We start from the raw sequence: 57,671 nt of genomic DNA, 5'->3' as shown, positions 1-57,671 counted from the left end.
TCGAGTTTTTCCGACATAACATTAAACGAATGCTGTATTTGCATTAACTCAAAATATGTTTCATAGTTTAACCTTTTATCATATTTCCCACTAGCAATTCCCTCAAATCCAGTTGCTAGTTTATCCAATGGCCTGGTTATTTTCCTAGCAATTTGCCTACTAAATATATATACATTCATAGAGAAAAATACAAAAAATAAACCGATCGTAGAAAGTAATATCTTATAAAAAACATATACGTATTCCTCATTTTTATCAGAAAACGTATATTCATATTTTATTGCTTTTTTAGGAACCTTAACAAGGCAATATAATGTTTCACCTTTTTTCGTTACAAATGTTGCTACAGATGAATAATAAGGAAGCTTGTCATTATCAAAAAATAAAGTAGCAAATTCTTTTTGTGAATATGATAAAAACTTATCCTTCTTTTCCCCTTTGGTATAGATAACTTGTAAATTTTCATTAAGAATTTCTACCCAACCACCAAATGATTCTATTGATTCTGAATTAATGGTTTCAAAGTTTTCACGCACTACTTCACTTGCTTTTAAATTATTTAGCTCTCCTAGTTGCTTTTCTGTTTGGTACATCAAAAATATAAATAAAATTATCACAGTGAAACCTATTGCTAGTGCAAATATAACGTAATTTTTAATTAAGATATATAAAACTTTATTTTTCATAAAGTTCTTCCTTCCTAGCAAATCTATACCCAAGTCCCCGGATCGTTTTTATATAAACTGGATTCTTAGGAGAATCCTCTAATTTCTCTCGTAGTCTACTAATATGAACCATAATTGTATTATCATCTGCACAGTAATAATCAGACCATACATTTTCAAAAATTTGTTTTTTAGTAAATATTCTCCCTGGTTCCTTCATAAAAAGTGTTAAGATTTTATATTCCGTAGCACTGAGAGTAATGGATTCGCTTGATTTATAGAGTGTACAAGAATGATGATCTAATACTAAATCACCCATATGAATTTGATTCTCCGTACCTTCTACAGCCTTATCATTAAACTCATAGGACCTTCTAAGGTGAGCTTGAACTCTAGCTATAATTTCTAAAGCACTAAATGGCTTTGTAATGAAGTCATCTGCTCCAATTCCTAAACCGATAATTTTATCTACTTCTTGAGATTTGGCTGACAAAATAAGTATCGGAAATTGTAATGTCTCACGAATCTTTTTAATTAATTGATAACCATCCATTTTAGGCATCATAATATCAACAATAGCTAAATCAATATGATTTTCTTCTAGACACTTTAAGGCAACTTCGCCATTTGAAGTCTCTACAACAAAAAAATTTTCCATTTCTAAAAAAAGCTTTAAAAGATCAATAATATCTTTGTCATCATCAACAATTAATATATTTTTTTTCATACTCTCCCTCGCATCGGTCAGAATTTTCAAAAAATCCATTTAAGGTTATTGTAAGGTAAATGAAAGTGACATGAAAGACTAACCGTTTAATATACAGATATGAATTAAAGAAGGAGGCATTATCAAATGAAAAAATTTGTTGGAATTGCGTTAGCAGCTACCATAGGAATTGGAGGCTTAGGAACTTTTGCTACTACTAAGACTCACGCTGCAGTAAACAATCAAGAATCAACAAAATCGGTTTATCAAGTATCTGACGTACAAGGTGAATTTATGCACATTAAAGTGGGGAAACCTTGGTCAATGACGCCAAGCGGAAAACAATACAAATATGTCTTATTTAGTGAAAACAAAATTTATGTAAACCCTAAAACTGGTGTAGTAACAGCATATGAAGAAGGAGCAGCTGAAGGCAGAGTACTCGATAAAAATGGAAATGTTGTTGCTATATGGTATATCACGGCTTTTAAATAATGAAGGATTAATTTTACAAGGTCGAAAAGAGCATCTTTAAGTTTATTATGAGAGTATTAAAAGAATTTCAATACTTGTAATTACCCTAAAATAAAAAAGCTTATCTTTTAACACGGAATGATAAGCTTTTTTATTATTCTTTTCATTTTTTGTTTTCGGAAGTATTTCTTTAAGTTGATAGTAATGCGGTGCTATTCCATCACTATCTACAACTATATAGTATCCCAAAACGGAAACAACGGGTTGCATTTATATAATTAGGTTTTGGAGAATTGATAATTTTGTTTAGGGATACTTTACGATTTTAACTTGAATGACATATAGTGTTATTTTTAGCATTCTAAATAATCGGGTTCAATGTATTTTTCTGTTTCAGGAGAGCTTTTAATTTCTATAGGATATTTCTTAAAAGCTACAACAGTAATTCTATCTTCTTGAACTAAACTTCTGGATTCATTTATAGAAGAGAAACCTGTTCGCGTTAAAAAATTGTATAAAGAGGATTTTGTCATCCAAAAACTAGTAACGTTATCTAATGATGCCCATTTTGATTTTAAACGTTCTTCTATTGATGAATTAGCAGAGTGTTCTAGCATTGTGTATCCCTTATATTCATAATTTTTATAAAGTACTGATACATTAGGAGTAGAAGTGATATGAGTATCAATTATTACAAACCTTTTGCATACTTCATACACTTTTTCTAAAAAGGGGAATACATCTGAGCAGTCTAAATGATATAAAATACCAGAGCATAAAACAATATCAAAATGACCATATTTTTCAGCACTTAAATTTCTTACATCATCTTGATAAAAGGTTAAGTTTTCCAACCTTAATAAATCTTTAGCGAATATAGCTTTTTGTATGTTTGATTCTCTTCCTTCTATCCCTACAACAGTTGCTCCTTGCATAGCAAACTCAATAGCGTAATGCCCCTCTAAACAAGCTAAATCTAAGATTCGAAGATTTTTAAAATCACATTGTGTGATATCTTGAATCATTGTCACAATTTTTTTTAATGCAGGATTTGGTTGTCGAATATCTCTTGTATATAGAGTATCCGTTAATTTAATATCATAAGCGGTCCATTCACCATATTTACGAATAATGTTTTCTTTTTCGAGAACAAAATCTTTCATGATACAATTCGCCACCTTTAACATAATATTATGTGTAATATATACCTTAATAAGATCAATATATGTATGTATAACTTGTATTTAGACGAAGGTAAACATTTTAAAGCTTCTCACTTTATCATGTGGTACGTCCACGATTCCTTCTTTTTGGGAGCCACTCGCAAATTTAGAACAATATGCAGCTCAAATAGTCAACTAATTAAACTACCTATTCATCTCATCTATCTAAATTATAGAAAATCTTATTATATTCATTTTTAGCCATAGCCAGTGCAAATGTCATAATGATAAGTGGGACACCACATTGCTATCAAGCTAAGCAAACAAAATACTCCTTAAAATAAAATGAAAAAATACATTATTTTTTCTTATAAAAGAAAAGCAAAGAATAAACTTTAATATGTATTAATCCAAACAAGAGAAGATGATTCATGTGAAACAATTTACTAAATTTCCTCTGACATTTTTAGTTATGTTCCTAGCCAATTTAGCGAACTATTATTTTATCCTATTTATGTAATATTGAACTACCCCCACTTTCACTTCGTTTAGAAGTGAGGGATTCCTAAGTAAAGAGTTCTAACGAACTCTAATTGATTAGGCTAACCCCGCAGTCCTTGCGGTTAGAAGCCTTATCGCTTCATTCTTTAGATTGATACTTGCGTTAATATCCCTATCATGGTGTGTACAACAAGAAGGACAGTCCCATTCACGTAGGTTTAGATTTTTAACGTCTTTATTTTGATATCCACAACAAGAACATAATTGGCTGGAAGCAAATGTTTTCGATACGACAATGACTTGTTTGCCATACCATTTTGCTTTGTATTCTAACATGGATCGAAATTGTGACCAAGATACCTCACTAATTACTTTTGCTAACTTATGATTCTTTAACATATTCGATACTTGCAAATCCTCTATACCGATAACATCGTGGTTTTTGATGATTTCAGTTGAAATTTTGTCCAAGTAATCTTTTCTAGTATTTGATATGTATTCATGAATTCTAGCTACCTTTACTCGTTGTTTATTCCAGCGAGAAGATCCTTTCATTCTTCTAGAAAGCACACGCTGTGCTTTCGCCAACTTATCTTCTAATGATCGGAAAAACTTCGGATTTTCATAGTGGGTTCCATCTGACAAAATAGCGAAATCTTTTAGTCCTACATCTATTCCAATGTAAGAATCTGTTTTCGGAAGTTCTTGTACTTCTGTTTCAACTAATAGTGACACAAAATATCTACCAGAAGGGTTCCGTCTAACTGTAGCATTGACAATACGCCCCTCTACTTTGCGACTTTTGGCAAATCGAACAAGGCCTAGTTTTGGCAACTTTATTTTGTTCCCTACAACGGCAATGTTTTCATTTGTTTGTTTTGTGGTATAAGATTGTACGTTGTTCTTCTTAGATTTAAAGTGCGGTGCGCTGTTTTGTTTTTTGAAAAAGCGTGTATACGCATCCGCAAGGTTGCGAACAGACGACTGAATCGCAATACTATCCACTTCTTTTAGCCAAACAAATTCTTTCTTCATGGCAGGAAGTTTGGCAGAGCATGTACCATATGTTAAACCTTTCCCAGTTTCTTTATATGCGTGATCCCATAGGGATAGGAAATGATTGAATACAAAGCGAGAACAACCTATCGTTTTGTTAATTAGAATTGCTTGTGCTTGATTTGGATAGATACGAAACTTATAGGCCTTATTAATTATCATTTGATTCACCTCCATTTCGGTATATGACTATTATATACCAAACGTACATTCGATAGATAGTGAAGTAACACTTTATGTATGTCGAACAATTAAGATGGCTTCTTGCCATCCCTTGTTCGAAGCCAATTCATCTCCCACCTACTCACTTCGCGTTCCTTGAGGAAGGAGTCTTCTTGGCTAAAATGATAAAAGCCTTCCTAATTATAGGAAGGCAACGTTCTAAAATGAAAACCTATATTTGATTACTAATTAAATTACCTCAAACTGATAATATACACTTTTCCCATTCTCCCTAGTTACTTTAATTTCAGCAAATCCTTTACCAATGACATCCATTCTAACCTTTCCATTGCCCTGTACTGTATATTTGACAACTTTTTCTCCATCTATTGTTGTATGCTTTGCTGCAACTCCTTCCTCAACCCTAGATTGACCAACACGCCAACAGTCACTGCACTTTTTTGTGCTCTTAGATATCATTTCATTTTTTACATGTACGCTGTTAGTAGATGCATCAGCAATACCATTTGTACTCAACAAAATTAAGGAAGTTACTAAACCTATTCCCAGTTTCTTTAACATTATTTCATCCCTCCTGTGTTAAGTTATACTTTTATATTAAACTGAGATTCTTTCAAGTAACTTTCATTTACCTTAAAATAACCTTAAATCCCTTTTTATCTATATAATTATATAGATAAATTTTATGTATTATATGTATTAATTTAATGTATAATAAAGTTAAAATATTGAAATTTCAGGAGGTTTCTTAATGAATATACTTTTGGTCTTATTTTTTATAATTTTATTTATAGTCGCTTTACTCAATTTACTAAAAGAGTTCAAAAAAAAGAAAGCTAATACAGCATTGATTGTATTTGAAATTATAGTTATGATTGGTGCTCTATGGTGGTTAGTTAAAACTTTCAAATAATCAGAAAACAGATGGTAGAGAGTATCCTAAAGATAAAAGCTATATTATTAACAAGATTAAATATTCACTTATACAACATTCCTCCTTTCAAAGGTTGTGAATTGTTTTGTAAGAAACTAGTAATAATTATATTATACTTTTACATTTAATTACATATTTAATTTGGAAAATATGTAAATTTTAGTTTTTTTGGGATTTTTTCTCTTTAGTATATTTAAATTTTAATTACCTAATTTATACGATTTTTAAAGTACGAGATATTTGAATTGAAGAAAAACAAAAAATGCCTCCTGTATTTATACAGGAGGCATTTTTCATTAATTGCTTAAAGCGCTTATCAAAATTCTCTAGTTTACTTCAAATTTATTTTATACTTTCAACTTTTTTAGTAAACATATGACATTTCCTATTGAACTACCCCCACTTTCACTTCGTTTAGAAGTGAGGGATTCCTAAGTAAAGAGTTCTATCGAACTCTAATTGATTAGGCTAACCCCGCAGTCCTTGCGGTTACAAGCCTTATCGCTTCATGCTTTAGATTGATACTTGCGTTAATATCCCTATCATGGTGTGTACAACAAGAAGGACAGTCCCATTCACGTAGGTTTAGATTTTTAACGTCTTTATTTTGATATCCACAACAAGAACATAATTGGCTGGAAGTAAATGTTTTCGATACGACAATGACTTGTTTGCCATACCAGTTTGCTTTGTATTCTAATATTAATCGAAATTGCGACCAAGATACCTCACTAATTGCTTTTGCCAACTTATGATTCTTTAACATATTCGATACTTGCAAATCCTCTATACCGATAACATCGTGGTTTTTGATGATTTCAGTTGAAATTTTGTCCAAGTAATCTTTTCTAGCATTTGATATGTATTCATAAATTCTAGCTACCTTTACTCGTTGTTTATTCCAGCAAGAAGATCCTTTCATTCTTCTAAAAAGAACACGCTGTGCTTTCGCCAACTTATCTTCTAATGATTGAATGCTTATATTCAATCTATATATTTTTAAATTATAAAAATATATAGAAAATTCTCTATTGAAAGATAAAGTAAAAAATGGTATTATTTACATAAAGGCAGGTGAATAGTTCACATGAATAAAATCGATATTGAAAGAATTGATCAAAGATCAGGTATTTGGGATTGGATTTTTGGAGGTACTACTGGAGGAACATAAGATTTAAAAAAGGTGTTTTAGAATTTAATTCTTAAAGCACCTTTTTTAAATCTTATATATTGAGGTGGTTTTTATCATGTTTTATAAAATAAAAGATATACATCCTGTCACTTATATAAGTGATACAGAAATTATTATTGGTAAAGATCGAAATTTTATGAGTGTATTGAAAGATAGCGATGGTTTTCTTAAAGAACTTCTTAATTTATTAGATGGAAATAAGAGCGTGACAGAAATTTTTAAAATATTACACTCTAAATTCCCTTCATTAACCAAACAAGATGTATGGGATACTATCAAAGAATTAAATAATTACGGTCATATAGAACAGTGCTTACCTAATCCTATTATAGATAATAATCGACATTTAACAAATCTTCATTTCTTTTCAAACTTTTCTTCTATGGATAATTCAGCAGGGAACATTTTAAAAGAATTACAAGAATTAAAAATTGGGATTATTGGTCTTGGGGGACTGGGAAGTAATTTATTGTTACAATTGGCAGGATTAGGGGTAAATACTATTTATGTAGTAGATCCTGATAAAATTGAATATAAAAATTTGAATAGGCAATTTTTATATAAATTATCTGATATAGGTGAATATAAAGTGAAATCAGCTATAAATAATATCAAAGATTTCAATGACGAGATTTCTATAAAAGGCTTCACAAAACGCATAAATAGTGTAGAAGATTTATTAGAGATATTCCCTGAGGACATTGATATCTTAGTTTGTGCAGCAGATTCCCCCCCTATATATATTCAATTATGGTCTAATTTATTTTCACAGATAAGGAATATTCCTCTTATAGCAGGTGGATTAGGGTGTGTGACAGGTCAAATTTTAACTAGCATTCCTAATCAGACACCTTGTTTAGAATGTTTTTATCACGATTTATTAGGAAAAAATTCCTTAAAAAAAGAAAAATTATTAGAGTTAGAATCTAAAACAATTACTACTGCCATAGGTCCATACATTAGTTTAATAGCCAATCTTATTTGCACTGAAATTATTAATTATTCTTTAAAACACCCTTTGGCATCTAGTGGAAAAAAATTATCAATTAACTATTTAACATTGGAAATTACCCATGAAAAAGAATGGCTTCCAAATATAAATTGTATTTGTAAAACTAAGAAATTCGACTCTAATAAAATATTACTTGAGCGATTCTAAAAAAGATACTATTAAATATGTTTTTGGGGATTGATACCCTGTTTCTTAACATACAGGGTATCGGTTAAATTGTATTTATTTTGTATCTAAACGTACAATTTTCTTTTTTGATATGGTGACCCCTAGTAGATGCGACATAGCGAAAACTCCTCTTGTGATTTGTCTCGCCAACAATTATGATACGAGAGTTTTTGCTTTCTTTTTATAGTTAAACGCAAAATAATTGAATTTATGGTTTATTACCCACAGGGTATCGTAAGAACTATAAATTAACAATGAGATAAAAATGTAGAATAAAATGTGATATTCAATTTAAAAAAGGAGGATTATATTATATGTTTAAAAAATTTGTGGTAAGTGCATTAACATTAGGTGGATTAGTTATAGGAGGAATCTCATCACATGCTGATGAACATGATCAATACTTCGGAAACTGTAAAAATGTAACGCAGAATGTAGAAACAAATGAATACGTAAAAAACTGTGTTAAAATATTCCCGAACTCCCCCTTCGGTCCAAATGTAATAAAAATACCTAAATCTTTTTCATATGATGATGGCACTTATCAAGGAATACTCTATCTAGTTTCTCAAAATAGTACTCTGTATTCTATCGTTGCTAATTATGAAGGCACTTTAAAAAAATACAAATAAAATATAAAAGATAAATTCTTTTTATATTAATTGAAATGTTATGGCTAAAAATATCAGTCTTAATGTCTCTTCAAACATTCTATTTGGATACTTATCAAAAATCTAAGGAATTATATATAGTTAAATAAAAGTAATGGCTGAGGTTTTTAAGATAGGATTACAAATTGCTTTATTTTCAAAAATTGATGGAAATTAAAAATTTGGGAGTAGATTCTCATAATAGAAGACTATCTCATTTAAGTACTGGAAAATAGAAGTTAAAGTGGAAGAAGGCGTTGTATTATTAAAAGAATTCATTCTGCTAGCTAATAATGAGTTAATTTAGAAAAAATAATATAGCTAAATGAGATGCTGCTAAACAGTGGCGTCTCATTTGTATTTTTATTAAATCAAAAAATAGATGAATAGAAATTAAAATTTTTATAACTTATATATCAAGAAAAGTTATACCCCGAAAACAAGATCATAAAATTTATTCTCTATGTTTTCATAGAACTACTCTTCACTAAAAATTATTATTGTTTTTGAGCATTCACTATTCCTTCTTCTAATCCTTTCTCTAATTCTTTTACTAATTCTTTCTCTAATCCTTTTTCTACTTCTTTCTCCGATTCTTCAATCTTCTTATTGTGCCCCTCTAGAAATCCCACTAATATTTCTGTTATTATCGACATAGGTACACCTTTATCCAATAACATTTTAAGAAATTCAAATATAGAGAGACCTTGTGAGTTAATTGAATTATATTTGTTATTAATATATTGTTCTATATTTTTTTCAGAAAGTTGATTATTCCCAGTCTTATTTTCAGGAATGTATTTTTGATTATTGTTCACCAAATGTGAAGCTGTAGTACTTGGACCTGTTCCCTTTAAAACTCTAGTATTTAAAGGATAAAGCCTGTTATTTATGCTTGAACTGATTTTCATCACTCATTTTCCTCTTTCTTTTTGATAAATTTAATATGAATTTGTCACTAACAGCTATTACAAACGTATACACATTTCATATTCATTCACCCATAGTGTTTCATTTTATATTTATTTATTATGATATTAATTACAATTAAATTAAAGCCAACTGTACCTACATATGCATTATTTCATTTTAGATAGGATTTTATTTTGTTAACTTGATGAGCATGAGAAGTTAACTCTACTACAAGAATTAGACGTTTGATACTGAGTGTAGGAAATTCATTTATAACCTGCTAACATTTTATATTATTATAAATATAATTCATATTAAACCAATGACTAAAACTAGGTTTTATGAGGATGTTTTCATTTTAATCACACTAGGTTTAGACTTCTTGAATTTGAAAGTATAAACTTAAAAAAACGCCCAATTCAAGACGTTTTTTTCCATGTTTATATCAATCTTTTAAACATGGCCATGTTCAGGGAAAGGTTTAAACATATTTTCCATATGGATTGACCCTACATTATTAGCTAATGAAGGTGAAATTTCTTTATAAATTGAAGAAATAAAATTTATTATAGTATTTTAACTTAATATACAAAACAACATTAATACAACTATGACACTCAAAATTGTCACATGTATATTTTCTAAAACTCTTTTTTTATCACCCTGTTTTAACTCCCTCCCCAGCTCCCTACATTGTAATTTTAATAATCTAGTCTCTGCAAATACCTTTTTTTTGCAGAAAAACTATAGTACAATAAATAATCAAACGATCTATTTCCAGATTACCCCTATTTATGCACCTTTCAGTTCATTTTCTGCTATTAGTTCCTGTATTACATACTTCAAATACATAATTACTGGGAGAATTAGATAACTAACAGTTTTACCTTTATCAGTAATAAGATGCCTTTCTTCGACTAGAATGACTTTTATTATTAATAGAGTTCCCCTAGAGCAAATGTAACAATTTATGAGTAGAAGAATATTTCCTGAACTTTAATGTAATGTAAAATTAGTAAAGAACGTATTTCATGAAAAAATGTTAACTAATAAAGAATTAGAAGTGATTATATGAATAAATTATTACTATCGTGTTTATTAGTTACATTCTGTCTAAATACCGCAGGATGTTCTAATGATATGACTATACTAAACAATAATTCTAAACCTTCAACACCTACGAAGGTTAAATGCATTAACAAAGCGTGGTACAAAAAATATATCCCATGTAATAGTTCAGTTTATGATAAAGGTCATAAGGCGAAATTATTATATATTAATCACACTATAAACATGTTGTAATTAATTGTTCTAAATCTACCTAAAAAGACTATCAATAATGGTGGTCTTGTTTATATTGGTAAGATTGTACTATTATGATAAAATAGATTTAACTGTATGACGTAGGGTGGTTGGTTGCTATCCTTTCTCTTTTTTTATGTAGAGGGAAAGGAGGTGACTCCTATGATGGAATATTTACTTTCTTTGCTACAGGATTTGTTGAAAGTATTTTTGACAATTCTTGTTACCGGTTATGGAAACAAACTGGTGAATAATATTAGCAAAAAACGTAAAAGAACCTCCCTACGCCGTCGGAAGCAAAAGGGAAGTTCTAGAAAAAGAAACTAACTTTATTTAGTAACTACCCGCCTTACGGCAACAGTTACCAGAAGAGATGTATCGAGCATCTCTTCTTTTATTATATACCCAAGGTATTACTATAATACTACTGTAGTAATAATTATAACAAATGAACATAAAAAATCAATGAGTAATGGACAAAAGAAAAGACACCCTAAGGTGCCTTCTTCCGACTTGAGCAATCCTATAGTAATGCGATACCGATCAATAAAATAATTTATATAAATAATTAGCTATATCTTTATGTACCTTAGCTGATATAATGCATAAGGAAATTATTGGTTAATTAATAACGCACATATATTAGGGAGGTACATAAGTCATGGAGTTAATAATTTCTTCATTTGTATTAGTAGTAATATTCTTTATTCTTTCGATAGTTTTAAGTGGTAAAGGTCAGCGAATAGCAAAAGAAGTTTTAAAAGAGCTTATTAATGGTCCTGAGGGGAAAATGTTGGTAGGTTTTTTTGGATCTGCAGCAGTTACAGGAGTAATTTTTGTCATTTGGCTTCTATTAAATTAAGCATTCCAGTTACTCAGTCTGATACAAGGTGCAAGAAAATTACTGGATAATTAAAGGTATATATATTAGGAGGTACATAAGCCATGTTAGAGGTAATTACGGCATTTTTCTTACTAATTCTCCATTCCATTGTTTATCTCTTTTCAAGTGGAGAAACTAAGCAAATAGCAAAAAAACATATAAAAGAAATTCTTAATAGTCCGGATGGAGTAATAATATTAATAGTTGCTGCGGCACTTTTAATCGGAGGGATATATTTATTATCATTATGATTTCAAATACCTTAGCTTAAAACGTATAAGGAAATTAAAAGTATACAAATAGTAGGGAGGCATAAATAATGATATTTATAATTGTGCTATTTTTCATATTTATCATATCTATTATTCTTTCATTATTTTCAAAAGGTGAAACTCAACAAGAAGCAAAAGAAGTTGTAAACGACATTGTTAATGGTCCTAATGGGAAGATACTATTAATCGTTGCTGTGGTATTTGTAATTGGAGGGATATTTATTGTTGGTAGTATTGTAAATGATGGCTATAAATCACCTGAAAATCCAAGTATGCGAAACGATCGTACACCTTTAAAGTGTGCTCATTATGGTGGAGAATGGGACACCGGTGGTCTTTTTGGAGAAGCTAAATGTGTTTATAATAAAACTGATGAATCGGATAATAAATAATATATAAAGGCCTTATCTTTTCTATAGGAAGATGAGGATTTTTTATGCATAAAAAAGACACCTAAGGTGCCTTTTTCTAATGTGTTTACATCCTTAATTGATTGTAAATTGATTTGAATACGTGAATTCACCACGATATTTAATTACAGCGACATAATTACCACTTGTATAGCTATCTGTGATAGGTGTTTGCCAAATTTCTGTTCCAGGAATAAATTCTGGTTCTATTGTTTGGAATCGTTCTAGGGTACCATTTGTGTGGATTTTGTAAATTTTCATTTGCGCACCAAAATGTTCCCTACCAAAGTGCTGTGTTAAGTAAAATGTATCACCAGTTATTAAATTCCCAATCTTCCAATCAGGTTGGTATGTACTTTCCTCTGAATTTTGTAAATCCATAATGGTTTTGAATCCCCAATCATCATTAAGTGGATCTGAGTAAGCTGCAGCTGCTTGTGAGGTAGGCTTACTCATTTCTACTGCAGTAAACCCACTAAATGTTAACGCTCCAATTAATGCTAATTTTCCTAATTTCATTGTTATTTCCCCCTGTCAAATTTCAGAATTATTTAAAATCATATACAAACAATAATATAATTCATTGTATTATATTTCAAATATTTTCTAAAAAAATCCAAAATAAAAAGACACCCTAAGGTGCCCTCCTCCGACTTATAAATCAAATCTATATTTTATTCACTTTATTCAGTATGGTGATGATGGCCTTTGTATAGCAATAGAACCAAATCACGCTATAAGCATTAGTGGACATCATAACATTCAAAATCAGTCTTTTATCGTTTTCCGACAGAAGACTCCTTCCTCAAAAATGTGAAGGTGTGAAACACCAATTTTAGGTGGAAGATGAGTGTCGGTTGGCATAAGCCAACATATTTGCTATCATTTACTTGTACAGATTGCTCTTCGAAAACTGAAGATATGAGGTTGGTTGCAGAAAAACGTTGCAACCGTAAACTCTTCAACGTTCTATCGCCCCACGCTTCTCAAAATTGCGAAAACCAAGCTAAAGTAGATAGTGTGGTGAGTCAGCGTACAAGATACTTATGTTCTCACCGTAGGGACTGCGGGTAGAGCCTGCTAAGATAACTGGTGGATACATCGGTGTTCGCAGGAATCTCCCACTTCAAACGTCCGTTAGGACGTTAAGTGGTGAGTAGTTCAAGTCCGCTAATACTTAACGTAAGTTTTGGTTTTGTTATTACACAGACTACTATATCCTCTCTAATGACTGTGGTTGCATTGTCAAATACTAAAAGTATAAAATCTATTTATATCATTTTAATGATTTTATTTCCTCGTATTCCCTCATTTTCTTTTAAAATATCGCTTTCTTCATGTCAGCCTTGTCCATGAACTCAACAGCTTTGATCTTCCCTGCCTTCCATTCCTTGCTTATTATCCTCTTTCATGTACCAAGCATTAGAATTGAAACCTTTGAGATTACTGTTTCCTTAACCGCAAAGAAAACGCTAAACTTCATATATACTTTTGAGGATGTTCTGTAATACTAATCGGTTTTTATGATAATTATTCATAAGTGGATAATTCACTACGGACCTCGTCTATTGTATCCCTAGCACTTCTTAACGATTTTAAACATTTGCCTAATTTCGCTAAATCTGTTTGGCTCGCAGCATCTCCATAATTGTCTATAACAAATTGCAAGTTATCCATCGCCTTTAAAATAGATGAATGTAGACCCTTTAATTCTGTTGGGGGTTCTACATATCGTACACTAGAGATAAGATAAGACATTTTATAGAAAACATCGCCTACATCTGAAACCCATGATTTGTTTATAGTACCCTTAATTTCTGCATCAGCCTCTAACATGCTAAATTGGGTCGCCACATCAGATAGATCCTTTAAATAATCGTCCATTACCCATGCATAATGCTGCTTGTCTAAATGTTTGTAATCACTTGTTTCGGCTATTTGCTTTACTTCTTTTTGATTTCCTATATTTTTTTTATCTGCGGTTAATTCCTCAACTGCTGCTGTAATGGCTTTTATACCTTTTTTGCTACCAACAAGAGCGTCGATAATTAAAATACTACAGAGAAAAATAACAAACATGGCAATCCACTTAGCCCATTTCGGCATAAAAAAACTCCTTACTTAATATATTTCTCCTAAATTATAATACAGGATTAAAGCCCCTATAAAAACTATATCTCTTTACCTAATACCTTACCTTCTGTTTTCTCAAAATTGACATCTTTAAGTAAATCTATATCATATACAAATTCATTTCCAACATTACATCATTAAATTTAAATATAACACTATATTATGTTTCTATCAAGAATATTTTTCCAAATAAATATCATTCATAGCCTCCTCTTTTCACCATTAAACCTAATTTATACATAATAAAAAAAAGAGGATCGCCCCATAGTAGAGCAGATCCTCTCTTTCACTTCACATACACATAGGCTTCGTTTGCTGTTATATAATATGTTTTACCTTTACTATTATGCACTCTATATTGTGGTGAATTATTTACAATTACCTTTGCATCAATAATAAATCCTAAACCCATATTTACAATACCAGCAACATCTTTATCCTGCCAAGATGGAGAATCATAGAAGCGTAAATTATTTACTTTTGAAATAACTTTTTTACCAATTACTGTAGCAGGTTCATTGCCTTGGCAACGAATATATGAGGAATCATAATAAATCCATTGGTTACCACCAAGAAGTAACCAGTTTCCTAATTTACCCCATACTTTATAATCCTCACCTTTTTGTAGCTTACGAATAACACTATTTTCTGTTGATGGTCCAGAGCGGAGATTTACATTGTATCCTTCAATATATGCAATACCATTCGACTCTACTGTACCAGATATTTCATTTATTTTTTGTGGTTTGGTATCCACTGTAATCGTGCTCCCGTTATAAACCTTTAACACGTCTGCTCGAAACTTAGCCTCAGATACGCCATGACTACGAAGATAATCCAGTGGATCTTCATGGTCTGTCCCACCTAATTTATACGTAATATCCCTATGTGTCCATAATCCTTTAGAGGGATGAATATTTCGTTCTCGCAAGATTTCCCCAATTAATTCTATATATTTTTCATATGAACGTTTAAATTTCAATGGATCACTTGTCTCACACAATTCAACATGAACAAATCTAGCATTTGCTGCTGGACCTGCCCCCCATGCCTGATGTTTTGTAGATGCAATTTGAATTTTTCCATCCCAATCCACTGCGTAGTGAACAAACGCTGAACGCCATGTACGAGACTCATATTTTTGAATATTAATTGCTGGCGCCTCTGGGGTAGCTGTAGAATGTGCCACAACACCTTCATAAGCTCCAACACCATAACGGTATGGTTGTTTTGGTAAATCAGGAATAAGTAGCGTTTTATCAGCAAGTGCGTTTGTTCCAATTGATACTACTAAAATCATTGCAACAACTATGGATAAAATATGCTTGTATTTCTTTTTCATTTTCTATCGGCATCCTTTTTTACAATCTTTGTATGGTCAAATAATCCACTAGCTGACAATCCAATAATCATTCCTTGAAATAAATTCACTTTAATATCTTGAGACAAAAATAAAACACCTAGCGTAATGCCAAGTGTTAAATTAAATAACGGAATATATTTTGTTTGCAGTCCCGTTGTTTTTACAATTTGAGAAATTCCTACAACAACTCCAATCATTGCCGTAATTTCAATCATTACATACCTCCTCCTTTCAAAAAGAAGGTAAGAGCAGCTCCAATTAGTCCACCAATAATAAGGCGTAGGATCCAAGTTGTATTAGCACTGATTTTGTCTAATTGCTTATTAATATTAATAATGTCCTTTTCATTACCTGTCGTCCGCATTTCTAAACTTCTAATCTCTAATCGTATATCCTTAATATCTTGCCTTATTTCCTGAATATCACCTTTCACCTCTTGTAAACTATCCATTTTGCCACCTCTTTCCCACTTCTTATTTAATTCAACATAAAAAAGCCTACATTACATACGCTTTGCTTTACATCTCATTATTTTTTTGTTTATCAGCTGTATACATATACTTCAATAAAATTTCCTGCATTCAATAAAATATTTACAAAGTTATTAACTTTCATAAATTATATATCATTACCTGGTGTCATATCTTTATTTGGAGCCGGATTTTGAATGAATTGCATAACTAACTTCTCTAGGGCTGGTATGGTTTAATTTGATTAATAATTTGGTTCTGTAATTGATTGTTTCCTGAATTTGTATTCTGTGTTTGGATTGGAGTTTGATTTGTTATTTTGTTATTTCTCCTTGTAAACAACCGAAAACAAACCAGCCTATGTTTTCTCTTTCTTCTCAGTTGTTATTTTTGTTAATTCTTCAGTTGTTAATTGCACTTTAGAAATCGTCTTTTTATACCTTCTACTCTATAATTTTATTCTTTTTTGTTAATACAATGTCTTTATTAACTTGATCAATCGTTTATTTACTGCTTATACTTCAGGAATAAAAAGCTACTTACATGTACCATTCCATGGCGTTAATAAGACAAGCTCACCATTACTGATTTTTATTTAAATCATATCACCTTTGGCAAACCAATATATAAATTACTAATCTAAAATCTTGAATGATCATTTCTTTGGTGACTCTAATTCTTTAATCTTATCTCACATCAAAATGTTCTTCTTTTACCCATGTATTATTTCCAATATCAATATAACCATTGTGTCGTCCAAAAACTCTATATGGAATAGATCCATCTACAAAACCTGTATAATTCCCGTTAGGACCATCATATGTGTTAATACCACCGCCTGGTGGATATTTTGAATAAGCACTGAACCATTGTACTTCGAAATGTTCCAGAGCAGCCCATGCCTCGTTTCCTAGACAAATCATAGGATTTTCATACCACGCTGCATCTATAATAAGATACGGTGTTTTATCATAAATTACCCTCGTAAAATATCCTCCTTGCGGTTGGCTATATAGATTAATCCCTCCATTATTCGGATATTTATTTACAGCAATCCCCAGACCTACTGGCTGTATTGGTTTATTATTATTGTTGTTAAATGCTTTATTTACCTTCTCAATGAATTGATCCAATCTTCCCTCGTCAAGCATACGGTGTGGACAATGTTTCCCACTCCACGATTTATGTGTACGTACATTACTAATTGGAATGTTGAATTGTTTCATTAACTGAGCTATAACAATTGCTGCATTATCTTCCGCCTTATAATATCTATCCCCACCACTTAAAGAATAGCAAATTTCCACTCCGATGGATTTACGATTACCATTTCCGTTACCATCACCAGCATGCCAAGCATTACGATCAAACGGAATACCTTGTACTGCTTCTTTGTCATCTACTGCAACATGGAACGAAACTGCATTATTATTTCCAATCATATAAGAAATTTCATTTTCAGCTGATGCATCATTGTACGTATTATGTACTGTGATGAATTCTGGCTTCATTGCATTAGGACATTTTATAGCATATTTACTTGAATCCACTAATTTTTTTCTAATCTCCATTACTGAACATCTCCTTTTTATTCTCTCGTTTTTATTACTTAAAATTCTCACTGCATTATTTAGTACATCTAGTAACCTAATCTCCATACGGCCAGCATTTTCTCTAATAAATTCCTTGTCTTCACCTGCTAAAAAAGAAAAAGAGCAACTGTTTATCAGTTGCTCTTCCTTTAATTCCTCTCTACACTCCTACACCATCGTTTTAAACGAATTCATAGAAAAGTATCACACTGCTTCTTCCATTTAATTTGATATTTATAGATTTCAAAATACTATCTCACATTAAAGTGTTCTTCTTTTACCCATGCATTATTTCCAATATCAATATAACCATTTAGTCGTCCAAAAACTCTATATGGAACAGATCCATCTACAAAACCTGTATAATTCCCGTTAGGACCATCATATGTGTTAATACCACCGCCTGGGGGATATTTTGAATAAGCACTAAACCATTGCACATCAAAATGTTCCAGAGCAGCCCATGCCTCGTTTCCTAGACAAATCATAGGATTTTCATACCACGCTGCATCTATAATAAGGTACGGTGTTTTATCATAAATTACCCTCGTAAAATATCCTCCTTGCGGTTGGCTATATAGATTAATCCCTCCATTATTCGGATATTTATTTACAGCAATCCCCAGACCTACTGGTTGAATTGGTTTATCAGTATTGTTACCACCACCATCTTTACCCAAGTGATCTAACGGATTCACAGCATTACTTTTACTCGCATTCCAACGTCCTTTATGCAATTCAAAATGTAAGTGTTGGCCACTAGAATCCCCCGTGTTTCCCATAACTCCAATAGTTTGTCCTTGTGAAACATAATCACCTTCGTTTACTGTTCGAGAACCACTACGCATATGAGCGTATACAGTTTCCCATGTAACTCCATCAATTGTATGCACAATCATAATACATTCACCATAACTAGATGAAAAATAAGAACGACTAACTTGACCGCTAGCCGCTGCATAAATAGGGTGATAACCTGCTTCAGCAAGGTCTATCCCATGGTGATCTGGTCTGCTGCCTCTAAAACCACTTGTTACTCTCGTTGTATCTGTAGGATAAATAAATTTTGTCATATTAGTCTCCCTTTCTATTTTTACACCATTTAAAAAAGGTACTTAAATGAGCACCTTCGTTCACTGTCTATATTTATTATTTTTTGGATATATTTTAGTTGTTCAAATTTTAAGATGAACAGAACGAAAAGCTATCCTTCATTATTTAACATTAAAATGTTCTTCTTTTACCCATGTATTATTTCCAATATCTATATAACCATTTAGTCGTCCAAAAACTCTATATGGAACAGATCCATCTACAAAACCTGTATAATTTCCGTTAGGACCATCATATGTGTTAATACCACCGCCTGGTGGATATTTTGAATAAGCACTAAACCATTGCACATCGAAATGTTCCAGAGCAGCCCATGCCTCGTTTCCTAGACAAATCATAGGATTTTCATACCACGCTGCATCTATAATAAGGTACGGTGTTTTATCATAAATTACCCTCGTAAAATATCCTCCTTGTGGTTGGCTATATAGATTAATCCCACCGTTATTCGGATATTTATTTACAGCAATCCCCAAGCCCACCGGTTGTATTGGTTTATTGTTATTACCAGCTTCATCAAAATCTACATATTGTTTAACAATTTCAGAGTAGAAGAAATTCCCTCCATTTTTATATCGATAGCCACCATTATATGCAACAGCAATAGGCTGACTATACTTGACCATAGCACCAGTTGTATTACCAAGTGATGGCGCAACAACTGTTTTAGAATACAAATCTGCCACCGGTAATGAATGCTGTTTATTATTAGAAGCTAACCAACGAAGGTAAGCTCGTCCAAAATTATATGATTGAACAATGGCACTTAAATCTGTAATACCATTTTTCTTTGCATCATCAAAAGCTCCTTTTAGATGCTTTACTCCATAATAAATTGAATCTTTTGGATTTTTAATTGTATTCATCGCCCAACCTTGTGATTCACTGGACTGCATAATATCAGGTGTTGTTTCAGAGTTTCCTCCACTCTCCACCATAATAATCCCAAGTACATAGGGAACTAATTCAGACACACCTTGTGCTGAACATTCACTTTCTACCATTGATTGCCAACGTAACACTTGTTGTGGCAGATTCTTTGTTTTAACTGAAGCAGCTAATATACTCATTACTAAATCTCTCCTTATTTTCCTATTATTTTTTCTATAAAACTCTTAATCTACTAAGTACCTCTAACACTTAAATGAAAATTATTTTTTAAAATTACTTCATGTTGCTCACCTTCTTTCACAACAAAAAGAGCAACCATAAAAATAGTTGCCCTTTCGTCGAAATCTTATATTACTACTATAAATCACTTTTTCAATACTTTCTGTACACTGCATGTATCCTACAAAAAGGTAACATTAAAACCCATCTACAAACTTGACAATCTTTCTTATTTCAGCATGTTTGCGTCGGATATAGCCTGTACTATAATGCAAGTCAAACGCTATTTGTTCTAAGGTCATTCCATCAATATACTTCATTTTGAGTATTTGATGATCTAATCCTGTAAACTTATTAATTAAAATCTTTAAATCAAATACTTCATTCATCTTATGTCCTAATTCATATTCAATCGCTTCAATCCGATCTTCTACTTTAGCCCCTTCCGATTCAGCAGTTAATCGTATATTTTGCAAGTCCCCACTAGTCCAGCGCTTTAATTCTGCTTTTGATTTGTCTAAGTTATATTCTAAATATGCAATTTCTTCTTCTAGTTTCTGATAATCTTTGAGCCAGTCAAACATATAATAATCCCCCTACTTTTCTTTATTTAAATGCTGCTTTTATTTTTATCACCAAAGATAATCTAACCTTATTATCAATTTAATAAAATTTATAAATATTAATTATGATTTATATTTTTTTAATAAAGTTTTTAATCTCTCACGCTCTTCTTCAATAGTTAACTCATTATTTTTTATAGGCTGCTCTTCTGGAGTATCTTCTTTTTCATGTAACCATTCTGGTACCATTTCATTTCGATTGGTATTCCCTGACCCAAATTGTTTTTTATTCTTACCAAGATCAAACTGTGCATCTAGCATAGCTACATCCTTGAGTGTTTTTACCTTTTTGGCTTCCCAATTTTTAAGAATCCCACGTACATATCTCCACTTTGGTACATTTTCATCAATTGATCTATTTACTGCTTCCCCAATTAGTTCACTACCTAGTGATTCACAAAATGCACCAAGCTCTATAATTGCTATTTCACTTAATGAAATTCTATTCTTCATCAAAAATTGATGACTTATTTTAAAATCTTCATTTGTTAAGTTTTTTGAGAGTAAACTTTGTTTATTATCATGAATATGATTTATATTTTGTATATTAGTATTTAGTTCTTTCGTACTTTGTATATTAGTATTTAGTAGCTTGTGATTATCCACCGGTAGGTTACCAGCAACAGGTTTTCCAGCAGGTGGGTTTTCCACTGGTGGATAATCATCCACTGGGATTTCGTAAATAATTGTCTCCCATCTAACAATTTTGTTTTTTTCATCTCTAACAGGAAATCTTCTAATATATCCGTACTCTTTTAATTCCTGCATTCCAGCTCTTAAGCTATTAATACCGTCTTTTGCATGTTGCGATAATTCTTCTCTATAAAACACCCAATCATCTGGAAGTGTAAGTATGTAAGCTAATATTCCTTTCGCCTTCCAAGAAAGCCTCTTATCCTTTAGACCGGTATTATTAATAACGGAATAATTATTATCTTTTTTTACTCGGAAAATCCCCATATTATCTACCTCTCATATTTTCAAACCTTTTTTACTTACTTATTGCAACTCTTAACTTCTCCATGACAAAATCTACTTTCCACACTTTTTAAACCAAAGTGCGGTTAAAAAGAACTTAAAGTTCGATTTATTACTAAAAAAAATATCATCTACACTCTTATCAAAAAACTGTGCAATCTTCCTAGCTGTCTCCATTGATGGCGTTCTTTCTTTTTGATCAATCATTCGAATATAGCGTTCAGTTACTCCGCAATAGCTAGCAATTTCTTTATATAAGTTTTTTTTCGGATCGTACATTTTATTTCCCATTATCACACCTCCATAAGAACAATTAGTTCTAAATACAGATTAAAGAACTAATTGTTCTTTGTCAATGCATAAAAGAACTTTTTGTGCTAAAATGAATTCAAAGAGAACAATTAGTTCAATTAGAGAGGTGAACGATGTGATAGGACTTAGAATAAAATCCTTACGAAAAAAAGAGAATTTAACTCAAAAACAACTGGCAGAAAAAATCGGCGTATCCCAAAGAATGATAGGTTACTACGAATCAGAAGAGAGGTTCCCTCCACATGATGTTTTAACTAAATTAGCTGATTGCTTTTCAGTTTCAGCTGACTATTTACTTGGTCGATCTGTTACAGGCGAACCAAACGAACAAGTAACGCCAAAAGATGAGAAAGATATAGCAAAAAGAATGGAAGAAATAAAGAAAGATCTACAAGGCGAAGATGGCTTAATGTTCTCTGGTGAACCTATGAGTCAAGAAGCGGTAGAGTCATTATTAGATGCGATGGAGTACATTGTAAAACAAACAAAAGTAATCAATAAAAAATACGTGCCTAAGAAATATCGTAATCCAGACGATAACTGATGCAAGCTTAGGAGGGAAAACATTGAAATTCGTCATTAGAGATCTAGTCCAACAACTTTGCACCCAATACAACACGAAAAACCCCTATGAGCTTGCAGATTACTTAAAAATACATGTACTAACATGGGATTTACATGAAGAAATAAATGGTTTTTATAAATATGAAAAAAGAAATCGTTTCATTGTTATTAATACTAATTTATCTCCATCTATGCAGAGAACTGTTTGTGCCCATGAATTAGGACACGCGGTTCTACATACTCATGCAAATACACCTTTTCTGCGTAAGAATACATTCTTTTCCGTTGATAAATTAGAGATAGAAGCAAATACGTTTGCTGCGCTTTTGTTAATTGACCAAAAGACCATTCAGCGTGGTGATACAAAAGCATGTATAGCATACAAAAATAATATTCCTGTTGAACTTTTGGAATTTTACAAGCCTTGCTAAAGGAATTAAGATGTTTTAATTGTTGGTTCAAACGCTGACGAGAAAAAGAGAGTGCTCCATCTTTAAAGCAAAAGAAATGAAATAGTATCTATTGTTTAAAAAATCTATACAGTTAAAGCAAATAAAAAAATGCACCTCTAATTGTTAATTATGTGTCTAACAATTGGGGTGCACTTCAATAACAGTAGGTCTGTTTCAAAAAATCAATAGGCCCTAATATTGTCTATCCTTCACTGTACGAAAATCAATACACTACTTAAATATTACTTTCCTTGTACAGAAATTCCTAATACATAGTAATCTGGATGTAGAGTAACTACAGACTCCCCAGGTTTTACCCACTGTAGAGGACTTACATTTAATTCTACGCTATGATTATCTTTTTCAAAACGATTGATATAATCCTTATCATTTTTTACAAAACTATCAATTTCTTTTTTTAATTCTGGATTTGGATTTACTAATCTATCAATCTCTTTATCAAGAGTGAAATTCGGATTTATCATATGCATCCAGTTTTTCGCTAACTCAACAGTTGATTTGTCAACGACAAACATGAAATAGAAGTTATCTTCATCCTTCCCAACAAACGAAAATGAACCATGAGAGTCAATCATTCTTGGCAAATTAGGAGTATATAGATCAATTTCTGATGCTACATATCTATATCTGAAATTCGCATTATACTTCTTATTTACTTCAGTAACAAGATTTTGACCTTGTTTAGAAATAGATCGCTCTCTTACAGATGAAATTTCAATTGAATATCTATCAAAGAAAAAATCATCTGTCACTAACGCATTGGGAATACCTATTGGCGTTACCCCTGGTTTTGTCTCTGGTTTTGTCTCTGGCTTTGGCTCTGGTTTTGTTTCTTTTTCAACTGCATTAATAGAGTTATATAAGAACTGACTATACGCTTCACGTGTTACAAACATTTTTGGAGAATACATATTACCTCCAGTACCAATTGTAACCCCATTTTCCTCTAATGCACTAATTGCACCGTAAGACCAAGAATTTTTATCAACATCTGCAAATTTTGTTGTTTTCGTTGCCTTAAATTTAAAAGCATTTGTAAGTGCTTGTGCCATTTGTTCACGAGTTAAAATATCATCTGGACCATACTTTCCATCACCAAATCCATTTACAAATCCTGCTTTAGCAAGTGCTAAGATTTCTTTTTCAAACAAATGTCCTTTAATATCAGTAAACGGATTTTTGAAGCTAGCATCTGCATCTGCTGGTTTTAGGTACATATAAATCATTCGAGCAACTTGCCCACGAGTTACATTGTCACCAAAGCCAAAGATATTATTTCCGTACCCTTGCACTACTTTACGATTTGTTAAATCATAAATTGCTTTTGTAGACCAGTGATTTGCTGGAACATCTTTAAATGTTGTATCTGCCTGTACATTTGATAAAGATGTTAAAGTTGTTGCTGCAAGTACTACACCTGTTAAAATCATTTTTTTCATTTTCATGCTATTTCCCCTTCTTCTCCTAATTATGATTACGAATGAAAATATACTTTATTTTCCAACGTAATCATAATAACACGAATTCATTATATTTATATATATTTATTTATTGTTTTTAATGATAAAAATACTAATTCTCCCCAGAACGCTATAGACTCACAAAAAAACTCTTCTTGCCTATAGAAGAGTTTTTACTACATTTTTACTGTTAAATAGCATTTTCCTTTATTTTAAGTAAATGTCTGCTGTATTCTTTTTAAACTAGCAAGATATTGTTTTAGTATTTCTAGCCCTATTTTCAACTCTTCTAATGAGTTTGTAGAGGATAGAGCAACTCGTAAATACTGATTAGACATGGTTTGTGCGGTAATAAAACGCTCGGAATGAAAAACCCGAATGCCGTGTCTCTCCAAATCTGTTTTTAATTGAAATGCATCATAATGATTTTGAATCGGTAGCCAACGGTAAAAACTAAAAGGATGCCCGACAGGATTGTTGGAAGAAAAATATCCTGAATAAAAGCCTTCCTAATAATTGCATTTCATTGCTAACACACTAGATTTCACAGTGCTTTCCATTTGTTTTGTGACTGATGTTAAATACACTGGTATTTCTCTAAATAATAGTTCTTATCGGTTCATATATTAAATATGATTTTAAGAGTACATTTTTTAATGAATAGTTAGGGAACAAATAACATTTAGGGAACATTTGCTTTGAAGTATACAAACCTTGACATAAAAAGAAAGTAACTGCATCAAGCATTTTAGAACAAAAATTCCGAAATGTTGACAAGACCCTAACGAATAAAGGAGGAATAGAGCATGGCTCGCTCAATTCGTGTTCTCTACCGAGGCGTACAAGGCAGAGTACGGAGAAACTTTAACTGGCCCCCTATTAGACAAAACTCTGCAGTTGTAATCACTGCTGCAGAATGGCGATTCTCCGGAGGGGTTTTTGGTTCTGCTGGTCGCCCCCACTTAGGTGAAGCTAATGTCTTTGTAACAAATATCGGCCCGCATGATCCCGAAGGTGGACCAGGTAGTTCGGGTGGAGTAGAATTCCATCTTCACGTCAATTCAGCATCCCCTTTAGACGTCATTGTCACAATTTCTGTACTGGAGGATATTGAAAACTTTGTAAATGCCTAGCACTGTACAACTCGAGAGCTTCTAGTAAGGTTAAAACAATTAGTCGAATGCCATTACTTACCGATTCCCCTTAGAAACCCCAGAGATAAATGGGGTTTCTTTTAGTTAAATAACTATTTGGTGTAATTTTCAAAATAAAATCGCTTGTCCATTTCACTTTGCTCTATCATTGTATTTTCTATTAATAATAAGAACTTTTAGAGGTGAATTATATTGGACAAGTTTTTATCTTTTGCAGTACTTAATCCCGATTCGATTGGACCCACGCTTCCACCTATGCAACCTTTTCAATTCCCTTCTGGTCACACAGGTTCAACGGGTACTATTGGTGCTACCGGACTGACCGGAAGTACTATTACAATTATTCACGTAATAAAAGCACTCCATAAGGAATGCCTTTTATTATGCCGAAGAAGAAAATTTATCAGCTGCAGAACGAAAAAATCCGAATAATCGGACACTTCCTTTAGTTAAACGAGTGATTGGAGGGTTCCCAGAAGAATGGGGAACTTATACAGATAAAAAAGCATGTCATGGAAATATGACATCTACTGATACACTTGGTATTGCACCAAACGCAAAACTTTTCGATATTCGTATCTTCGAAAAAGAAAGAATAGAAGAATCTTTTCTAGATGTAGTAATTGAAGCTTATGATTGGGCAATTCAACAGCTTCGTCGCAATGGGACTCCTCAAATACTTTCCAACTCATGGGGGGGATAGGCGCAGTTCCAGAGGTCACTGATAACTCAAACAGGCATATTAGTATTATTTTCAGCCGGTAACTGTGGAGATCCTTGTGGAAGTAGAAATCCTAATTATTGTAGAACGAATGGCCCCGGAAAGAGTATAAATGGAATTAATGGACATCCATTAGTAATGACAGTAAGTGCTGCTAATATTAATGATGTTCGCGCAGGATATAGCGCTTAGGGTCCAGCTAATTTTGATGAACATTAACCTGATTTCTGTGCACCTACTCACTTTACTGGTTATCATCACAACGATACTGGTACTTCCGCTGCTTGTCCGGTTGCTGCTGGAGTTGTTGCGCTTCTTAAACAAGCTAATCCTGATTTAACACAGAATAAAGCTAAAAAATTGCTAATGGATACAGCAAAAAAACTTAGAGGAACCTGGTTGGGACTCAGATACCGGTGCTGGTATGATTCAAGCAAATGCAGCATTTAATCGTCTTATGGAGCATAATTAGTCTATAAATAATCTTATAATATGAACTACTCCTTTTTTCATTTCTTGTAATCGTTCCACATAAGATCAAAAGTTGGTTTTTAGAAACTCTCCAGCCATCTATAACTGTACTTCGTTTAATTATTATAAAATTAATACAACTCAATATCTTTATCAAATTAGTTTTTAAAATTCTCGTTCTTTACATTACAAAAATCTAATATTCTTTTTTTATTCTAATACATTTTTAAAATAAGATATTTATATTTCTCTAACCCTGAAAATTTTGAGGATTATCTAAGATTTAAACAACACTTCCAAATGTTATTTATATCCAAAAATTTCATGTAATTTCATATATATATCAAAAAATAATTAACCATGTTAGATGCAAATTTTCCAGTTAATACTTGTATAAACAAATGAGTGCGTTCACAAGTTATATTTGAAATACTGCTTTCTAAGCAAAAATATAATTAAGGTGGTGAAACTATAAGAATGAAAACACCTATTTTCCCTGATAGTACTAATGATCCTGAAAACGAATTACTTGTTTCCGGCAGTTTTCGTAATCATTCTACAACTGTAAATTCTATACAATCACTAGTCAATCAAGTAAGCGAAAATCAGTTCCAATCATATTTAACCCATTTAGTTTCATATCCAACAAGGTTTTCTACTAGCTCTTTTTATGAAGAAGCCGCAACATGGACTCGTGAGATATTAAATGAAATGGGATATACAACTAGTAGCGAAACAATACGCGTAAACAATGAAAATAGCCAAAATGTTATCGCAAATAAAATGGGCACAAATCCTGATGAAGAGAAACACTTAATTATTATTACTGCACATCTTGATTCTGTTAACCATAGTGGAGGGCCTTCATCTAATGCTCCTGGGGCCGATGATAATGGCAGTGGTAGTGCAGGAGTTTTGGAAATTGCTCGTGTATTCAAAGATATTCCCGTACAACATGATCTGCGCTTTATCCTTTTTGGAGGAGAAGAACAAGGATTATTAGGTAGTAAACAATATGTTGAGAACCTAACTACTCCAGATAAAAATCGCATTCGAGCAGTTATTAATATGGATATGATAGGAAAATTAAACACTTCCACACCAGCAGTATTAATTGAAGGTTCACCCTTATCTGAAGAGCTCATTAATGGATTGAAAAATGTAGCATCTTTATATACAAATCTCGATGTTAAGGTATCTCTAAATCCATTTGATAGCGACCATGTATCTTTTCTTAATAAGGGGATCCCTGCTGTTTTAACAATAGAGGGCGAAGACTCTTTGAATCCTAATGACCATACCGCAAACGATACTCTTGAGCATATCCATTATCCGCTTGCTCTCGATATTTTACGAATGAATTTAGCTTTTATTGCTTCCCAAGTTACAAATTTAGAATGAAAGAGAGAATTCTCATGAACAACTTTACCCATCAAGAAAGTTTCAATAACTCAACAAACGATTCTAAACAAACTCCCCCTACCAGACGTAATTGTGGAACTATGAGTATGCATGAAAAATTATTGAAGGAATCTGAAGAATATCGAAAAGAACGAGAAAAAATTGAGAAAATGACTGAAGAATTTATTAAAAATAAAAAACAATAAACGCTTACACAATAATTTTCGAATCAAACATTACCTGAAACAATGACTGAAACTTACACAATATCAACTAAAAAGGAGAAATTAAAATGCAAAATCAAACTAACTCATCAGAAAGAACAAATACACCTACTGTGCGTAGATGCGCAACTATTGAGCTTCATCATAAATTACTAAATGAATCTGAAGAATATAAAAATGCACGTGTTAAAATTGAAAGTATAACGAATGAATTTCTAAATAATGCACGCTTAGCATCATCAGAAAGACCAGTTGTCAAAATTCCTGTAGTAGTTCATGTTGTATGGAATACTGAGGAACAAAACATCTCTGAGAAACAAGTTAATAGTCAAATTGATGTTTTAAATCGTGATTTTCGAGCAACGAACTCTGATGTAGCAAATGTACCTTCTGCATTTAAAGATTCTGTAAGTGATGCTAGAGTTGAATTCTTTCTTGCTACAAAAGACCCTGACGGAAATCAAACAAATGGTATTACTCGTACCCATACAACTAAACAAGCTTTTTCAGCAGATGATAATTCTGTCAAATCACAAAGTACAGATGGAGCAGATGCATGGCCAACTGACAAATATTTAAATTTATGGGTATGTCAATTAGAGGACGGCCTTTTAGGATACGCGCAATTCCCTGGTGGGCCACCTAAAACAGATGGTGTTGTTATCACATACACTGCATTTGGTACTACAGGTACTGCTGCAAAACCTTTCCATTTAGGACGTACAGCTACTCATGAAATTGGCCATTGGTTCAATTTATTCCATATTTGGGGTGATGATGCAAATGCATGCAATGGCACTGATCGAGTTGATGATACGCCTAATCAAGGAGGAGATAATGTTGGTAGTTCACAAGGTGCACCTGGTCGTCCTGTAATAACATTTCCACATACTTCTTGTGACAATGGACCTGATGGCGATATGTTTATGAACTATATGGATTACGTTGATGATGATACTATGGTTATGTTTACAAAAGGTCAAGTAGATCGTATAGATGCATGTCTTGCTGGACCACGTTCATCCTTTCTTACAAATTAATACGATAGCCTAATTTTAAAACGATGTAGGTTAGGATTAAGTAATAAGTATATACATGCAATAAGTACCCTACAAATCATAATAAATTAAATCTCGTTAAAACAAAAAGAGATGTCCTAGTACTATATATCTAGGGCATCCCTTTATTTTTACTCAGCTTAAAACATAACTCGTCTAAATTTCTAGATTTTATACATCTCTAACATGGATTGTGGAACAACTTTTTTTCCCACTACTTTAAATTCAATTTCCCCTTTTTCTCCATATATTAGTTCTATAATTGGAATAGTTACCATTAATTTCCCCTTCTTTTTTCTTTCTGTCTCTAAATCAATTATTTTCATGTCACAATCCCCTTTATTTATTATAAACAAGGAGAAAGCACTCATTTGAGTGCTTTCTCCTTGTTTATAAGTGGACCTTGTAGGACTCGAACCTACGACCGAACGGTTATGAGCCGTTTGCTCTAACCAGCTGAGCTAAAGGTCCAAAGCATAAAATTTACTTCATAAGGCGTATTCACATATATCATTTTACCATATAATGTATCAATTCTCTTTACTTTTTATTTAATATGCACATTTACATCGTGTTAAAAGTGTTTATATTCTGCACTCCTAATATTCTGTAATTAGTACTATCTTTTAATACCTTTACAGAGGTCTGATTAACAGTAAATAAAATGTATATATCAATCATATTAAAAATGATATAGTTACAACATTGAATTGTTTATATTTTCAAATGCTTTTATGCCATATTTCTTTATATCAGAAATTGTAACTAAATTATATGCCTGTTTCATTGTATTAAAGCAATTATCTATCTCTTCTTTTTCCATAATAGGTTTACCGGGATCATTATCTTCTAATTCTAGATGCGCAACTTCCCGTGGTAAGTCAAATAGAATCATTTTTTCTAAACTCTTCCCACTATAACAACCTAAAGTATTGATTACACAGTCTAATATTTCCTTTTCTATTTGAGTTAATTGATTTGTACTATCATAATTAACTTCAAGATTGTCGTACTGATATACTTTATATTTATTAAAAATAACTCGATATACCGGGCCATGACTTCCTACTTCACAATCATCTTCAAATAAATATGTCCCAGTAAACACCTTACAAAATCCTTGCGCATAGTATAACAGCTTTTGAAGAGCTAAAGGAGTAATATCATCATTTTTATATAGCAAATAGTTAGCAACTTCCTCAATTTTCGTAGTCTGCGTAGAAGGAATATCATCATTTTCCTGTAGCTTTGCGATTGCTTCTTTAGAGACTCTATATGCTTTTTGAGTAATTAAATCTTTATTTCTTTCCAAAATATCTAGCATAAAACATTGATCTCTACCTAATCTTTTCAATATATCCGAGTACTGCTTTGTCGGAATATCTCCATTTACATACCTTGTTAGGGTAACTTCTCCCCAACCTAAAAGTAAAGACAATGGACGTTTTCCAATCTTATATTTTTCTAAAACCTCTCTTATTTCAGAAATAGTAACTAACTGTTCCTGTTGTCTATAGGCATGATCTAATTGTTCTAAATTATAATCATGAATGTTATGAACAAATATTTCAGATTTACACTCCTCGCAATTTGCTTCTTTACCTACGTAATGATATTGCTTCCCTCTAATGACTGTCACTTTTTGAACATCTTTAGTAGAATACTTTACCATATCTCGACAAAACTCACATAAAACCAACATAAAAATCCTCCCTCATTTTAAAACCATTAGTCACTTATCTTTACCTAAAAAGATAAGTGACTGGTTTATTCCTTTTATGGAAAGAAACAACTATCATGTATTTGTTCCTGTCCTTATTTTCAATTAGATTCATCTTAATATATATATCTACCGACTTCTTTTGTCCCCAATTATCTAACTCATATTGTGGACAAAAGATATACAATTTTTCATGAGCAAAATTTGGATTTTTATTATCAACTGCATAACAAAAATCACGTACTCCTATATTAAGAAGAATCTCTTTCACTTTACTAGCGTTAATATTATTAGCCTCTAAAAATTCACTATTCTCTTTCCTTTTTTCATTTCGAGAAACCGTAAATCGATTATTTTTAATTAATTTTTTAAACTCTAATATGTACTGCTCAATCTCCCCGATTGTAAAATTAGTGTGCTTTTTTGTCTCCCTATTTTGAAAGCTAATATGCATTAAAATTCTTTCCCCTTTCAAATCGTACCTCATATTTACTAGAATTACAATAAAAAACGTATCAATTGATACGTTTTTTAAAAAATTCACAGTAAAATTCTATTCATCCTTCTTATAATGAGTACATTTATGTCGTCTACAAAACTTCTATATAATTATTTTTGCTGCGATTCGTAAATCTATTATGTATCTATTTTACAATCACAGTTCCATGTATCCGTGTATACATTTAACGTAAAAAAACTACATATCCCTCCAATTTCCCTGATAAACAAATCAATTACTCATATGTATTCTTCTCCCCCTATATAAACTTCCTATCTTAATCTGTTGTTTTATACAGAAATATATATTTATACCTGTTTAAACCTAAACAAAAAAGGCCTCCTCAAGTCGATTAATTGTGCATAGCAAAATAAGCTAATTACACTAATCGGCTCAAAGAAGCCCTTTCAAAATTAAAGTAAGAAAAAAACTTACTTCTACAACTCAACCACAACACATAAGGTGTGGGAATGAACGGAATCAAATAAACTAACAATATACCTATATATTACAAAATACATAGGTTTATATCAAGATATTTTAAAATATTTCCAAATGCTGATTTTCATTCTTTATTTTCTTCCAAATAAAAAAGCATATAAATACTTTATTCTTTCCAAAACTGTTCCAATAGAATGACAATCACGGTACCCACGAGCAATCCATTCCTTAAAACATATTGTAAGGAAGAAGGAATGCCACTAAATGCGCTTTCTGGAAGAAACATTATTCCTAAACTGATTAATAATGTAATTCCTAATATAGTTAATCGGCGTTGATTTAATTCTTCGCTTAAAATCGATTGAAATGAAATGCCTATTACTTGGACAAATGTTGCTAAAAGTGCAGCATTGGCAATAGGGCCTGGAAGCAAGGATATAAAGCTTACGATTGAGGGAACAAAAGAAATTCCTGCTAATATAAGACTTGCTATAAGAAATGACTTCACTTTTCTTTGTCCTGTTAATTGAATAAATCCTGCTGATGCAGGTAATGGTACAATACCAATTGTAGAAAACAACGACGAGATAATATGTGATATACCTCCGACCCATACACCACGGTTCAATGTTTGCTTTTCATTTTCTTTAGATAAGGGAGCTACTTGTTTTACAGCTGAAATAGCAGCAATTTTATTTGCAACTAAAAGAAATGTAAATAAAGTTGCAGTTAGGGTCATTCCAATATCCAATCTAGGTGTGCCCCAAGCAAATATCTCTGGTAACTTAACTAGCGTTGTATGTGTAGGCATATAAGATGATTCTCCTAAAAGAGTATACAAAAGCCAACCACATGAAATTCCAAGTAACACAGCGTACCTTTTCATCCATCCTGTCCCTTTAATTGATAAGAAAGTAATAAGGGCAAAAACAAAGAGCGCAATAATAGCTGTTGGATAATCAGGATGAGTTGCAGATCCTTGTAATCCCATCATTCCTTTTAGTAACACACCACTAAGTTGAAGTGCTAAAATTAAAAGAAATGTCCCTGTAACTAAAGGAGTAAATAAACGTAAGATTCGATGAACAAGCCCTGTTATACCAAGAACGAAGAGTAATATACCTGCAATAATTAACCCACCTTCTAAAAGTTGCAACACGTCTTTTGCACTTTGTCCCTGATGCATAGCAACTTGTCCCAGTATGACAAATATACTTACCCATGAACCGGCTGGACCATCCGCTATGGGATAGCGATGCCCAAACCATGCTTGTATAAATGAACTTATTCCCACGACTAAAAAAGTTCGCTGCATTAATGTTGAAATATCTTCTACTGATAAATGGAATATGCCACCAATAATGATAGGCAATGCAATTGCATTTGCTAATAGAAACACAAACCACTGTAGAATACTAAAGCTTGTATTAAAGTATTTTTTATTCATATTATTCTCCTTTACTGAAAAAGAATCTCGTAGTAAAAATCCATCCTTTCTATACAGTTAGATTAAAAAGGATGGATTTTGTAAATCTATAAAATTACTTTAATTATATAGATGAATTTTCGATTGATTACCATGTACGAAATGGTAAGAATTTCCCATTAAGTGTAATAACGATACGAGGATCGCCACCTTTTGGATCTTCTTGTGTATCCACACCTAAATTGAAGTTAATTGCACTCATTACACCTTCACCAGCTTTTTCTAAGATTAATTCTCTAAGAGTTGGTGCGTATTGTAACATCATTTCATATAATCGATATAAGATTGGGTCAGTAGGAGGCATTTGCATTACTTGACCTCTAAGTGGAACTACTGTTAATGCCTGAACTACTTCTTCATCTAATTCTAATAGTTTACCGATTTTTTCTGCCTCCGGACGTGTCATTGTAGCCTGCCCTAATAATGCTGTTACAACCCAAGTCTCAGAGTTTTCACTTACTTTTGAAATTTCTTCCCATGTTAAACCTTTTGCGATTTTTGCTTCCATAATTTTTTGCGTAGCTTCTTGTCTATTCATATTTAATAACTTCCCTTCATTTAAGTAATGATTAATGTTTCATACCATTTAATGTTTTATATCCATCAACTACTACATCTAATTTACCTGTGTGAGGATCAATAACTAAACCATGTACAGGAACATCTTTTGGAATAAGTGGATGATTTCTTACTAAATCAACATTAGCTTGAGTCGAATCACAGATATCATCGAATCCAAATAGCCATTTTTCAAGGTCAACACCAGCATATTCAATTGCTGCTAAAATTTCTGGTGAAGCTACTCCACGATCTAATATTTTTTGAAGTGTTCCTTTGGGATTAGTTTGGCTTGCACCACATCTATGGTGTCCGATAAGAAAGATTTCATCTGCATTTAGATCATATACTGATGCTACAACACTTTGCATAACACTATCGAAAGGAGAAGCAATCTTACCACCTGCATTTCTGATAACTTTTGCATCTCCATCGTGTATATCTAAAGCTTTTGGAAGTAGCTCAATTAAACGAGCATCCATGCAAGAAACAACAACCATACGTTTCTTAGGCATTTTTGTTGCTTCACGGGGGGCGTATTTCTTATTTTCTACAAATTTTTCATTGAATGATAAAATATCTTGTAATAACATATTTGTAACCTCCTTTAAATCTAGATGTATTTTTTTGTTGCGTCCTCTGTGTTATAAGTAAATATAACTAATAAACAATGCGATGTAAGAGGATAAACTTAGTATAGTGAATTGTATCGATAAGCTGAATAAGTTGGCGAAACACTTTCTGCTTTTCTACTTTCACGATGAAAGGATTGGTTTATATTATTGATCAAACAGATTTTGAGATACTGAAATTATTAGGAGAAAACTCAAGAATACAATGGAAAGAACTAGGTCAAAAAATACATATGACTGGGCAGGCTGTAGGAAATCGAATTAGGAGATTAGAGGATTTAGGGATTATTGAACAATATACAATCGCTATAAACCGAATCAAACTAGGACAAACCGTGACTGCATTTGTTACTTTGTTTGTCACATCAGCTAATCATCAAGAATTTATGGATTTCTTTCAAAAAGAAGAAGAAATATCTGAAGTACATCGTGTAAGTGGTGAAGGATGTTATTTATTAAAAACACATTTCTCTTCTAATGAAGAATTGGATAACTTTCTAGGTCGACTATTAAAATATGGGAATTATCGTGTTAACCTATCAATAGGGAAGTTAAAATAAAGTCTTTTTTCTTCCGAGGGGATAAGTTATTTTCTAATCCTTATTTCTATAGAGATAATAAGAGCCTTACTACAATTTATGTGTAGTAAGGCTCTTTAAATACTTATTAAATGCTATCTAATTGGCAGGGACTACCACATTAAAGGTAACCCCTTTTCATAATTATTGACTTACTTTTGCTATCTCCTTTAAATATCTTTGCATATTTTGATTTACTGCATAGACATAACATCCATTTATACCGCGAGATAATAGTACGTAATAAATACGTTTAATATAGGATGTTAACTCCTCATTATTTATATCTGTTCCCTTAATTGGAAGACCGTTTCGATCTTTATATTCTTTTGGATTCACTACAATCTTAGCCTTATTTAAATCATAGTCTCCATTTTCTTCACCTGCGTAATCACAATCAATTTCAGCTCCTAAAATCACACCAACATAATTTAAATCCGCACCTTGTGTAGTATGTATACATCCTATTTCCTCTATACTATTCTCAAAGTTAATCCAACCTTTTACCTTTGAGTTCCATTTGAATGTCTCACCTGTAACAGGATCTTTTATATCATAATGATTTTTGTCCTTCTGTGTAATCCATTTCCAAGAATAACCCGCGACTACACGACATAATTCATGTTTTTCATTTAATATTTTCATAGATTCATTCAATTCTGTAATAGAGTCCATTACCTTAAAATCATAGCCCCGCAATAACCCTTCTTCATACACTCCAACATTATTTGCTATTTGTAAATATTTACGAAGCCATGCTAAATATTGATCTCCAGATTTTAAACGGAATTGTTTATGTAAGGGATGCCTCTTATAATTCGCTGTCAACTGCTGGAATACATCTGTATTTATATCTGCTGGTCGAATTGTTTGGTATGGATCATAAACCACAGTTAAGTGATACGCAAATGTTTCTATTAATTCCAACTCAGTTGTATAACCATTATCGGTGACTAAATGTTTTAAATCACGTGCTTGTTTACCAAAATATTGTTTTAGACGATGTGCTTCGTCCACAAAAACATATTTATATTTTGTGTCCCTACTTTTTGCCTGCTTAATAAATTGTGAAGGTGACAGTACTGTAATACTTTGTAGACCTAGTTTGTTCATCAAGCTCTTATATAAATTTAATGAGTGATTTTGTGGAACAACAAGTGCTATATCCTTATAATTCAATCCCTCTCTCGCTTTACCAGTTTCACTGTCATAAGCAAGCGCATATAAGATGTTTGTTAATACAATTGTTTTACCAGTACCCGGGTCCCCTGTAATCAAATGTCGACTATTTGATGTAGTAAGCATTGTATTAAAAATGTTTTTACAAACCTCAATTTGATTAGCCGATAACTCTTTAAACGGTGAATATTTATAAATAAATTTATTATGTATCTCACCTAAATTCTCACTTGCTACCCCTTCTTTAATTAACTCATTCCAAATTTCTTTAAACATACTTTGAACATCTTCAATGCCGTTATAAGAATGAATCTTTTGGCCCCTTATTTTATTCAGTAAGTTAAATTTATCATCTGCAGATAAATATTCAATTAACAATGTTTCAATATGCTTAATTGAACTTTCATTAAATAATTCACTTTTTATTACAATAACTTCATTGAATGTTTTAGCTTCATCACTTATATGTGCAACAAAACGCTCATATATATCTGTAGACTTACCTACATATAAATTCTTCTTATCCCGCTGAATATAGACTACTGGTAGTCCATCTATTTTAGGATCTCTGATACAACCTTGCTCAAACTCTTTTCGCTTCTTTTTAATTATGTAAAATGAAGATAATTTTGCTGCAAATGATAGCATTTGAATAACTCCCTACTTTTTAATTTTAAGAATACTTAAGGATGTGTGTATTTCATACTTTTGAAATACAATCCGTACATCCAAATCATGATCTCAACCATCTGCTTTCTCATAACCATTTTAAAAAACTGTAAAACGATTATCGCTTTACAGTTCGTTATATTTTTTATTACTTCCAAATGCTTTTTCTACAGGATATTTCTCTGCATTCTTTTCCAACTTAGCATGTACTACTTCTTCTAGATCGATATCTAATTTATCACTTAGCATAAGTAAATAAATCATTACATCGGCCATTTCTTCTTTTATTTCCTGCATTTTCGTCTCTGTTGCTTCTTCACTAGACTTCCATTGGAAAGTCTCAAGTAACTCTGATGCTTCTAAATTTAAGGAAATTGCTAGATCCTTCGCATTATGAAATTGCCCCCAATTTCTCTCATCTCGAAATTTTATTACTGCCTTTTGCAAATCTTCCATCACTATTAATCTCCTCTCAATTACTTATTATCTCTTTAAAACAAAATTCATTACATCTGGAATTCCATCTAATTAACCTTAATTCAAATATAATTATCTTCATATTTAACATTTAATTTTGATCGAATTCCCTTCATATAGTCCTCTAATTGTCTTTTGACACTCCCACGGCTAAAGCCGCAAGTCCTATACCTTACGGTGTAACGGATGGGATTCTTGAATGACTAAGCATTCACAGGTAATTGCATAATCATTTCTGTTCCACATTGATTACAGTTATACATGTACCATTCCCCTTTACTGGATAACACAATTCGTCTCTCTTATGTTCTTCCTGTCCTTGAAGTTAAAAATTATACTATTTTCCTTTAAAAATATTCCTCTTATGCCACTTAAAGTATAATTTATTCTCCGGTTGAATTCCTATCTTAGCTTTTGGTATTAATCCAAATTTCAAATAATCTGTTTCCACTATTAATGAGGAAATATGCAGTCGTCCCTGGCCATCAAATGTGATAAAACCTTTATCATAAAGAGCATCATGATTACAGCACAGTAGTACACCGTTATACGGATCTAAGCGTTCCATACTTGTACTATCTTTCCATGGCTTAGAATGACTTGCTCTTAACAATTCTGGTAAATTTATTCCGCATAATGCACATTTTCCGTTCCAAATCTCCATTAATTCCTCTCTAAATTTTTGCTGTCCAATTCGGATTTTCGCTTTTACTTCGGATTCCGTCTCAGCTATAACCGGAATTAATGTATTGTTTTCTGTCCTTCTTACCGGATCAACTGCCAACTCTAATTGCTCATCATTGATTTTATAAATGTTTGAATCACCAATTAGTTCCATTAATTTAAGGGCTAATTCTTCATTACATGGATATAAATAACCTTGGTTTCCATTTGCATCTGATTGAAAAGGTGAATATTTAATTGGCAACAGGTGCGATATCTCTTCAAATTTCTCACGTATATTAATTGGTTTTTCTAACTCATGATATTTTAAAGATACCAAATAGCCTTCATCATTCCATTGATCATGGCTTTTCATAATCGATGGTTTATTCGATTCCTTACAATCTTCTTCAGCTATACTAACTGCTACAATATTCCCTTTTACATAATGAAAGATTCGATCCCCCTCTTTTACATCCATCATTCTTTTCCATGAATGTGGTACATTACCGCCTCTATCCTTTTTAGGTGACCAAATAATTTCTAATCCTTTTTCCTCTTGATATGTATGCCCCTGCATAACAATAAAATGATTCATATACTCTCTCCTAAAGCGTTAACTCATTACGCTATTTTCTATTTAATATAATACTAAAAAACTCTCCTATGATTAGCAAATTGTCTGTTTCATTTTCAATACCAAACAACCTTCTCTACAGAAAAATTCTGCAATTCCTTTTACTCAACAATTGAGAAATCCAACTTTATATCCATTTATAAAAACAAAAGAGTTGACCCAAAAGGCCAACTCTTCTATTTTAAATTTTTTATTTCTCTTCTTCTTCTTTTTTTACAATTTCCCGTTCATTTTTAGCGATTAAATCATGAAAATGTTCTTCTTTGTTTTCTTCAATATAATTCATAAGGTCTTTAAGTTCCATTTATATCGCCTCCTGTATTTATTATATCAATAATATAATAAAATGTCAGGATAATATCTATTAATTATTTTATAAAACTTAAACGATATATATTCACTTGAAAACAAGAGCTGATTTCTCGATAAATTGATTATTTCTACATTCATCAACAATAATTTCTTTTACTCGTTTTGATTCTTTAAAAGCAAAAACTTCTGGTTCCTTCCCTGTATTATCATATAAAGTATAGCAATCTATTAAATCTTTAATTTTAGAAAAAGTAGTCGCTACTTTCATATGGCTTTCTTCAATTATACTTTGGGGTACCAATCTTCCTGTTACTTTAAAACGCAAATTGGATCGCTCTAAGGCAACCTTGATTGGAACATCTACAATAATTGCTTTAATACTAAAACCTGCTAGTCTTAATTGTTGAATTAACTTTTTGTATTTTACTTCGTTTTTCATTGTACCATCATACATAAAATTTATTTTTCTTTTCATGCAGATTTTTAAAAGTTTCATGGTAATATCACTACTTTCATCATGAACTAAAAATGCTGCTTGTTTCATTAACTCAATATTCCCAGATTCTATTAACTCTTGATATTCTGGTATTTGTTCTTTGATCTTATCAGGATCTATCCAAACCATGTTTTGTTTCTGATATTTATATCCCTTACTTACTAACTCTCCAATTGAGCTTTTTCCAGCAGCAGAACCACCACCAAGTAATATAGCCTCAGGTTCTTGCTCTTGCTGCGGCTGATCATTTAGAAATAATTTAATGATTTCATTATGTAAAAGCTTACGTTCTATTGTATACTCCCCATTAATTACGTACTTTTCTCTAGTTGGTTTCAATTTTAATTCTCCTCTTCTATAGATGCATTATTGAGTCCCTTTAAAAATTTGAGACCTTCCCCTTTAACTGCAATTATTACTTCGGTATTTTTAAATCTCTATATGAGATTTAACTTACTATAATTTCATATAACTCTTTTTGTTAGATGCTATAGGTTTCAATTCATCACTATATATCCCTTCTAAACAATCATATTTCTCTTTAACTTAAAAACTAACTACTTTATACATCCACTTAAACAAACAAAAAAGGGCTCCTTTAAGTCGATTAATCGTGCATAGCAAATAGGCTATATACACTAATCGGCTCAAAGAAGCCCTTTCAAAATTGAAACAAGAAAAAACTTGCTTCTACAACTCAACCACATCACATAAGATGTGGGAATAAACGGAATCAAATAAACTAACAATATAATTATATATTACATAATACAAGTATAATTCTCAAGGATATTTCATTAAAATATTCCTACAGTGCTTCTACGGTAGGAATATCAGCAGGTGCCCACTTTAAATGCTTTAAATCTTTAATACTCATCCATTTTAGCTCTGCATGCTCGAGAGCTTTAGGCTTACCTGCCAAAATTCTAGCTTTATATGTAGTAAGATGAACAACAATAGTTTCATACTCGTACTCGACTTCCTCTACCTTCTCATCTACAACAATTGTACATCCAAGCTCTTCTTTAATTTCACGAATTAATGCAGCTGGTGGCTCTTCTCCCTTGTTTATCTTACCACCTGGAAATTCCCAATAATTTGGTAACGTCATTGTAGGAGAACGTAATGCACATAAGACTTCATTATTTTCATTAACAATTACCGCACCAACCACTGATATTTTTCTCTTCATACTTACTCACTTCCTTATACAGTTTAATTAATACTTACTATCTTATATTAATTCATATTTTAACACCAAGTTTTCCTTTTAGATGATGATTAAACTTTCATTTGCTAACGAATGAGTCAAAATAAAGCATCTAAAATCTCTAATATACTAAAATTTTTCAAGTAAGCAAGAAAAAATGAAAATAAAAAATGGAAAATTTGTTAACGACAATGATATGCTTACATATGTATATTTGTTACATAAATACATTAATTTTATTAAATGAGAGGTGATGAATTACATCTCGATATTAAATCATTACATTATTATAATTTATAAGCAAAATCTAGTATCTTAGATAAGGAGGTTCTTAAATGAACTGGAGAAAAATTTTTGGTTATCGCTCTAAAACCGCATGGAAAATGTTTATTGCTTCCATTGTTTATATCTTTATTTTATTTTTAATACTTCAAGCAATTATTCCAAATTCTATTCGCCCTGCCCTTGTTAATATTGGTTTTTTGGGATTTTCATTAAGCTTACTTGCTTTAATTATTGGATTAATCAAACCACAATTTGTGTTACCCAAAATACAAATTAAAACCAGAAAGAAAGTAGTATATTCATATTTATATCTAGCACTAGCTTTATTTTTAATGGGTATTGTATTTATTGATGGAAAATCAACTTCCAATCAAACTGTACAAAAGGCAGACACCAAAGTTGCCACTTCACAAGATACTAAAAAAGATACAGCAGACACAAAGAGTAAGGAAGAAGCTGACCGTAAAGCTCAAGAAGAGACTCAGCGTAAAGCTCAGGAAGAAGCTAACCGTAAAGCTCAAGAAGAAGCTGACCATAAAGCTCAGGAAGAAGCTAACCGTAAAGCTCAGGAAGAAGCTAACCGTAAAGCTCAAGAAGAAGCTAACCGTAAAACTCAAGAAGAGACTCAACGTAAAGCTCAGGAAGAAGCTAACCGTAAAGCTCAAGAAGAAGCTAATCGTAAGGCCCAGGAAGAAGCTTCACAAAAGAGTAATGCTGTCGTTTCCTCATCTAGTGGTAATCATAACGGTTCTAATCGGAAACCTTTCCAAAATGATCCTAGTGATGACAAAGAATCCAATACCACTTGTAAAGGACAAATTAAAGGAAATGCCAATTCGAAAAAATACCATGTTCCTGGTGGACAATATTATGATTCTACAAAAGACAATATTGTTTGGTTCTGTTCAGAAACTGATGCTCAAGCAGCTGGTTATGTGAGATCTAAAAAATAAAATCAATTACATTAGAAAGGGAAACACTCTAAAAGCGTTTCCTTTTCTAATGTCAAAATATCATTATATTATTATGTTATTATTCATTTAGTAATAGCAAATAATAATCTACACCCTATTAAGAGATTAAATATAAGCTGCTTTATAAGCTTGTTGGACAGCTTGTACTTCAGATGAATTTTTACCATATAAGTTTGTTGCTACACGAATACAACCCTCCTTTAATTCTTTAAAGTCAGAAATCATATTTAACTCATCTATATTTATATAATACGATATATCAAACATCTTATCCTCTTCCAAGATTTCTTTTCTTTTAACTCTAACATTTCAAATTCCCCTTTATTATTTATTTCTTTTTTCCTATTATTGCTATACATAATTACTTAGGTATGGTTCCCTTTTCGCCTGTTAAAAAAATATATTTTGATCAAATCTTCAAATCAAAAAAGATTATTTTTACAGAAATTACAATAATACATACTACTTGAATCTCAATAAATATAAATTAATAGAATATTCCGTCTTATATTGATAAATGCTATTAAATAGATTTTGATAGAGGAAATTTCTGATATGATACTAATTGCTGAATAATATCTTTGGAGAGGATGAAATTGAACAATGAATGTTCATATACAGGGGAACGAGCAAATAACTCATTTATTAAATGAATGGTATCAAGAAATTAGGGCTAGGCATGTAGACGCCGCTCAATTACTTAAACAAGAAATTGAAAACAGAATTCATAATATAGAAGAAAATCAAACGATATTATTATACTACTCACTACTAGATTTTAGACATCAATATTTAATTGATAGCTTAAGTATTTCTAAAGATAGCTTTAAACAAAGTGATGCTTACAAAACTCCTACAGACGATTTCCTTTCATACTATTATCACTTCTTTAAAGCCATTCATTCCAATGTTACCGGCAATCATAGTCTTGCAAAAATACATTACGATAAAGCAGAATACCTGTTAGAAACAATACCTGATGAGATTGAACATGCTGAATTCCATTATGAGTTAGCCATTTTCTATTGTCATACACATAGATCAATTTTATGTATTAATCATGTAATGAAGGCTAAAGATATATTTTCAAAGCATCCTGGATATGAATTAAAAGTTGCCTTCTGTAATAACTTATATGGATTAGCATGCACTCATTTAAAAGAATGGGAATTAGCTGAGGAACACTTTATCTCTGCTATGGATACATTCCAAAAAGAAAATTTAGAATACAATATTTTAATTGTCCGTCACAATCTAGGGTTTATGTACGCTACTCAGAATCTATCTGAAGTAGCATTACGATATTTATCCGAAGTTAATCAGAAACTACCCAGCGATTATAAAGCTGTATTCATTGAAGCTAGAGAGCATTATAAATTAGGAGAACATGAAATTGCTCAAGAATTAATAAAAAAGGGCCTTCAACTCTCTACTCAATTGGGAATTGAAGGTTATATTCATCACTTTAATATTTTAGAAAAAATAAATCTACATAGCTGTGCTAATGATTTAGAAAAAGCTGTTTTAGAAGGAATTTCTTATTTTGAACGAGAAGAACTATATGAGTATATAAATGAATATACTGAAAAGTTAGCAACCCAATTTTACAAAGAAAATAATCATAAAAAAGCCAGCTATTATTTTTATGAAGCTAGTAAAGCCAGTGAAAAAAACTTTAAAAAAGGAGCATTAAAATGAAAAAATTAGCGGTTAGCTTACTAGGTATTTTAATTGTTGTAACAGTAACTTTTGGATCAAATTCTTCAACAGGCTCTCAAAGTACCATAAATGTTATTAAATATTCACATGGGCATACTGGATGATGAAAGGAAGGATTATCCCTTCCTTTTTCTTATATTTTAGAATTCAATACGTATCCCCTCCTATATTTATTTATAAAAATTTAAGAAATAAATAATTCAAAAGATAAAATAAAAATACTATAATTAAAAACTTCCATTTGTTTCTTTTCGTTGGTTTTCCAGCATGTTGTATATAAAAAAATAAGGCAATGCCTGCCATGGTAATTAAAAAAAATTGATAATAATCCATCATCTATAATAACCCCTCCATACAAAAAATAAGAAGTCTCTTTTTAAGGAGACTTCTTATTTCTAATACAAACGACATACATAGGCTAAACATACACAATAAAGTCAGGATGATGTACTTTATTGCCTTTTCATCATAACATATAATTTATCATTTTTGTTTAATAATTCCATTAAATGAAACTTTATCAACCTTAAAATGTTTTATAATAAAAAACAAATAAAAATAAAATTAATAATATATTCACTTGATGCAGACGGAATATGCTCAAAAGATATATAGTTCGGTTACAATATCATTCATGATTTTTTAATTTTTTCCTTCCCTTCTGTTAAGAATACTTCAAAACTTGACTGATTACCTTATGTTAATACTTTATATATGCAAAATTACATACTAACCCTTATTGAAAATAATTCTCATTGTAACTATAATGGTTTCAGGGGTTGAAATTTTCACTTTCGTTTCAAATCTCACAATATATTAAAGGAGGAAATACTATTATGAAAAAATTGATTTTAGCAGGGGCACTAGGAATTGCAGTATTATCAGGTATGAACTTACCAGGGGCTGAGGCATCAAAAGCGAGTGCAGCTACTACGAATTTAGAAATTCAAGAAGTCACAAAATACTACTCTATGAGTTCCTATGAAGTGTCTCAAAAAGAATCATTTAATCTTAAAAAAGGGGACGAACTTACAGTCTTTGTACAAAATTCAGGGTTCCCAATTTCTTATACGGTCTTTGATGCGGATAATCAAGTAATTGGCACATTCAATGCTAATTCCCCATATGGTCGCGTATTTAAAGCGCAAAAAGACGGTAATATTTCTGTACAATTTCAAGCAGGTGTAAATTCTACGTACATGAAGAAGATGAATTTTACAGCTAAATTTGCTGTTTCTAAACTTAACCAATAATAAAAAATGTAACGATCGTCTTTACAAACAAATTAAAAAGGTATATCCCTTCAATGGGATATACCTTTAGTTTTAGTGAATTTTATATTGACCAGATAGCTGCTCTTGCGCCATACGAACTAAACGTTTTGTAATTTCTCCACCTACTGAACCATTTGCTCGTGCAGTTGAATCCGGTCCAAGTGTAACACCAAACTCCTGAGCAATTTCATATTTCATTTGTTCAATTGCACTTGCTGCAGCTGCTATTAAGATTTCGTTTGAATTATTATTTTCGCGAATTTGCATTTTTTAAACACCTCCGTTGAATTTGGTAATATCATGCTCTATTTCCAACAAAATATGCAAAAAAATTATTCGTTTAGCTATTTTACATATATACCTAAGCTTTCATCCCTTATGTGGGAATAAATAAAGGTATAGGTCATACCCTATACCTTTACCTTCTTCTATCCTACTTACTTTTAAATTCCCCTATTAACCCCTGTAACTCTTGCGAGAGCCAATTTAAAGAATTTGCTAACTCTGCAATATCTTGTACATATAGTTCTTGCTCTTTCATACTTGTCCCCACATTACTACTGCTATTCACATATGTATTTGCAATGTGTGATAATTCATTTATAAACTGAACAATAGTTTGATTATTTTTTAGAATGTCACTTGAATGATTCGAAGTCGCTTTAATTTGATTTGTAACAGATTGTGCAGATTCTGAAATCTTTTCAAAGAATGCACCACTACTTTGAACAAGTGTTATTCCTAATTCTACTTCCTTTGAACTCTTCTGTATGGATCTTACAGCTCTCTCTGCTTCAGCCTGGGTTTCACCAATTAATTTAGCTATATCCCTTGCAGATGCCTCGGTTCTTTCCGCTAATATACGTACCTCGTCCGCAACACCTGAAAATTCTTCCCCCATCTCTCCAGCACATGAGGATTCAGTAGAAGCATTTAAAGCTAATGAATTTGTTTGATTAGAAATGGTTGTAATTACAGTAAGAATTTCATGAATTTCCTTAGATCGTGCTTCGAATGCATAAATACTAGAAGGTACATCCTGAACTGTATCTTGGATTCTTTTCATTTGATTCACGATTTGCTTAATCAAATCTTTTCCCTCTACAGAATGCTGTTCCATGTCTTCCAAAGCATTGCCAACTTGTTTTGCAGCTCCTTTAATTTCTTTCATCTTACTTTCCATTTCTTGAATAATCTCTAAACATTTTTGCACTACATATTCATGAGAATGTGCTCCTAAATTTAATCCTGTAATAGCACTTGCAATTTCTTTAAAGGCTATGCTATTCTCTTTTGTACTTACCGACAATTCCTGTGAAGATGTCGAAACCTGTTCAGCAGTCTGCCTTACTTTATCTATAATCCTATTAAACTTTTGAATAGTGTTATTAAAATATATATTAGTTATCCCTATATCATCAGATCTTTCATTCAATTTAATACTTAAATCCCCTTCACCAACTTTACGTAACCCTTCTTGTAAATCCTTTAAAGGCAATAGAGAGTTTCGTGAGATAAATATTTGAATTGTAATTGCGATAGTTAATGAAATTATAATAAATAGTAAACCTTGTATCATAAAGTTTTTCTTTGTAAGAGGAATAATAGAAGCTTCCAAATCCGCTGCAACAATTGCAATTATATTTTTATTTTCATCTATAACTGGCTCTAAAATTGTTACCCAGAACCCTAATTCATCTTCATACACTTCTGTCATTTGTGCCTGTTTTGTTTGTATTACTTTATCATATGTTTTCATCCAATAAGTAGGCTGCTCATAGTATTCACCTGGTTTTACAGAAACAGTATTTGCTAATTCTGTATCCAGAGCTACTATTTGTAATTCAGCTTTTTCACTTAGCTTGGCTCCTGTAACATATGTTTGTCCAACACTTTTCATATCTTTTATAGATTTATCTAATTGCTCCGTCAATTTTTCTTTCTTCACTCTTTGAGCTGTGGGGTCTTTTGCTACATCTCTTACTATTTCTAGATCTAATTGATTTATTATTGTCTCTCCTGTTTCAAAAGACTGCCTTTCAAATATAGACATCATACTATTTTGAAACATGTTAAAACTTAACAACCCCATACTTCCTACAAGCGTTAGAATTACTAATACCGTTAGTAATACATTTTTTTGAAGCAACGATAGCTTATGCCAATATTTTTTCATTGATTTCTCCTTTCTTATTTTCAACAATACAAAAACAAAGTAGTAACATATTAAAAGGTTCTCTTTCTGTTATTAATTTAAACTTTAAAATAGCATACTAATCGTTCAACCAAACGTTCCAATTTTTTTCATTTACAATTGCATTTTTTATATGTCCAGCTGCTCCTGGAAATCTATTAAAAGGAAGACGTAATACTTCTACCACTTCACCTTTTCTATTTGTACTGATTTCTTCTAAATCGATGATATTAAAGGATTTGTCTATAATAATTGCTATAATGTTTAATAGACGACTAAGAATATTTAAAATTCCATATTTATCTCCTAAAGATTTTCAAATTAGATTTGTTGCAGTACCTTCAGCGAGGATTTTTTATAATATTGTTAGTTTTAACTAAAGATAAGAATTTTTAAGAGCCTCATCTTTAGTTATTTTTATCTTGCAGAACAATAAAATCTGAAAGTTTAATTCAATCTCCTATTTTATAACTTTTTTCCTTATTTTTCTATAACATTATAATATTTACCTGTACAATCTAAACTTGGACTCTTTTGGCCTTTACCCTTCAATTGTCTTAAATTCATATGAGTTAGCGCAGTAAGTAAATTTTTAATAAAAAACTTTTGTATTAAAAAATGCAAAAATACATACTCCTCCAAAACTATATGCACTTAAATATTCATATAGTAAAATAATTAGTACAAGCGTGCCCTATACAGCATATTTCCTTAACGGGCTTGATATTGTATTCATCATAAAATTGGTATGACCTTAATATCTCACTTAGCTCTTTAATATTTTGATGTTAACAATATAGTGTTAAAACATCCCTACTTTATCGCTATACCTACATATAAGCCAAGAATCCAATTAAAGAACGATTTTCATCAACAGTAGACGAAAGCATATCAAACAAAAAGAGACTCAATTATTTATTACTTTTTGTATAGATGTAATAAAAGATTATAGGAGAAATATATATGCTAAAAAAAATGAATAGATTTATGTTTGCTTTGCCTACCATTTCTTTTGTTTTTCTTATTTTATTAGGATCATTTTTATTCGTAATACCATTAGATCTATTCTTACCTGAAATACAAAAAAACCCAATAACAGAAGCACCCCTTATTCTTCAAGTTTTATTAGGGGTATTAGCGGCACCTATATATGAAACAGTAATTTTTCAAGTATTTTTATTTTGGCTATTAAGTTGGATTCCTTACATTAAAAATCGCGATTACCTTATCATTTTAATAGCTTCAATTATATTTGGATTAAATCATCCATATGGAATCACTTATATAGTTGGTACAACGATAATTGGACTTTTATATAACTATGCTTATTGGGTATATACAAAAAAGAATGAAAAATATCAGGTTACCATGTCTGCTTTTTGGGTTGTTTTTTTGATTCACTTATTACATAATTCTATTGCTTTTATAGCATCAAATTTATAAATATTTTAAAGATGCTATAGATTAATGAGTTATGTTTGTACTTGTTAAAGGTAAGAGACACGAAATAAGAATTAAAGAGAGGTTAATTCACTAATACTTCTAAATAATCTTTTTTCAGTTTGTTTATTTGAAGAATAAAAAGAGAAGGCCCTTTCAGGTAGACAGGATTTTCAAAGCGCAGCTAAGCCACCTGAGTCTATATTTGTATGGACTCAGGTTATTTAATTTCTCTTGAAATCTTTGATGATTATAACATTGTATATATTTGCGGACTTAAGATAGCTGAAGAAGTCTTTTTTATGTACATTATCCTAAAAGTTTTACTTTCGCAACATACTTTCCTTCATTTTTCTAACATCCCATCCTCTTCTTCCAATCGTTTAGTCTTAGTACCCGAACCTTTAGGTTTCATTCTACCTAAACATAACCCTTTTGCTTTCCCACGTTCTTCTTCTAGTTCTTTAGTACCTAAAGTTTCGAATCATTTCATTTAACGTCTTACAATTGGATAATAAATGTCTATTTCTTTCTTAACAGTTTTATATCTTCTTTTAAGTATAAACCCACTCCCTTTTCCTTTCATTTTGTATAGCAAGTAATTCTAATTTACCCCATAGAAAAATCCCCTCCATAATAAATAGGTTAATGTGTTTTCTTTTTCCTATTTACTATGAGGGGAGAATAGCATACTAAAGATAGCTTCTTTTTTGTAAAAGAACTAAGATTCTAGTGTCGTAATTAATTGCTGACGTTCTTTATCTCTAAAAATTTTAATTTCATGTTTAAATTCATAATTTCCTTCTTCAAATCTAACCCATTCCTTACTTGTCCAATATACAACATCTACATTTGCATCTAAAATTTCAGAACATATGTCTACTAATTCTTCTTCGTAAAATGGTGCTTCTTTTGCTAGTTCAAAAGCTAGTACTTTTGGATCCTTACTTTTAATTTGAAGTTCCCTTGAAGTTTGCCCTAAATACTGCCATGGAGAATATAGGGATTGCACATGAACATTTCGAGTTTCTTTAAACTGTGATGGAGAATGTATTGTAGCAGCAAATGTAGGTTTGCTCACTCCTATTATTGCACCTAAAGCAATAGAACTAATAATAAGTTTTTTAATCATTTTTTCAGCCCCTTTAATTATTTTGGATATGCTTCATTTTTATACTACGTTCATGTTTGTGTAAATGAAGATGATTTGACATGATTCATCATTTTTTTCAAAAACTGAATATTAATTAATTATTATAAATTTACCCAAAACAAAAAAGTTTCCTTATGGAAACTTTTTTGTTTTGGGTATACATTAAATGTATAAAAATTAGTTTTGAAAATATTTACTTATTTGTTGATAAAATTGTATATGGATATTTTCCCTACTATTTATCTACACATCTCATGCAAAGCCTCACTACAACATAAACAAATTCATCTTATGAACGCGTTTCTTCTTATGAAATTAAGTGATTGTTTCAATAGCTGGTTTGGGAATCATAGATTTACTTTCTTTCTCAGCCCTATTATTCTGTTCTTTTACCTAAAATTCCAATATCCCCATTACTTCTTTTGTAAATAGTTTAAAATCAGTTAAATGTTTTTCAATAATTTGACGAACAATATCTAAATTCACACTTTGATAATCATGAACAGCAATATTACGAAATCCAACCATCGCCTTTAACTTATTTGCTAGATCAGCGCTAAGTAATCCTGCTGTAACCAATAAATCAAAGGCCTCTCGACTAGATTGGGGTAGTCCTAATTTTTTCCCAGCAACAATATGCATTGCTAAATCAATACTCGCTTCACAAGCTCTTTGTATATTCAATATTATTGAATCTTGTTTTGTAAAGTCCTCTAAATTTTCAGGATCATTTCCATACACATCTTGGATTCTTTTTATACAACGCTCTATTGTAGAAATTTTATTTAAAATAACCTCATTCTTCATATATAGAACCTCTTTTCTTTATATCATCAAATACTACCTGTCGTTCTTCATTCAATTTTGAATACATTTTTAAGGTTTTCATTTCAAAAATAACCTTACGTTTTTCATCCGAACAAAATATTGTCTTTCCTGTATGTATAATCTGAGCTTGAAAAACTGTAGAAGCTTCGGATAAATCAACTAAATCAACATCTCTCTGAACAATGTTAGCTAACTCCTGTGCTAATAAAAAACGTTCATAGTTCCCTAATGTTGTGTCACTTACATAAGCTATATCAATATCACTATCTTCTCGTTCTCTGTTCTCAGCCGTTGATCCAAACACAATTATCCAATAGGGATTCACCGTCTCTTGTAATTTTTCTATAATAGCTGTTATCATGCTTTGAAAAATCATTTAATTAATCCCCCTTATTGTACTTGAATTTTATTATATCATAACCAATCATAAATCCTTTAAACGACTATAAATACGTAAACAAAATTAAGCTTTTTTAGTACTTAACTCCTCACAAAATCAGAAGCTTATTTCTGACCTAAAATTATTATAGTTCAGGGGTAGATATATTGTGGCTTTGGATCATAAATAATTGTTAATAATCCAACGCTTGTCTGTTAAATGCCTTTTATATTTTCTTCGTGCAAAAGTAAAAGACTGACAATAACTGTCAGCCTCTTACTTTAACAACTCTAAAGAACTTTAGCCTATTTCACAATATACATTCTAATAGTTTGAGGATATATTGCTCTAACAAAGATATTAATCCACCTTTAATTTTTCTTTTACCTTTGTAGGGAGTTCGTCTTTTTTAACTTCTTCCCAAGATTTCACACCTTTTTTCTCAGAGTAATATATACGTAAAAACGCTTCTTTACGAAGGTTTTTTAACGCTGTAAACTCCATTTCTTTCTCTTTACCATCCTTATCAAATCCAAGTAATTTATATTCGTAAGTCGTATCTCCATTTACATTTTTCTCTTTTAATTTTTCACCATCCTTGGTAATTTGCACATAATATGTATCTGTACCAAGACGATTTAAATTACACCCGGATAACAACACAGTAAACATCACAAAAACGCTACACATAAACACTATTCGTTTCATATTATTCACCTCATATCTTTTCTCACAAAAATTATATCCTAATCTATTGGCTGCCAAAATTCATTTCCATTACGCTAACATTACGTTTTTGTAAGGTATTAAAAACAGCTTAAAGTAAAAAGGATATAAATTCATATTTCTATTGAATTCATATCCTTTGTTCTTATTGAGTAAACTATTTTGCCCCATGCTTAATAGGAGGTATTTCTATTATTCTGGGAAAATAAAGCTAGAGTCCTCTTCACTATTAGCGGTATCTTCTTTCGGGAATGTAATAGTAGATCCTTCATTTCCCTTATTTCCTTTATTTATTTCTTGTTCCTCAGGAAATACAATGGAAGAATCATTACCTAAGTTTGGTGAAAAACCAAGTTTAGATAAAATAGCTTTTAAGTCAGGTAAAACACCAATTTTATCAGAAGTTGGATCATTGGATTTCGTTCCGGTGCTAGAATCACTTAAAATAGCCCTAAGCTGTCTTGGTGTATATACTCTCCCCTGATTATTTTTTGCAATTCCTTGAATTGATGCTGCAGCACCAGCAATAATAGGTGATGCGCTAGAGGTTCCAGCAAAACTAGATGTATATAGATTTGTTATAAATTCACTTGGTTTAGCATCTGTAGTATCTACTGCATTCCCCCATCCATACACATCCACTCTACTACCATAATTAGAGAAATATGAACGCTTATGAGGAACCCTTGCAGAAGCTGCCCCAACCATAATTGCCCCTGAATCTTTAAAATCAGGACTATTACGATTTAAAACTTGTTTACCATTACGGTCTCTAAATTGATCCAAGTCATTTCCGCCGTTTGCACCTGCTTCAATAATAATAATTCCCTTATTTGTTCCCATACGAATTGCATCAAATATGTCTGGTTTTACTTCCACAGGAAAATAGTTCTTATCTCCATATCCATCGTAAGTTGCTTGTGCCTCTAGTAAAAGAATATCTCCAGCTTGCATATTGTTAACCGCACTTAAAATAGCATCAGCTGTATTATAATTTCCGTTATCCCTAATCTGGGATACAACCTTTACCTTAGCTTTCGGTGCGATTCCAATTCCACCTATGTTATTATCCTCTGCCGAAACAATTCCTAAGACTGAGGTACCATGATCATGGTGCTCGCTTTTATTCTGTCCAGATATTAATTCAATCTTTTGATTCACTAAATCCTCATGATTAAATAACCACCCATACTCCATATCTACGAAAGTAGTTCCTTTTCCATCTCCACCTTTTATGCTCCAGGCATAAGGTGCATTAATCCCTAATGGTGCTGGTTCAAGGTAACCTTGTCTTGTAAGTCTAGGCTCATCATATGGATTAACAGATAAATTTGGCAAACGCTCTGCTGGTGGCGCCTCTTCTTCCTGTAAATACGCCGTTTCAACAAGAGATGATTTTTCAATTTTTGTAAGTAATGCTTGTACATCAATATCATCTTGAGTTTCTACAATATAATAGTTTAACAAATTAGAAGAAATTTGATCGGAATCTTTTATTTCTTTACCAAGATTTTTAATTTCTTTAGGATTTAAAGAATTAAAAAGTCGATTTATAGTTACATTTGGATATTCAGCTAAAATTCCAATTAATTCAGGATCTTGTTTTTCTTCTTTAATGAATTTTTCTATTCCATCCTGATATGGTAAATTCGCTTCATTTTTAAATTTCAAAATTAATTGTTTAGTAACTTGCTTATGTACAGTAGAATTCAATTGCTTATTTGAATAATTGTAAGTAGCTGCATAAGCAACTTCTGATTTTTCATTTGGGAGTAGTCCGCCCACCCCATTAAATGCTGTTAATGCAATTGAAGAAACTAGAATTCCCTTAAAAATTTTCAAAACGCACACCTCTTTTTTATTTATATATACTTATAAAAAAATGTATATTACCTAATTTCTTTTTATACAAACGTTTTATATGTAGGACTATATTTTCAACTCCATTCATTCTTTAATATTTGTTTATACATCATTAATACAACCAATTCATACCAATAACTTTATTAATTCAGTTGCATTAATGTAACCAGTATAGTTACACCTTATGGAATAGTCAACCTTAAATGCAATTTTGCATGTAAAATCATACATACTTCTACCAACTGACTCCCAATTATTTCAAGAGAAATTGAACTTCTATCATTTTGAGTAATTGCATATATATAATATAAAACATATAAGGGGGGTTAAAACGTGGTAATCTCAAGACAAGATTCCTGGACTGATGATAACGATTTACTTCTCGCATCAACAGTACTTCAGAATATTCGTAACGGTGGAACACAGTTAGCTGCATTCAAAGAAGTAGCAAAACTACTAGCTAGAACACCTGCAGCTTGTGGATTTCGTTGGAATTCATATGTGAGAAAACAATACCAAGAAGAAATACAACAAGCAAAACAAGACCGAAAAATGGGAAACAACATTCCCTTCTCCCCATCACAAATAGAAAAAAACTCTTTGTCTATTACATTAGATGATATTATTCTCTTTCTACAAACTTATAAAGATGTGAATGAATTGACAAAGTTACAAAATCAAATTGAAGATTTAGAAACAGAGAATCAATCTCTTCTACAACGTATAACTATGTATGAAGAAGAGTATCGTATGTTACTGAACCATATCGATAAGACAAGAAATTTAATTGCAGTGGATTAAACAGCATAACTATAATGACTTTTCGGTAGGATCTTCACCTGCCAAAACCGCCATAAATAAAGAAAATTCAGACTCTTATTAGTAATAATAAGTAAAATACACATACATAATGTATGTGTATTTTTAATTTGAATATTATTAAAAGAAATATTTAGTCTATGTTACATCTTTTCTAATATTTCTTGTCTTTCACACCATTTCGTTAACTTTTCTAACGCCTTTTTAGATAAACGTTTTGTTTTATAATTACAAAATCTAGATAATGTCGATGGAGAAATACTCATTTCATCTGCTATTTCACGAATGCTTACCTTTTTTTCATTGTGTACTTTCAGTATTTGGTCACGGATCTTTTTCTCTATGTGTTCGACTGATTCTACAGTCTTCTTTATTTCTTTAACAACTGTTACTTCGGGTAACTGCTCTTGTGGTTCCTCTATACTCTTCTTTCCTATTACCCTATCCATTGACTGTAGCATTTCTTCAGGTGGTAAAATCGTTATTCCTAAGTTAGTGTAATAATTTTTAAACCAATTACGTTTCCCAATTTGTTGTTCATCCAGTGGATCACTATACTCCCAATGAGAGATTACTTTTTCATTTTCTAAATCCATTAGAACATTTTCTAACTGTTCTCTAATACGATTCGGCTTCCAATCTTTTGGGATATCCATTACTGCTAGTAGTCCTTTGTCTCCACCTATAGAATATGGCTTTTTCAATGATGAATACATTTGTCTAATTCTCCATTGCCATGTTAAGTATCGAATTAATCTTTTATGATATTTGTGTCTATAACTATTGTATTCAAGTGCTTTTTTAGACAATAGGGCTGTTGTATTATTTGATCCATACAAATAATTAGTTAAAAAGCTACCCGGCTTAATACGACAAGATTCAATGCCCATGTATTCATTAGTAACACTATGTCTCCATAAAACAACTGAATCTAATACAAATAATCTTTTGATAACTTCACGCTTTAATTCTAAACGTTCTCCATCATCATCACGGTCATTTAATACAACGACTTCATTATCATCATTTAAATAGATAAAAATACTTGCTAAAGCTGCAATTCTCTTTGCTATCTTAATTTTATCTTCCGCTCTATAGTATTCTTTATTTTTAACAACTGTTTTTGGAATGTTACACATTTCTAAAACTTGTTCATAAGAAAAGTCGATAAAATCATCTGGAGATTTTGCTTCATTGATCCACTGTATTGTGATTGCATCTAAGCAATCTGCCGTTAAATCATCCATATTACTCATTACGTCATCTACAAGGGTATTCCATCGAGCTGCTTCTTCTATATTGGTAAGTCTTAAGTCTTCATCTTTATGTGAAGACAGTTGAGCTACACCATTAGAAGACCTCGTTTCAATGGGATATTGTAGAACCTTACTTATTTCATCTTCTTCAAATTGATTCTTTGCAATCCCATCTCTTAATTTATAATAAACAGCAGAGTTATTTACCTCGTAATAATCCTCATGATTCACTATATTTGGCTTATCTATATTTTGATCATTTTCCAATATCAAGGAATTAGAATGTACTACATCTTGAAATTCTTTTTCTATAAATAATTCAATTTCTTTATATATTTCTTCTTTATAAGAATCAATTTTCGCATATATTTGTACTAATGTAATTCCGGACTCTTGCTTTTTCTCTAACCAAGATACTAATGCAGTAAATGATGGAGAAGCATGGGGTGATGTGAGTACTTTATTATTATTGTTTTCAACATCTTTAAAGTATGCATTCCACTTATTCCATACTTGCTCGTTAGTTTTATAAATTGGCTCAGAGATTAACAACGCATCTCGAAACATTTGTAATAGGTTATCCACTTTCTTTTCCTCCCTAAACCATGGATCACAATAAAATAATTCTCAGTATAAAAATCTTAACCACTATTATATTTAATTTATTGTAACAGATATTTACAAATTTTTGTTTCTTTCTTTCCCTATTTCTACTTACTGCATTTCTTTTGCGCCTTTCTTTCCTTAACTCCTCAACTTGCAACAGTTGCTCTTTCTCTTACCTATTTCTACTTACATTCCCTTTGCACTTTGTTTGCCTTATATTTCTCAACTTGCAACAGGTTGTTCTTCCTCTTACCTATTTCCCCTTACTTACATTCCTTTTGCGCTTTGTTTGCCTTAACTCTTTAACTTGCAACACGGTTGCTCTTTCTTTTCCCTATTTCTACTTCCTACATTTCTTTTGCACCTTGCTTTCCTTAATTCTTCAACTTGCAACATGGTTGCTCTTTCTTTTCCCTATTTCTACTTCCTACACTTCTTTTGCGCTTTGTTTGCCTTATATTTCTCAACTTGCAACATGCTGCTCTTTCTTTTCCCTATTTCTACTTCCTACACTTCTTTTGCGCTTTGTTTGCCTTATATTTCTCAACTTGCAACACGGTTGCTCTTTCTTTTCCCTATTTCTACTTCCTACACTTCTTTTGCGCTTTGTTTGCCTTATATTTCTCAACTTGCAACAGTTTGCTCTTTCTCTTACCTATTTCTACTTCCTACACTTCTTTTGCGCCTTGTTTTCCTTAATTCTTCAACTTGCAACACGGTTGCTCTTTCTTTTCCCTATTTCTACTTCCTACACTTCTTTTGCGCTTTGTTTGCCTTATATTTCTCAACTTGCAACACGGTTGCTCTTTCTTTTCCCTATTTCTACTTCCTACACTTCTTTTGCGCTTTGTTTGCCTTATATTTCTCAACTTGCAACAGTTTGCTCTTTCTCTTA

60 protein-coding genes, 1 tRNA gene and 5 pseudogenes (1 of these 66 running past the window's edge) are annotated in these 57,671 nt (G+C 31.6%); 24 read left to right on the top strand and 42 right to left on the bottom strand.

Going from position 1 to position 57,671, the window contains the following annotated elements:
* Together ACUN13_RS27450 and ACUN13_RS27445 are read right to left on the bottom strand one after the other, a co-directional pair.
* Positions 1–686, bottom strand: the 5' end (the start) of a protein-coding gene (locus ACUN13_RS27450; RefSeq protein WP_445424056.1) for a sensor histidine kinase. The gene continues 712 nt to the left of window position 1, outside the view; only the first 686 of its 1,398 coding nucleotides appear in the window; its start codon is at positions 684–686; its stop codon lies beyond the left edge, outside the window.
* Entirely contained in the window at positions 676–1,392 is a 717-nt protein-coding gene (locus ACUN13_RS27445) for a response regulator transcription factor (RefSeq protein ID WP_445424055.1), read from the bottom strand. Before ACUN13_RS27445 ends, ACUN13_RS27450 begins: the two co-directional genes overlap by 11 nt.
* 126 nt (positions 1,393–1,518) lie before the next feature.
* Here ACUN13_RS27445 and ACUN13_RS27440 point away from each other — a divergent pair, with 126 nt between their 5' ends.
* Positions 1,519–1,866 carry a hypothetical protein gene (locus tag ACUN13_RS27440; RefSeq protein WP_047387924.1) on the top strand — a complete coding sequence of 116 codons (348 nt, stop codon included), beginning with the start codon at positions 1,519–1,521 and terminating at the stop codon, positions 1,864–1,866.
* Positions 1,867–2,198: 332 nt separating this feature from the next.
* On the opposite strand, the gene ACUN13_RS27435 is transcribed toward ACUN13_RS27440, so the two are convergent.
* From ACUN13_RS27435 to ACUN13_RS27425, 3 genes are all read right to left on the bottom strand, one after another.
* Positions 2,199–3,008, bottom strand: coding sequence for a class I SAM-dependent methyltransferase (locus ACUN13_RS27435; RefSeq protein ID WP_445424054.1), 810 nt, complete (start codon positions 3,006–3,008; stop codon positions 2,199–2,201).
* 597 nt (positions 3,009–3,605) lie between these two features.
* A complete protein-coding gene (gene tnpB, locus ACUN13_RS27430; RefSeq protein WP_409532575.1) occupies positions 3,606–4,727 on the bottom strand; it encodes an IS200/IS605 family element RNA-guided endonuclease TnpB in 1,122 nt (373 codons plus the stop codon).
* Positions 4,728–4,976: 249 nt separating this feature from the next.
* Positions 4,977–5,309, bottom strand: a complete 333-nt coding sequence (locus tag ACUN13_RS27425) for a hypothetical protein (RefSeq protein ID WP_025690260.1) — start codon at positions 5,307–5,309, stop codon at positions 4,977–4,979.
* Positions 5,310–5,499: 190 nt separating this feature from the next.
* On the opposite strand from ACUN13_RS27425, the gene ACUN13_RS27420 reads away from it, so the two are divergent.
* Positions 5,500–5,661: a hypothetical protein gene (locus ACUN13_RS27420; RefSeq protein ID WP_179206965.1), complete on the top strand. Its 162-nt coding sequence runs from the start codon at positions 5,500–5,502 to the stop codon at positions 5,659–5,661.
* A gap of 484 nt (positions 5,662–6,145) precedes the next feature.
* Here the strand turns inward: ACUN13_RS27420 and ACUN13_RS27415 are convergent.
* Positions 6,146–6,652 (bottom strand): annotated as a pseudogene (locus ACUN13_RS27415) (RNA-guided endonuclease TnpB family protein); the annotation flags it as partial.
* A gap of 277 nt (positions 6,653–6,929) precedes the next feature.
* Here ACUN13_RS27415 and ACUN13_RS27410 point away from each other — a divergent pair.
* Positions 6,930–8,033: a ThiF family adenylyltransferase gene (locus tag ACUN13_RS27410; RefSeq protein ID WP_088346506.1), complete on the top strand. Its 1,104-nt coding sequence runs from the start codon at positions 6,930–6,932 to the stop codon at positions 8,031–8,033.
* A 335-nt stretch (positions 8,034–8,368) separates the two neighbouring features.
* Positions 8,369–8,686 (top strand): hypothetical protein, encoded by a 318-nt coding sequence (locus tag ACUN13_RS27405; RefSeq protein WP_025690336.1) that lies wholly within the window; start codon positions 8,369–8,371, stop codon positions 8,684–8,686.
* A 515-nt stretch (positions 8,687–9,201) separates the two neighbouring features.
* On the opposite strand, the gene ACUN13_RS27400 is transcribed toward ACUN13_RS27405, so the two are convergent.
* A complete protein-coding gene (locus tag ACUN13_RS27400) occupies positions 9,202–9,615 on the bottom strand; it encodes a hypothetical protein (protein ID WP_089607956.1) in 414 nt (137 codons plus the stop codon).
* Positions 9,616–11,080: 1,465 nt separating this feature from the next.
* Between ACUN13_RS27400 and ACUN13_RS27395 the strand changes: the two genes are divergently transcribed.
* From ACUN13_RS27395 to ACUN13_RS27380, 4 genes are all read left to right on the top strand, one after another.
* A complete protein-coding gene (locus ACUN13_RS27395) occupies positions 11,081–11,245 on the top strand; it encodes a hypothetical protein (protein WP_164876757.1) in 165 nt (54 codons plus the stop codon).
* Positions 11,246–11,579: 334 nt separating this feature from the next.
* Positions 11,580–11,780: a hypothetical protein gene (locus ACUN13_RS27390; RefSeq protein WP_000420168.1), complete on the top strand. Its 201-nt coding sequence runs from the start codon at positions 11,580–11,582 to the stop codon at positions 11,778–11,780.
* Positions 11,781–11,863: 83 nt separating this feature from the next.
* Entirely contained in the window at positions 11,864–12,052 is a 189-nt protein-coding gene (locus ACUN13_RS27385; protein WP_000895161.1) for a hypothetical protein, read from the top strand.
* A 68-nt stretch (positions 12,053–12,120) separates the two neighbouring features.
* Positions 12,121–12,465 carry a hypothetical protein gene (locus ACUN13_RS27380; protein WP_242278734.1) on the top strand — a complete coding sequence of 115 codons (345 nt, stop codon included), beginning with the start codon at positions 12,121–12,123 and terminating at the stop codon, positions 12,463–12,465.
* 93 nt (positions 12,466–12,558) lie between these two features.
* On the opposite strand, the gene ACUN13_RS27375 is transcribed toward ACUN13_RS27380, so the two are convergent.
* From ACUN13_RS27375 to ACUN13_RS27325, 11 genes are all read right to left on the bottom strand, one after another.
* Positions 12,559–13,002: a DUF5065 family protein gene (locus ACUN13_RS27375; protein WP_025686989.1), complete on the bottom strand. Its 444-nt coding sequence runs from the start codon at positions 13,000–13,002 to the stop codon at positions 12,559–12,561.
* 1,011 nt (positions 13,003–14,013) lie between these two features.
* The gene (locus ACUN13_RS27370; protein WP_445424053.1) at positions 14,014–14,589 is read right to left on the bottom strand and encodes a hypothetical protein; all 576 of its coding nucleotides are present in this window, start codon (positions 14,587–14,589) and stop codon (positions 14,014–14,016) included.
* Between the two features lie 313 nt (positions 14,590–14,902).
* Positions 14,903–15,958 (bottom strand): N-acetylmuramoyl-L-alanine amidase, encoded by a 1,056-nt coding sequence (locus tag ACUN13_RS27365; protein WP_025686991.1) that lies wholly within the window; start codon positions 15,956–15,958, stop codon positions 14,903–14,905.
* Positions 15,955–16,194, bottom strand: a complete 240-nt coding sequence (locus tag ACUN13_RS27360) for a hypothetical protein (protein WP_025686992.1) — start codon at positions 16,192–16,194, stop codon at positions 15,955–15,957. The genes ACUN13_RS27365 and ACUN13_RS27360 overlap by 4 nt, the downstream gene beginning before the upstream one ends.
* The gene (locus ACUN13_RS27355; protein WP_000377824.1) at positions 16,194–16,430 is read right to left on the bottom strand and encodes a hemolysin XhlA family protein; all 237 of its coding nucleotides are present in this window, start codon (positions 16,428–16,430) and stop codon (positions 16,194–16,196) included. Before ACUN13_RS27355 ends, ACUN13_RS27360 begins: the two co-directional genes overlap by 1 nt.
* A 705-nt stretch (positions 16,431–17,135) precedes the next feature.
* On the bottom strand, positions 17,136–18,020 hold the full coding sequence (locus ACUN13_RS27350; RefSeq protein WP_025686993.1) for a peptidoglycan recognition protein family protein: 885 nt from the start codon (positions 18,018–18,020) through the stop codon (positions 17,136–17,138).
* Positions 18,021–18,292: 272 nt separating this feature from the next.
* Positions 18,293–19,114, bottom strand: a complete 822-nt coding sequence (locus ACUN13_RS27345) for a M23 family metallopeptidase (RefSeq protein ID WP_000159988.1) — start codon at positions 19,112–19,114, stop codon at positions 18,293–18,295.
* Positions 19,115–19,255: 141 nt separating this feature from the next.
* Positions 19,256–20,224 carry a lysozyme family protein gene (locus ACUN13_RS27340; protein WP_242278736.1) on the bottom strand — a complete coding sequence of 323 codons (969 nt, stop codon included), beginning with the start codon at positions 20,222–20,224 and terminating at the stop codon, positions 19,256–19,258.
* Between the two features lie 237 nt (positions 20,225–20,461).
* Positions 20,462–20,848 (bottom strand): hypothetical protein, encoded by a 387-nt coding sequence (locus tag ACUN13_RS27335; RefSeq protein ID WP_000460733.1) that lies wholly within the window; start codon positions 20,846–20,848, stop codon positions 20,462–20,464.
* 102 nt (positions 20,849–20,950) lie between these two features.
* Positions 20,951–21,847, bottom strand: a complete 897-nt coding sequence (locus ACUN13_RS27330) for a DnaD domain protein (RefSeq protein WP_445424052.1) — start codon at positions 21,845–21,847, stop codon at positions 20,951–20,953.
* A gap of 72 nt (positions 21,848–21,919) precedes the next feature.
* On the bottom strand, positions 21,920–22,156 hold the full coding sequence (locus ACUN13_RS27325; protein ID WP_000527101.1) for a helix-turn-helix transcriptional regulator: 237 nt from the start codon (positions 22,154–22,156) through the stop codon (positions 21,920–21,922).
* Positions 22,157–22,292: 136 nt separating this feature from the next.
* Here ACUN13_RS27325 and ACUN13_RS27320 point away from each other — a divergent pair, with 136 nt between their 5' ends.
* Both ACUN13_RS27320 and ACUN13_RS27315 read left to right on the top strand, forming a co-directional pair.
* On the top strand, positions 22,293–22,721 hold the full coding sequence (locus tag ACUN13_RS27320; protein ID WP_000579788.1) for a helix-turn-helix domain-containing protein: 429 nt from the start codon (positions 22,293–22,295) through the stop codon (positions 22,719–22,721).
* A gap of 22 nt (positions 22,722–22,743) precedes the next feature.
* A complete protein-coding gene (locus ACUN13_RS27315) occupies positions 22,744–23,172 on the top strand; it encodes an ImmA/IrrE family metallo-endopeptidase (protein ID WP_025689473.1) in 429 nt (142 codons plus the stop codon).
* A gap of 263 nt (positions 23,173–23,435) precedes the next feature.
* On the opposite strand, the gene ACUN13_RS27310 is transcribed toward ACUN13_RS27315, so the two are convergent.
* Positions 23,436–24,659 carry an S-layer homology domain-containing protein gene (locus ACUN13_RS27310; protein ID WP_025689474.1) on the bottom strand — a complete coding sequence of 408 codons (1,224 nt, stop codon included), beginning with the start codon at positions 24,657–24,659 and terminating at the stop codon, positions 23,436–23,438.
* Positions 24,660–24,886: 227 nt separating this feature from the next.
* A pseudogene (locus ACUN13_RS27305) lies at positions 24,887–25,174 on the bottom strand (hypothetical protein); the annotation flags it as partial.
* Positions 25,175–25,480: 306 nt separating this feature from the next.
* On the opposite strand from ACUN13_RS27305, the gene ACUN13_RS27300 reads away from it, so the two are divergent.
* From ACUN13_RS27300 to ACUN13_RS27270, 7 genes and pseudogenes are all read left to right on the top strand, one after another.
* Positions 25,481–25,807: a hypothetical protein gene (locus ACUN13_RS27300; protein WP_016078275.1), complete on the top strand. Its 327-nt coding sequence runs from the start codon at positions 25,481–25,483 to the stop codon at positions 25,805–25,807.
* 213 nt (positions 25,808–26,020) lie between these two features.
* Positions 26,021–26,161 (top strand): annotated as a pseudogene (locus ACUN13_RS27295) (exosporium leader peptide-containing protein); the annotation flags it as partial.
* Between the two features lie 124 nt (positions 26,162–26,285).
* Positions 26,286–26,531: a hypothetical protein gene (locus tag ACUN13_RS27290; protein WP_025687820.1), complete on the top strand. Its 246-nt coding sequence runs from the start codon at positions 26,286–26,288 to the stop codon at positions 26,529–26,531.
* Between the two features lie 267 nt (positions 26,532–26,798).
* Positions 26,799–26,999 (top strand): annotated as a pseudogene (locus tag ACUN13_RS27285) (S8 family serine peptidase); the annotation flags it as partial.
* Positions 27,000–27,497: 498 nt separating this feature from the next.
* Complete coding sequence (locus ACUN13_RS27280; RefSeq protein ID WP_025687277.1) at positions 27,498–28,421, top strand: M28 family metallopeptidase; 924 nt, start codon at positions 27,498–27,500, stop codon at positions 28,419–28,421.
* Positions 28,422–28,435: 14 nt separating this feature from the next.
* Complete coding sequence (locus ACUN13_RS27275; protein WP_025687278.1) at positions 28,436–28,627, top strand: hypothetical protein; 192 nt, start codon at positions 28,436–28,438, stop codon at positions 28,625–28,627.
* Positions 28,628–28,713: 86 nt separating this feature from the next.
* Complete coding sequence (locus tag ACUN13_RS27270) at positions 28,714–29,685, top strand: M43 family zinc metalloprotease (protein WP_025687279.1); 972 nt, start codon at positions 28,714–28,716, stop codon at positions 29,683–29,685.
* Between the two features lie 182 nt (positions 29,686–29,867).
* On the opposite strand, the gene ACUN13_RS27265 is transcribed toward ACUN13_RS27270, so the two are convergent.
* From ACUN13_RS27265 to ACUN13_RS27235, 7 genes are all read right to left on the bottom strand, one after another.
* Entirely contained in the window at positions 29,868–30,029 is a 162-nt protein-coding gene (locus ACUN13_RS27265; RefSeq protein WP_161508230.1) for a hypothetical protein, read from the bottom strand.
* Positions 30,030–30,100: 71 nt separating this feature from the next.
* A tRNA-Ile gene (locus tag ACUN13_RS27260) sits at positions 30,101–30,174 on the bottom strand.
* 226 nt (positions 30,175–30,400) lie between these two features.
* The gene (locus ACUN13_RS27255) at positions 30,401–31,405 is read right to left on the bottom strand and encodes a type II toxin-antitoxin system antitoxin SocA domain-containing protein (protein WP_025687280.1); all 1,005 of its coding nucleotides are present in this window, start codon (positions 31,403–31,405) and stop codon (positions 30,401–30,403) included.
* 40 nt (positions 31,406–31,445) lie between these two features.
* Positions 31,446–31,877, bottom strand: a complete 432-nt coding sequence (locus ACUN13_RS27250; protein ID WP_000548171.1) for a hypothetical protein — start codon at positions 31,875–31,877, stop codon at positions 31,446–31,448.
* A 652-nt stretch (positions 31,878–32,529) separates the two neighbouring features.
* Positions 32,530–33,810, bottom strand: coding sequence for a purine/pyrimidine permease (locus ACUN13_RS27245; RefSeq protein WP_089607961.1), 1,281 nt, complete (start codon positions 33,808–33,810; stop codon positions 32,530–32,532).
* 127 nt (positions 33,811–33,937) lie between these two features.
* Positions 33,938–34,387, bottom strand: coding sequence for a cyanase (cynS, locus tag ACUN13_RS27240; RefSeq protein ID WP_001081567.1), 450 nt, complete (start codon positions 34,385–34,387; stop codon positions 33,938–33,940).
* A 31-nt stretch (positions 34,388–34,418) separates the two neighbouring features.
* Positions 34,419–35,000 carry a beta-class carbonic anhydrase gene (locus ACUN13_RS27235; protein ID WP_000926479.1) on the bottom strand — a complete coding sequence of 194 codons (582 nt, stop codon included), beginning with the start codon at positions 34,998–35,000 and terminating at the stop codon, positions 34,419–34,421.
* 167 nt (positions 35,001–35,167) lie between these two features.
* On the opposite strand from ACUN13_RS27235, the gene ACUN13_RS27230 reads away from it, so the two are divergent.
* Positions 35,168–35,599 (top strand): Lrp/AsnC family transcriptional regulator, encoded by a 432-nt coding sequence (locus ACUN13_RS27230; RefSeq protein ID WP_000677474.1) that lies wholly within the window; start codon positions 35,168–35,170, stop codon positions 35,597–35,599.
* A gap of 162 nt (positions 35,600–35,761) precedes the next feature.
* On the opposite strand, the gene ACUN13_RS27225 is transcribed toward ACUN13_RS27230, so the two are convergent.
* The 5 genes from ACUN13_RS27225 to ACUN13_RS27205 form a co-directional block, all read right to left on the bottom strand.
* Positions 35,762–37,444: a DNA/RNA helicase domain-containing protein gene (locus tag ACUN13_RS27225; RefSeq protein WP_445424051.1), complete on the bottom strand. Its 1,683-nt coding sequence runs from the start codon at positions 37,442–37,444 to the stop codon at positions 35,762–35,764.
* A gap of 147 nt (positions 37,445–37,591) precedes the next feature.
* Entirely contained in the window at positions 37,592–37,921 is a 330-nt protein-coding gene (locus ACUN13_RS27220) for a nucleotide pyrophosphohydrolase (RefSeq protein ID WP_000389841.1), read from the bottom strand.
* Positions 37,922–38,279: 358 nt separating this feature from the next.
* On the bottom strand, positions 38,280–39,203 hold the full coding sequence (locus ACUN13_RS27215; RefSeq protein WP_016090265.1) for an HNH endonuclease: 924 nt from the start codon (positions 39,201–39,203) through the stop codon (positions 38,280–38,282).
* 436 nt (positions 39,204–39,639) lie between these two features.
* On the bottom strand, positions 39,640–40,389 hold the full coding sequence (locus ACUN13_RS27210) for a zeta toxin family protein (RefSeq protein WP_000805386.1): 750 nt from the start codon (positions 40,387–40,389) through the stop codon (positions 39,640–39,642).
* A gap of 469 nt (positions 40,390–40,858) precedes the next feature.
* Positions 40,859–41,242 (bottom strand): (deoxy)nucleoside triphosphate pyrophosphohydrolase, encoded by a 384-nt coding sequence (locus ACUN13_RS27205; protein WP_000823376.1) that lies wholly within the window; start codon positions 41,240–41,242, stop codon positions 40,859–40,861.
* Positions 41,243–41,595: 353 nt separating this feature from the next.
* Here ACUN13_RS27205 and ACUN13_RS27200 point away from each other — a divergent pair, with 353 nt between their 5' ends.
* Complete coding sequence (locus tag ACUN13_RS27200; RefSeq protein WP_445424050.1) at positions 41,596–42,498, top strand: sunset domain-containing protein; 903 nt, start codon at positions 41,596–41,598, stop codon at positions 42,496–42,498.
* Between the two features lie 126 nt (positions 42,499–42,624).
* Here the strand turns inward: ACUN13_RS27200 and ACUN13_RS27195 are convergent.
* Positions 42,625–42,795: pseudogene (locus tag ACUN13_RS27195) on the bottom strand (M4 family metallopeptidase); the annotation flags it as partial.
* A gap of 327 nt (positions 42,796–43,122) precedes the next feature.
* Between ACUN13_RS27195 and ACUN13_RS27190 the strand changes: the two are divergent.
* The 3 genes from ACUN13_RS27190 to ACUN13_RS27180 all read left to right on the top strand — a co-directional run bounded on the left by ACUN13_RS27190 (position 43,123) and on the right by ACUN13_RS27180 (position 45,491).
* Positions 43,123–44,217: a Rap family tetratricopeptide repeat protein gene (locus ACUN13_RS27190; RefSeq protein WP_088346534.1), complete on the top strand. Its 1,095-nt coding sequence runs from the start codon at positions 43,123–43,125 to the stop codon at positions 44,215–44,217.
* Positions 44,214–44,342: a hypothetical protein gene (locus ACUN13_RS27185; protein ID WP_000732002.1), complete on the top strand. Its 129-nt coding sequence runs from the start codon at positions 44,214–44,216 to the stop codon at positions 44,340–44,342. Before ACUN13_RS27190 ends, ACUN13_RS27185 begins: the two co-directional genes overlap by 4 nt.
* A 732-nt stretch (positions 44,343–45,074) precedes the next feature.
* Positions 45,075–45,491 carry a hypothetical protein gene (locus ACUN13_RS27180; RefSeq protein WP_089607965.1) on the top strand — a complete coding sequence of 139 codons (417 nt, stop codon included), beginning with the start codon at positions 45,075–45,077 and terminating at the stop codon, positions 45,489–45,491.
* 72 nt (positions 45,492–45,563) lie between these two features.
* On the opposite strand, the gene ACUN13_RS27175 is transcribed toward ACUN13_RS27180, so the two are convergent.
* Together ACUN13_RS27175 and ACUN13_RS27170 are read right to left on the bottom strand one after the other, a co-directional pair.
* Positions 45,564–45,779, bottom strand: a complete 216-nt coding sequence (locus ACUN13_RS27175; RefSeq protein WP_001167047.1) for an alpha/beta-type small acid-soluble spore protein — start codon at positions 45,777–45,779, stop codon at positions 45,564–45,566.
* Between the two features lie 166 nt (positions 45,780–45,945).
* Positions 45,946–47,688, bottom strand: a complete 1,743-nt coding sequence (locus ACUN13_RS27170; protein ID WP_445424049.1) for a methyl-accepting chemotaxis protein — start codon at positions 47,686–47,688, stop codon at positions 45,946–45,948.
* A 981-nt stretch (positions 47,689–48,669) separates the two neighbouring features.
* Here ACUN13_RS27170 and ACUN13_RS27165 point away from each other — a divergent pair.
* Complete coding sequence (locus ACUN13_RS27165; protein WP_088346538.1) at positions 48,670–49,149, top strand: CPBP family intramembrane glutamic endopeptidase; 480 nt, start codon at positions 48,670–48,672, stop codon at positions 49,147–49,149.
* Between the two features lie 153 nt (positions 49,150–49,302).
* Here the strand turns inward: ACUN13_RS27165 and ACUN13_RS27160 are convergent, their stop codons facing one another.
* From ACUN13_RS27160 to ACUN13_RS27135, 6 genes are all read right to left on the bottom strand, one after another.
* On the bottom strand, positions 49,303–49,410 hold the full coding sequence (locus tag ACUN13_RS27160; RefSeq protein WP_130068854.1) for an IS3 family transposase: 108 nt from the start codon (positions 49,408–49,410) through the stop codon (positions 49,303–49,305).
* Between the two features lie 457 nt (positions 49,411–49,867).
* A complete protein-coding gene (locus ACUN13_RS27155; protein ID WP_438906338.1) occupies positions 49,868–50,278 on the bottom strand; it encodes a hypothetical protein in 411 nt (136 codons plus the stop codon).
* A 414-nt stretch (positions 50,279–50,692) separates the two neighbouring features.
* Positions 50,693–51,106: a type VII toxin-antitoxin system HepT family RNase toxin gene (hepT, locus tag ACUN13_RS27150; protein ID WP_000787540.1), complete on the bottom strand. Its 414-nt coding sequence runs from the start codon at positions 51,104–51,106 to the stop codon at positions 50,693–50,695.
* Entirely contained in the window at positions 51,096–51,503 is a 408-nt protein-coding gene (mntA, locus tag ACUN13_RS27145; RefSeq protein ID WP_000577229.1) for a type VII toxin-antitoxin system MntA family adenylyltransferase antitoxin, read from the bottom strand. The genes hepT and mntA overlap by 11 nt, the downstream gene beginning before the upstream one ends.
* A gap of 363 nt (positions 51,504–51,866) precedes the next feature.
* Positions 51,867–52,214 (bottom strand): YxeA family protein, encoded by a 348-nt coding sequence (locus tag ACUN13_RS27140; RefSeq protein WP_025688475.1) that lies wholly within the window; start codon positions 52,212–52,214, stop codon positions 51,867–51,869.
* Between the two features lie 210 nt (positions 52,215–52,424).
* A complete protein-coding gene (locus ACUN13_RS27135; RefSeq protein WP_053514496.1) occupies positions 52,425–54,074 on the bottom strand; it encodes a S8 family peptidase in 1,650 nt (549 codons plus the stop codon).
* Between the two features lie 354 nt (positions 54,075–54,428).
* Between ACUN13_RS27135 and ACUN13_RS27130 the strand changes: the two genes are divergently transcribed.
* Entirely contained in the window at positions 54,429–54,896 is a 468-nt protein-coding gene (locus ACUN13_RS27130) for an RsfA family transcriptional regulator (protein WP_000237075.1), read from the top strand.
* A 161-nt stretch (positions 54,897–55,057) separates the two neighbouring features.
* On the opposite strand, the gene ACUN13_RS27125 is transcribed toward ACUN13_RS27130, so the two are convergent.
* A complete protein-coding gene (locus ACUN13_RS27125; protein WP_130068386.1) occupies positions 55,058–56,755 on the bottom strand; it encodes a helix-turn-helix domain-containing protein in 1,698 nt (565 codons plus the stop codon).
* Positions 56,756–57,671: the final 916 nt, after the last annotated feature.

Source organism: Bacillus cereus group sp. Bce041 (assembly GCF_052646455.1).
The sequence above is the reverse complement of the archived record's forward strand: the minus strand, read 5'-3'. Positions and strand labels throughout refer to the sequence as shown.

Coding starts and splice junctions, on each gene's coding strand:
- ACUN13_RS27445 (WP_445424055.1), bottom strand. CDS start 1,392: ATGAAAAAAAATATATTAATTGTTGATGATGACAAAGATATTATTGAT.
- ACUN13_RS27440 (WP_047387924.1), top strand. CDS start 1,519: ATGAAAAAATTTGTTGGAATTGCGTTAGCAGCTACCATAGGAATTGGA.
- ACUN13_RS27435 (WP_445424054.1), bottom strand. CDS start 3,008: ATGAAAGATTTTGTTCTCGAAAAAGAAAACATTATTCGTAAATATGGT.
- tnpB (WP_409532575.1), bottom strand. CDS start 4,727: ATGATAATTAATAAGGCCTATAAGTTTCGTATCTATCCAAATCAAGCA.
- ACUN13_RS27425 (WP_025690260.1), bottom strand. CDS start 5,309: ATGTTAAAGAAACTGGGAATAGGTTTAGTAACTTCCTTAATTTTGTTG.
- ACUN13_RS27420 (WP_179206965.1), top strand. CDS start 5,500: ATGAATATACTTTTGGTCTTATTTTTTATAATTTTATTTATAGTCGCT.
- ACUN13_RS27410 (WP_088346506.1), top strand. CDS start 6,930: ATGTTTTATAAAATAAAAGATATACATCCTGTCACTTATATAAGTGAT.
- ACUN13_RS27405 (WP_025690336.1), top strand. CDS start 8,369: ATGTTTAAAAAATTTGTGGTAAGTGCATTAACATTAGGTGGATTAGTT.
- ACUN13_RS27400 (WP_089607956.1), bottom strand. CDS start 9,615: ATGAAAATCAGTTCAAGCATAAATAACAGGCTTTATCCTTTAAATACT.
- ACUN13_RS27395 (WP_164876757.1), top strand. CDS start 11,081: ATGATGGAATATTTACTTTCTTTGCTACAGGATTTGTTGAAAGTATTT.
- ACUN13_RS27390 (WP_000420168.1), top strand. CDS start 11,580: ATGGAGTTAATAATTTCTTCATTTGTATTAGTAGTAATATTCTTTATT.
- ACUN13_RS27385 (WP_000895161.1), top strand. CDS start 11,864: ATGTTAGAGGTAATTACGGCATTTTTCTTACTAATTCTCCATTCCATT.
- ACUN13_RS27380 (WP_242278734.1), top strand. CDS start 12,121: ATGATATTTATAATTGTGCTATTTTTCATATTTATCATATCTATTATT.
- ACUN13_RS27375 (WP_025686989.1), bottom strand. CDS start 13,002: ATGAAATTAGGAAAATTAGCATTAATTGGAGCGTTAACATTTAGTGGG.
- ACUN13_RS27370 (WP_445424053.1), bottom strand. CDS start 14,589: ATGCCGAAATGGGCTAAGTGGATTGCCATGTTTGTTATTTTTCTCTGT.
- ACUN13_RS27365 (WP_025686991.1), bottom strand. CDS start 15,958: ATGAAAAAGAAATACAAGCATATTTTATCCATAGTTGTTGCAATGATT.
- ACUN13_RS27360 (WP_025686992.1), bottom strand. CDS start 16,194: ATGATTGAAATTACGGCAATGATTGGAGTTGTTGTAGGAATTTCTCAA.
- ACUN13_RS27355 (WP_000377824.1), bottom strand. CDS start 16,430: ATGGATAGTTTACAAGAGGTGAAAGGTGATATTCAGGAAATAAGGCAA.
- ACUN13_RS27350 (WP_025686993.1), bottom strand. CDS start 18,020: ATGGAGATTAGAAAAAAATTAGTGGATTCAAGTAAATATGCTATAAAA.
- ACUN13_RS27345 (WP_000159988.1), bottom strand. CDS start 19,114: ATGACAAAATTTATTTATCCTACAGATACAACGAGAGTAACAAGTGGT.
- ACUN13_RS27340 (WP_242278736.1), bottom strand. CDS start 20,224: ATGAGTATATTAGCTGCTTCAGTTAAAACAAAGAATCTGCCACAACAA.
- ACUN13_RS27335 (WP_000460733.1), bottom strand. CDS start 20,848: ATGTTTGACTGGCTCAAAGATTATCAGAAACTAGAAGAAGAAATTGCA.
- ACUN13_RS27330 (WP_445424052.1), bottom strand. CDS start 21,847: ATGGGGATTTTCCGAGTAAAAAAAGATAATAATTATTCCGTTATTAAT.
- ACUN13_RS27325 (WP_000527101.1), bottom strand. CDS start 22,156: ATGGGAAATAAAATGTACGATCCGAAAAAAAACTTATATAAAGAAATT.
- ACUN13_RS27310 (WP_025689474.1), bottom strand. CDS start 24,659: ATGAAAATGAAAAAAATGATTTTAACAGGTGTAGTACTTGCAGCAACA.
- ACUN13_RS27300 (WP_016078275.1), top strand. CDS start 25,481: ATGGCTCGCTCAATTCGTGTTCTCTACCGAGGCGTACAAGGCAGAGTA.
- ACUN13_RS27280 (WP_025687277.1), top strand. CDS start 27,498: ATGAAAACACCTATTTTCCCTGATAGTACTAATGATCCTGAAAACGAA.
- ACUN13_RS27275 (WP_025687278.1), top strand. CDS start 28,436: ATGAACAACTTTACCCATCAAGAAAGTTTCAATAACTCAACAAACGAT.
- ACUN13_RS27270 (WP_025687279.1), top strand. CDS start 28,714: ATGCAAAATCAAACTAACTCATCAGAAAGAACAAATACACCTACTGTG.
- ACUN13_RS27265 (WP_161508230.1), bottom strand. CDS start 30,029: ATGAAAATAATTGATTTAGAGACAGAAAGAAAAAAGAAGGGGAAATTA.
- ACUN13_RS27255 (WP_025687280.1), bottom strand. CDS start 31,405: ATGTTGGTTTTATGTGAGTTTTGTCGAGATATGGTAAAGTATTCTACT.
- ACUN13_RS27250 (WP_000548171.1), bottom strand. CDS start 31,877: ATGCATATTAGCTTTCAAAATAGGGAGACAAAAAAGCACACTAATTTT.
- ACUN13_RS27245 (WP_089607961.1), bottom strand. CDS start 33,810: ATGAATAAAAAATACTTTAATACAAGCTTTAGTATTCTACAGTGGTTT.
- cynS (WP_001081567.1), bottom strand. CDS start 34,387: ATGAATAGACAAGAAGCTACGCAAAAAATTATGGAAGCAAAAATCGCA.
- ACUN13_RS27235 (WP_000926479.1), bottom strand. CDS start 35,000: ATGTTATTACAAGATATTTTATCATTCAATGAAAAATTTGTAGAAAAT.
- ACUN13_RS27230 (WP_000677474.1), top strand. CDS start 35,168: ATGAAAGGATTGGTTTATATTATTGATCAAACAGATTTTGAGATACTG.
- ACUN13_RS27225 (WP_445424051.1), bottom strand. CDS start 37,444: ATGCTATCATTTGCAGCAAAATTATCTTCATTTTACATAATTAAAAAG.
- ACUN13_RS27220 (WP_000389841.1), bottom strand. CDS start 37,921: ATGGAAGATTTGCAAAAGGCAGTAATAAAATTTCGAGATGAGAGAAAT.
- ACUN13_RS27215 (WP_016090265.1), bottom strand. CDS start 39,203: ATGAATCATTTTATTGTTATGCAGGGGCATACATATCAAGAGGAAAAA.
- ACUN13_RS27205 (WP_000823376.1), bottom strand. CDS start 41,242: ATGAAGAGAAAAATATCAGTGGTTGGTGCGGTAATTGTTAATGAAAAT.
- ACUN13_RS27200 (WP_445424050.1), top strand. CDS start 41,596: ATGAACTGGAGAAAAATTTTTGGTTATCGCTCTAAAACCGCATGGAAA.
- ACUN13_RS27190 (WP_088346534.1), top strand. CDS start 43,123: ATGAATGTTCATATACAGGGGAACGAGCAAATAACTCATTTATTAAAT.
- ACUN13_RS27185 (WP_000732002.1), top strand. CDS start 44,214: ATGAAAAAATTAGCGGTTAGCTTACTAGGTATTTTAATTGTTGTAACA.
- ACUN13_RS27180 (WP_089607965.1), top strand. CDS start 45,075: ATGAAAAAATTGATTTTAGCAGGGGCACTAGGAATTGCAGTATTATCA.
- ACUN13_RS27175 (WP_001167047.1), bottom strand. CDS start 45,779: ATGCAAATTCGCGAAAATAATAATTCAAACGAAATCTTAATAGCAGCT.
- ACUN13_RS27170 (WP_445424049.1), bottom strand. CDS start 47,688: ATGAAAAAATATTGGCATAAGCTATCGTTGCTTCAAAAAAATGTATTA.
- ACUN13_RS27165 (WP_088346538.1), top strand. CDS start 48,670: ATGCTAAAAAAAATGAATAGATTTATGTTTGCTTTGCCTACCATTTCT.
- ACUN13_RS27155 (WP_438906338.1), bottom strand. CDS start 50,278: ATGATTAAAAAACTTATTATTAGTTCTATTGCTTTAGGTGCAATAATA.
- hepT (WP_000787540.1), bottom strand. CDS start 51,106: ATGAAGAATGAGGTTATTTTAAATAAAATTTCTACAATAGAGCGTTGT.
- mntA (WP_000577229.1), bottom strand. CDS start 51,503: ATGATTTTTCAAAGCATGATAACAGCTATTATAGAAAAATTACAAGAG.
- ACUN13_RS27140 (WP_025688475.1), bottom strand. CDS start 52,214: ATGAAACGAATAGTGTTTATGTGTAGCGTTTTTGTGATGTTTACTGTG.